At 71.0% G+C, this 52,510-nt stretch carries 47 protein-coding genes (1 of these 47 cut by a window edge); 27 read left to right on the plus strand and 20 right to left on the minus strand.

Going from position 1 to position 52,510, the window contains the following annotated elements; translation table 11 throughout:
* The 4 genes in view from alr to NS184_RS07135 are tightly spaced (at most 33 nt apart) and all read left to right on the plus strand, a layout consistent with a single transcriptional unit that may run on beyond the window.
* On the plus strand, positions 1 to 844 hold the 3' portion of the coding sequence (alr, locus tag NS184_RS07120; RefSeq protein WP_058725423.1) for an alanine racemase. The gene continues 458 nt to the left of window position 1, outside the view; only the last 844 of its 1,302 coding nucleotides appear in the window; its start codon lies off the left edge, out of view; its stop codon occupies positions 842 to 844.
* On the plus strand, positions 841 to 1,899 hold the full coding sequence (locus NS184_RS07125) for a D-alanine--D-alanine ligase family protein (protein WP_083513525.1): 1,059 nt from the start codon (positions 841 to 843) through the stop codon (positions 1,897 to 1,899). Before alr ends, NS184_RS07125 begins: the two co-directional genes overlap by 4 nt.
* Before the next feature lie 9 nt (positions 1,900 to 1,908).
* The gene (locus NS184_RS07130; RefSeq protein WP_058725470.1) at positions 1,909 to 3,030 is read left to right on the plus strand and encodes a GuaB3 family IMP dehydrogenase-related protein; all 1,122 of its coding nucleotides are present in this window, start codon (positions 1,909 to 1,911) and stop codon (positions 3,028 to 3,030) included.
* A gap of 33 nt (positions 3,031 to 3,063) precedes the next feature.
* A complete protein-coding gene (locus NS184_RS07135; RefSeq protein WP_058725424.1) occupies positions 3,064 to 4,935 on the plus strand; it encodes a glycerol-3-phosphate dehydrogenase/oxidase in 1,872 nt (623 codons plus the stop codon).
* A 63-nt stretch (positions 4,936 to 4,998) separates the two neighbouring features.
* On the opposite strand, the gene NS184_RS07140 is transcribed toward NS184_RS07135, so the two are convergent.
* On the minus strand, positions 4,999 to 5,502 hold the full coding sequence (locus tag NS184_RS07140; protein ID WP_058725425.1) for a hypothetical protein: 504 nt from the start codon (positions 5,500 to 5,502) through the stop codon (positions 4,999 to 5,001).
* Positions 5,503 to 5,623: 121 nt separating this feature from the next.
* Here NS184_RS07140 and NS184_RS07145 point away from each other — a divergent pair, with 121 nt between their 5' ends.
* From NS184_RS07145 to guaA, 5 genes are read left to right on the plus strand one after another with little or no spacing between them, the layout of a single operon-like run.
* Positions 5,624 to 6,154 carry a cation:proton antiporter regulatory subunit gene (locus tag NS184_RS07145; RefSeq protein WP_058725426.1) on the plus strand — a complete coding sequence of 177 codons (531 nt, stop codon included), beginning with the start codon at positions 5,624 to 5,626 and terminating at the stop codon, positions 6,152 to 6,154.
* A gap of 3 nt (positions 6,155 to 6,157) precedes the next feature.
* Complete coding sequence (locus NS184_RS07150) at positions 6,158 to 7,651, plus strand: cation:proton antiporter (protein WP_058725427.1); 1,494 nt, start codon at positions 6,158 to 6,160, stop codon at positions 7,649 to 7,651.
* Positions 7,652 to 7,656: 5 nt separating this feature from the next.
* Complete coding sequence (locus NS184_RS07155; RefSeq protein WP_058725428.1) at positions 7,657 to 8,436, plus strand: SURF1 family cytochrome oxidase biogenesis protein; 780 nt, start codon at positions 7,657 to 7,659, stop codon at positions 8,434 to 8,436.
* A 10-nt stretch (positions 8,437 to 8,446) separates the two neighbouring features.
* Complete coding sequence (locus NS184_RS07160; protein WP_058725429.1) at positions 8,447 to 8,893, plus strand: DUF3817 domain-containing protein; 447 nt, start codon at positions 8,447 to 8,449, stop codon at positions 8,891 to 8,893.
* Complete coding sequence (gene guaA, locus NS184_RS07165) at positions 8,890 to 10,485, plus strand: glutamine-hydrolyzing GMP synthase (protein ID WP_058725430.1); 1,596 nt, start codon at positions 8,890 to 8,892, stop codon at positions 10,483 to 10,485. The genes NS184_RS07160 and guaA overlap by 4 nt, the downstream gene beginning before the upstream one ends.
* A gap of 273 nt (positions 10,486 to 10,758) precedes the next feature.
* Here the strand turns inward: guaA and NS184_RS07170 are convergent, their stop codons facing one another.
* Positions 10,759 to 11,622 (minus strand): Bax inhibitor-1/YccA family protein, encoded by an 864-nt coding sequence (locus NS184_RS07170; RefSeq protein ID WP_058725431.1) that lies wholly within the window; start codon positions 11,620 to 11,622, stop codon positions 10,759 to 10,761.
* A gap of 214 nt (positions 11,623 to 11,836) precedes the next feature.
* Between NS184_RS07170 and NS184_RS07175 the strand changes: the two genes are divergently transcribed.
* Both NS184_RS07175 and NS184_RS07180 read left to right on the plus strand, forming a co-directional pair.
* A complete protein-coding gene (locus NS184_RS07175; RefSeq protein ID WP_058725432.1) occupies positions 11,837 to 12,847 on the plus strand; it encodes a glycerophosphodiester phosphodiesterase family protein in 1,011 nt (336 codons plus the stop codon).
* Positions 12,848 to 12,859: 12 nt separating this feature from the next.
* Positions 12,860 to 15,322 carry an ATP-dependent helicase gene (locus NS184_RS07180; protein WP_058725433.1) on the plus strand — a complete coding sequence of 821 codons (2,463 nt, stop codon included), beginning with the start codon at positions 12,860 to 12,862 and terminating at the stop codon, positions 15,320 to 15,322.
* A 37-nt stretch (positions 15,323 to 15,359) separates the two neighbouring features.
* Here NS184_RS07180 and NS184_RS07185 read toward each other — a convergent pair whose 3' ends face one another.
* The 5 genes from NS184_RS07185 to NS184_RS07205 form a co-directional block, all read right to left on the minus strand.
* Positions 15,360 to 15,995, minus strand: coding sequence for a pyridoxal 5'-phosphate synthase (locus tag NS184_RS07185; protein WP_058725434.1), 636 nt, complete (start codon positions 15,993 to 15,995; stop codon positions 15,360 to 15,362).
* Between the two features lie 18 nt (positions 15,996 to 16,013).
* Positions 16,014 to 16,667 (minus strand): NUDIX hydrolase, encoded by a 654-nt coding sequence (locus tag NS184_RS07190; protein WP_058725435.1) that lies wholly within the window; start codon positions 16,665 to 16,667, stop codon positions 16,014 to 16,016.
* A complete protein-coding gene (locus NS184_RS07195) occupies positions 16,664 to 18,220 on the minus strand; it encodes a nicotinate phosphoribosyltransferase (RefSeq protein ID WP_058725436.1) in 1,557 nt (518 codons plus the stop codon). Before NS184_RS07195 ends, NS184_RS07190 begins: the two co-directional genes overlap by 4 nt.
* A complete protein-coding gene (locus NS184_RS07200) occupies positions 18,217 to 19,047 on the minus strand; it encodes a phosphoribosyltransferase family protein (RefSeq protein WP_058725437.1) in 831 nt (276 codons plus the stop codon). The genes NS184_RS07195 and NS184_RS07200 overlap by 4 nt, the downstream gene beginning before the upstream one ends.
* A 79-nt stretch (positions 19,048 to 19,126) precedes the next feature.
* Entirely contained in the window at positions 19,127 to 23,500 is a 4,374-nt protein-coding gene (locus tag NS184_RS07205) for an FtsK/SpoIIIE domain-containing protein (RefSeq protein WP_083513526.1), read from the minus strand.
* A gap of 234 nt (positions 23,501 to 23,734) precedes the next feature.
* Here NS184_RS07205 and NS184_RS07210 point away from each other — a divergent pair, with 234 nt between their 5' ends.
* Positions 23,735 to 24,358, plus strand: a complete 624-nt coding sequence (locus NS184_RS07210) for a hypothetical protein (RefSeq protein WP_152998101.1) — start codon at positions 23,735 to 23,737, stop codon at positions 24,356 to 24,358.
* 941 nt (positions 24,359 to 25,299) lie between these two features.
* On the opposite strand, the gene NS184_RS07220 is transcribed toward NS184_RS07210, so the two are convergent.
* From NS184_RS07220 to NS184_RS07245, 6 genes are all read right to left on the minus strand, one after another.
* Positions 25,300 to 25,842 (minus strand): hypothetical protein, encoded by a 543-nt coding sequence (locus tag NS184_RS07220; protein ID WP_152998102.1) that lies wholly within the window; start codon positions 25,840 to 25,842, stop codon positions 25,300 to 25,302.
* Between the two features lie 9 nt (positions 25,843 to 25,851).
* Positions 25,852 to 26,445, minus strand: coding sequence for a hypothetical protein (locus NS184_RS17760; protein ID WP_152998103.1), 594 nt, complete (start codon positions 26,443 to 26,445; stop codon positions 25,852 to 25,854).
* The gene (locus tag NS184_RS07230) at positions 26,439 to 27,137 is read right to left on the minus strand and encodes a hypothetical protein (RefSeq protein ID WP_058725442.1); all 699 of its coding nucleotides are present in this window, start codon (positions 27,135 to 27,137) and stop codon (positions 26,439 to 26,441) included. Before NS184_RS07230 ends, NS184_RS17760 begins: the two co-directional genes overlap by 7 nt.
* Positions 27,086 to 28,294 (minus strand): putative T7SS-secreted protein, encoded by a 1,209-nt coding sequence (locus NS184_RS07235; protein ID WP_345969007.1) that lies wholly within the window; start codon positions 28,292 to 28,294, stop codon positions 27,086 to 27,088. Before NS184_RS07235 ends, NS184_RS07230 begins: the two co-directional genes overlap by 52 nt.
* Positions 28,291 to 28,608 carry a hypothetical protein gene (locus tag NS184_RS07240; RefSeq protein ID WP_152998104.1) on the minus strand — a complete coding sequence of 106 codons (318 nt, stop codon included), beginning with the start codon at positions 28,606 to 28,608 and terminating at the stop codon, positions 28,291 to 28,293. The genes NS184_RS07235 and NS184_RS07240 overlap by 4 nt, the downstream gene beginning before the upstream one ends.
* An 84-nt stretch (positions 28,609 to 28,692) precedes the next feature.
* Positions 28,693 to 28,986, minus strand: a complete 294-nt coding sequence (locus NS184_RS07245; RefSeq protein WP_058725445.1) for a WXG100 family type VII secretion target — start codon at positions 28,984 to 28,986, stop codon at positions 28,693 to 28,695.
* A 119-nt stretch (positions 28,987 to 29,105) separates the two neighbouring features.
* On the opposite strand from NS184_RS07245, the gene NS184_RS07250 reads away from it, so the two are divergent.
* Positions 29,106 to 29,615 carry an FHA domain-containing protein gene (locus NS184_RS07250; RefSeq protein WP_058725446.1) on the plus strand — a complete coding sequence of 170 codons (510 nt, stop codon included), beginning with the start codon at positions 29,106 to 29,108 and terminating at the stop codon, positions 29,613 to 29,615.
* 106 nt (positions 29,616 to 29,721) lie between these two features.
* Here the strand turns inward: NS184_RS07250 and NS184_RS07255 are convergent, their stop codons facing one another.
* The 5 genes from NS184_RS07255 to NS184_RS07275 all read right to left on the minus strand — a co-directional run bounded on the left by NS184_RS07255 (position 29,722) and on the right by NS184_RS07275 (position 33,755).
* Complete coding sequence (locus NS184_RS07255) at positions 29,722 to 30,522, minus strand: oxygenase MpaB family protein (protein ID WP_193750418.1); 801 nt, start codon at positions 30,520 to 30,522, stop codon at positions 29,722 to 29,724.
* A gap of 70 nt (positions 30,523 to 30,592) precedes the next feature.
* Positions 30,593 to 31,000: a hypothetical protein gene (locus tag NS184_RS07260; protein ID WP_152998105.1), complete on the minus strand. Its 408-nt coding sequence runs from the start codon at positions 30,998 to 31,000 to the stop codon at positions 30,593 to 30,595.
* A gap of 25 nt (positions 31,001 to 31,025) precedes the next feature.
* Complete coding sequence (locus tag NS184_RS07265) at positions 31,026 to 31,319, minus strand: hypothetical protein (RefSeq protein WP_058725449.1); 294 nt, start codon at positions 31,317 to 31,319, stop codon at positions 31,026 to 31,028.
* A gap of 65 nt (positions 31,320 to 31,384) precedes the next feature.
* Complete coding sequence (locus NS184_RS07270) at positions 31,385 to 31,837, minus strand: ester cyclase (RefSeq protein WP_058725450.1); 453 nt, start codon at positions 31,835 to 31,837, stop codon at positions 31,385 to 31,387.
* 286 nt (positions 31,838 to 32,123) lie between these two features.
* Entirely contained in the window at positions 32,124 to 33,755 is a 1,632-nt protein-coding gene (locus NS184_RS07275; protein ID WP_058725451.1) for a RecQ family ATP-dependent DNA helicase, read from the minus strand.
* A 260-nt stretch (positions 33,756 to 34,015) separates the two neighbouring features.
* On the opposite strand from NS184_RS07275, the gene sucC reads away from it, so the two are divergent.
* The 10 genes from sucC (at position 34,016) to NS184_RS07320 (ending at position 46,247) form a co-directional block, all read left to right on the plus strand.
* Entirely contained in the window at positions 34,016 to 35,185 is a 1,170-nt protein-coding gene (sucC, locus tag NS184_RS07280; protein ID WP_058725452.1) for an ADP-forming succinate--CoA ligase subunit beta, read from the plus strand.
* A gap of 15 nt (positions 35,186 to 35,200) precedes the next feature.
* A complete protein-coding gene (sucD, locus tag NS184_RS07285; RefSeq protein ID WP_058725453.1) occupies positions 35,201 to 36,094 on the plus strand; it encodes a succinate--CoA ligase subunit alpha in 894 nt (297 codons plus the stop codon).
* A 104-nt stretch (positions 36,095 to 36,198) separates the two neighbouring features.
* Positions 36,199 to 38,253, plus strand: a complete 2,055-nt coding sequence (locus NS184_RS07290; RefSeq protein ID WP_058725454.1) for a cell division protein PerM — start codon at positions 36,199 to 36,201, stop codon at positions 38,251 to 38,253.
* Between the two features lie 31 nt (positions 38,254 to 38,284).
* Positions 38,285 to 38,878: a phosphoribosylglycinamide formyltransferase gene (purN, locus tag NS184_RS07295; RefSeq protein WP_058725455.1), complete on the plus strand. Its 594-nt coding sequence runs from the start codon at positions 38,285 to 38,287 to the stop codon at positions 38,876 to 38,878.
* Entirely contained in the window at positions 38,875 to 40,503 is a 1,629-nt protein-coding gene (purH, locus tag NS184_RS07300; RefSeq protein WP_058725456.1) for a bifunctional phosphoribosylaminoimidazolecarboxamide formyltransferase/IMP cyclohydrolase, read from the plus strand. The genes purN and purH overlap by 4 nt, the downstream gene beginning before the upstream one ends.
* 145 nt (positions 40,504 to 40,648) lie before the next feature.
* Positions 40,649 to 40,834, plus strand: a complete 186-nt coding sequence (locus NS184_RS18275; protein ID WP_193750419.1) for a hypothetical protein — start codon at positions 40,649 to 40,651, stop codon at positions 40,832 to 40,834.
* A gap of 356 nt (positions 40,835 to 41,190) precedes the next feature.
* Positions 41,191 to 43,029: an ABC transporter ATP-binding protein gene (locus tag NS184_RS07305; RefSeq protein WP_058725457.1), complete on the plus strand. Its 1,839-nt coding sequence runs from the start codon at positions 41,191 to 41,193 to the stop codon at positions 43,027 to 43,029.
* A gap of 122 nt (positions 43,030 to 43,151) precedes the next feature.
* The gene (locus NS184_RS07310; protein WP_058725471.1) at positions 43,152 to 44,960 is read left to right on the plus strand and encodes an ABC transporter ATP-binding protein; all 1,809 of its coding nucleotides are present in this window, start codon (positions 43,152 to 43,154) and stop codon (positions 44,958 to 44,960) included.
* A 95-nt stretch (positions 44,961 to 45,055) separates the two neighbouring features.
* Complete coding sequence (locus NS184_RS07315; RefSeq protein ID WP_058725458.1) at positions 45,056 to 45,481, plus strand: DUF805 domain-containing protein; 426 nt, start codon at positions 45,056 to 45,058, stop codon at positions 45,479 to 45,481.
* A gap of 76 nt (positions 45,482 to 45,557) precedes the next feature.
* The gene (locus NS184_RS07320) at positions 45,558 to 46,247 is read left to right on the plus strand and encodes an acyltransferase (RefSeq protein ID WP_058725459.1); all 690 of its coding nucleotides are present in this window, start codon (positions 45,558 to 45,560) and stop codon (positions 46,245 to 46,247) included.
* Here the strand turns inward: NS184_RS07320 and NS184_RS18675 are convergent.
* A complete protein-coding gene (locus tag NS184_RS18675) occupies positions 46,205 to 46,714 on the minus strand; it encodes an MGMT family protein (protein WP_083513529.1) in 510 nt (169 codons plus the stop codon). The genes NS184_RS07320 and NS184_RS18675 overlap by 43 nt on opposite strands.
* A complete protein-coding gene (locus tag NS184_RS07330) occupies positions 46,711 to 47,169 on the minus strand; it encodes a GNAT family N-acetyltransferase (RefSeq protein ID WP_058725460.1) in 459 nt (152 codons plus the stop codon). Before NS184_RS07330 ends, NS184_RS18675 begins: the two co-directional genes overlap by 4 nt.
* 118 nt (positions 47,170 to 47,287) lie before the next feature.
* Here NS184_RS07330 and NS184_RS07335 point away from each other — a divergent pair, with 118 nt between their 5' ends.
* From NS184_RS07335 to NS184_RS07350, 4 genes are all read left to right on the plus strand, one after another.
* On the plus strand, positions 47,288 to 48,529 hold the full coding sequence (locus NS184_RS07335) for an ROK family transcriptional regulator (protein ID WP_058725461.1): 1,242 nt from the start codon (positions 47,288 to 47,290) through the stop codon (positions 48,527 to 48,529).
* Positions 48,530 to 48,565: 36 nt separating this feature from the next.
* On the plus strand, positions 48,566 to 49,408 hold the full coding sequence (locus tag NS184_RS07340; RefSeq protein WP_058725462.1) for a PhzF family phenazine biosynthesis protein: 843 nt from the start codon (positions 48,566 to 48,568) through the stop codon (positions 49,406 to 49,408).
* Between the two features lie 660 nt (positions 49,409 to 50,068).
* Positions 50,069 to 51,430 (plus strand): extracellular solute-binding protein, encoded by a 1,362-nt coding sequence (locus NS184_RS07345; protein WP_058725463.1) that lies wholly within the window; start codon positions 50,069 to 50,071, stop codon positions 51,428 to 51,430.
* A gap of 125 nt (positions 51,431 to 51,555) precedes the next feature.
* On the plus strand, positions 51,556 to 52,506 hold the full coding sequence (locus NS184_RS07350) for a carbohydrate ABC transporter permease (protein WP_083513531.1): 951 nt from the start codon (positions 51,556 to 51,558) through the stop codon (positions 52,504 to 52,506).
* The last annotated feature ends 4 nt before the right edge of the window (positions 52,507 to 52,510 follow it).

Consider the following 52,510-nt stretch of genomic DNA (forward strand, 5'->3'; position numbering starts at 1 on the left):
CGCCGTCGTCGTGCACCTCCACATCGACACCGGCATGGCGCGCGAAGGTGCCGAGCCGCACCGCTGGCAAGGACTCCTCGACGCCGCGGCCGCCGCCGAACGCGCCGGGGAGGTCGTCGTCCGAGCGGTGATGGGTCACGTCCCGAACGCCGACCGCCCCTCCGCGGCGCGTGCAGCGACCCTGCTGCGGCTCGCCGGACTCGCCGCAGACCTCACGCTCGGACACCCGGTCGACCTGCACCTCGGCGGCACCCCGGCGGCGTTCGCCGGAGCCGACCTGACCGGCATCGCCGTGCGGGTCGGCGCTGCACTCGTCGGCATCGGGCCCTCCGACGCCGACCTCGTGCCGGCGATGACGGTCACCGCCCCGGTCGTCGCGGTGCGCTCGGTCCGTGCCGGCACCCCGGTCGGGTACGACGGGACGTGGACCACGCCGCGGGACGCCGCGCTCGCCGTGCTGCCGGTCGGGTACGCCGACGGGGTCCCCCGTGCCGCGTCGGGGTCGGCGCGGGTGCGCCTCCGCGAGGGCCTCGTGCCGGTGGTCGGGCGGATCAACATGGACCAGGTCGTGCTCGACGTGACCGGGGTGCCCGGGCCGCCGGTGGTGCCGGGCGAGGTCGCCACGCTGATCGGTCCCGCCGACGCCGCCGGAAGTGCCGGGCAGCCCGGCGCCGGGGCTGCCGTGGCCGTGCCCGCCGTCACGGCCGTGCCCGCCAGCGCGGGCGCGCCCACGGCCGCGGACTGGGCCGCCTGGGCCGGTACCAACGCCCACGAGATCGTCACCGGACTCGGCGGCCGCATCGCGCGCACCGTCGACACCACGAACAGCAGGAGCACCGCATGAGCACCACCGAGCCCGTCCGAGTCGTCGTCATCGGCGGGGGCGCCAACAGCGAGCACGAGGTGGGGCTCGCGAGTGCCGCCTCGGTCGCGGCCGCCCTCGACCCGAGCCGGTACGAGGTCGTCCGCCTGACGATCGACCGTGACGGCCGGTGGCGCTCGGCCGACCTGCCGTGCTCGTACCCCGAGGCCGCCGCCGTGCTCGCCTCCGCCGACGTCGTCTTCCCCGCGGTCCACGGACCGGACGGCGAGGACGGGTCGCTCGCCGCCCTCGCCCGCCTCGCCGGGGTCCCGGTCGTCGGGTCGCCCGTCGGTGCCGGGGCGATCGCGATGGACAAGTGGGTGACGAAGCTCGTCGCCCAGGCCTCCGGCGTCGCCGTCGCACCGGGTGCGATGCTGACGCGCGACGAAGGTCGGGACGCGGACGCTTCGTCACTCGAGGCGTCGGTCGGTCCGATGCCCTGGATCGTCAAGCCCGTGGCGGGCGGATCGAGCTTCGGCGTGAGCCGGGTCGACGCCCCCGAGCAGCTCGACGCGGCGCTCGCCGAGGCCTTCGCCCACGACGACCGCGTGCTCGTCGAGCGGATGGTCTCCGGCCGGGAGGTCGACGTCGCCGTGCTCGAACGGCCGGACGGCGAGGTCGTGGTGGGGCCGCCGCTCGAGGTGCTGAACGACGCAGACGGCTTCTTCGACGCGGACACCAAGTACGACGGCTCCGCACGGTTCGTGCTCCCAGCCCGGCTCGATGCCGCGGTTGCCGCTCGGATCGAGGTCGTCGCCCGCGCCCTGTTCACCCGTCTCGGCTGCGCCGGCCTCGCGCGGGTGGACTGCTTCGTCACCCCCGAGGGTCAGGTCGTGCTCAACGAGGTGAACACGATGCCCGGCCTGACCGCGCAGTCCCAGCTGCCGAAGATGTTCGCGTCGGTCGGCATCGACTACCCCGACCTGCTGTCCGGCCTGGTCGAGACCGCACTCCGGACGACGACCCGCACGACGGCCCGCACGGGCGGTCCGGCACCGTCCACCCGGTCCGGGACCCCCGCGGAGGCCGCCCGCTAGGCTGTGTGCGTGAGTGAAGTCGAGATCGGTGCAGGCAAGCGCGGACGGCGGGCGTACGCGTTCGACGACATCGCGGTGGTCCCCTCGCGACGCACGCGTGACCCGCGCGACGTCAACGTCCAGTGGACGATCGACGCGTTCACCTTCGAGTCGCCGATCCTCTCCGCCCCGATGGACTCCGTCGCCTCCCCGGCCACGGTCATCCAGATGGGCAAGCTCGGCATCCTCGGAGTGCTCGACCTCGAGGGCCTGTGGACCCGCTACGAGGACCCGGCGCCGTACTACGAGGAGATCAAGGCCCTCGCCGACGGCAACGTCACCAAGCGCATGCAGGAGATCTACTCGGAGCCGATCAAGGCCGAGCTGATCACCGCGCGCCTGGCCGAGATCCGCGCCGCGGGCGTCCCCGTCGCCGGCTCGCTCAGCCCCCAGCGCACGCAGGAGTTCTCGCAGACCGTCGTCGACGCCGGTGTGGACCTGTTCGTCATCCGCGGCACGACCGTCTCGGCCGAGCACGTCTCGCAGGACGAGGAACCGCTCAACCTCAAGAAGTTCATCTACGAGCTCGACGTCCCCGTGATCGTCGGCGGCGCCTCGACGTACACGTCGGCACTCCACCTCATGCGCACCGGTGCGGCCGGTGTCCTCGTCGGCTTCGGTGGCGGCGCCGCGTCGACCACCCGGGCCGCGCTCGGCATCCACGCGCCGATGGCGACCGCGGTGGCGGACGTCGCCGGTGCACGCCGCGACTACATGGACGAGTCCGGCGGCCGGTACGTGCACGTCATCGCCGACGGCGGCCTCGACACCGCGGGCGACGTCGTCAAGGCCATCGCCACGGGCGCCGACGCCGTCATGCTCGGCACTGCCCTGGCCCGCGCGACCGAGGCCCCCGGTGGTGGCTTCCACTGGGGTGCCGAGGCGCACCACCCCGAGCTGCCCCGCGGGCGCCGGGTCGAGGTCGGCACGATCGCCCCGCTCGAGAACGTCCTGCACGGTCCGACGCCCACGTGGGACGGCCGCGCGAACATCGTCGGCGCCCTGCGGCGGTCGATGGCGACGACCGGATACTCCGACGTCAAGGAGTTCCAGCGAGTAGAAGTGGTCGTGGCGCCGTACCACCAGCAGTGACGCTCCGGCGCCGACCGTGAACCGGAGGCGACCATGGCGAAGGCAACGACCACCAGCACCACGACCGACGGGCTGCCCGGCGGTGTCGGGTTCGACCCGACCGTGAAGCTCGGCCCCGACGAACGCGCGGCGGCGATCGCGGCGCTCAAGGAGCACGAGGTCGACGTCCTCGTCGTCGGCGGCGGCATCGTCGGTGCCGGCAGTGCGCTCGACGCCGCCACCCGCGGTCTGAGCGTCGGCATCGTCGAGGCACGCGACTGGGGATCGGGCACGTCGAGCCGGTCGTCGAAGCTCGTGCACGGCGGCATCCGCTACCTCGAGCAGCTCAACTTCGCCCTCGTCCGCGAGGCACTCATCGAACGCGGCCTGCTCCTCCAGCGCATCGCCCCGCACCTGGTGAAGCCCGTCCGCTTCCTCTACCCGCTCAACCACCGGGTGTGGGAGCGCTTCTACATCGGCATCGGCATGGCGATGTACGACGTGTTCAGCTGGTCCGGCGGGCGTCCGCCCGGGGTCCCGCACCACCGGCACCTCAGTCGCAAGCAGGTGCTCAAGAACATGCCGGGCCTGAAGAAGGACGCCTTCGTCGGCGGCATGACCTACTACGACGCCCAGGTCGACGACGCCCGGTACGTCGCCTCACTCGTCCGGACGGCGGCGTCCTACGGGGCACACGCCGCCAGCCGTGTCCGCATCGAGGGCTTCATCAAGGTCGGGGAGCGGGTCGTCGGGGCACACGCGCACGACATCCAGACCGGCAAGAAGTTCGACATCCGGGCGAAGCAGGTCGTCAACGCGACGGGCGTCTGGACCGACGACACCCAGGCGATGGTCGGCACCCGCGGCCAGTTCAAGGTCCGCGCGTCGAAGGGCGTGCACCTCGTCATCCCCCGTGACCGCTTCCAGTCGAACACGGGGATGATCCTCCGCACCGAGAAGAGCGTCCTCTTCGTGATCCCGTGGGGTCGGCACTGGCTCGTCGGCACCACCGACACCGACTGGAACCTCGACAAGGCGCACCCGGCGGCGACCGCGGCGGACATCGACTACATCCTCGAGCACGTCAACAAGGTGCTCGCGGTCCCGCTCACCCGCGAGGACGTCGAGGGTGTCTACGCCGGCCTCCGACCGCTGCTCGCGGGGGAGTCGGACCAGACCTCGCAGCTCAGCCGCGAGCACGTCGTCGCGCACACCGCCCCGGGCCTGGTGGTGGTCGCGGGCGGCAAGTGGACGACCTACCGCGTGATGGGGAAGGACGCCATCGACGAGGCCGTCGCCGCGATGGACGGCAGGATCCCGGAGTCCACCACCGAGGACATCCCCCTGCTCGGCGCCGAGGGCTACCCGGCCGCGTGGAACCGCCGCGGTCGGACGGCCCGGCAGGTCGGCGTGCACAAGGTCCGGATCGAGCACCTGCTCAACCGCTACGGCACCCTCGCGACCGAGGTCCTCCAGCTCGTCGAGCAGGACCCGTCGCTGGCCGAACCCCTGCCCCAGGCGGACGACTACATCGGTGCCGAGGTCGTCTACGCGGCCTCGCACGAGGGGGCCCTGCACCTCGAGGACGTCCTCGCCCGCCGCACCCGCATCTCGATCGAGGCCTGGGACCGCGGTGAGTCGGCAGCCCCGGTCGCCGCGAAGCTCATGGCCGACGTCCTCGGGTGGGACCAGGAGACGACCGAGAACGAGGTCTCGAACTACCTCAAGCGCGTCGCCGCCGAGCGCGCGTCGCAGCTCCAGCCCGACGACGAGTCGGCTGACCGCGTCCGGCTCGAGGCGCCCGACATCGCGTTCGGCTTCGACGAGGACGACGTCGTCGTCGGCGGCGGCCGGTCGGACGGTGCGGACGGCGCGAAGGCGTCCGACGAGCAGGTGGTCGGGGAGAAGACGAGCGAACCCCGCTAGGCGACGCACGTCGCCGACCCGCACCGTGCCTCCAGACCGGCCTGGAGGCGCGGTGCGCGCCCGTCACACGCCCGCGCCCCCGTCGGATGCGCCCGCCCGGCGTCGCGTGCGGTCGGCGGCGGCCGTCAGGACCGCCAGGATCGCGACGACCGCGAGTGCGCTCGTGCAGCCGAGCACCGTCGGCCAGACGGTGTGCGGGCCGTCGGAGCCCGGGTAGGAGTCCGCGAGGTCCATCCCGAGGAACCACGACGACTGGAAGACCGCGCCCGCGCCGAGGACCACCAGGCCGAGGTGCATGATCACGACGACGGTGGCGGGCAGGTGCTGCCGGACGCCGAGCACCGCGACGCCGATGCCGAGCAGCGCGCCGATCCCGGCGACGACGAGCACGCCGACGGCGTCCTGTGCGGAGGAGTTCCCCATCGCGTCCACGTGCGCGTACACCGACGCGAGCGGGCGGTCCGGGGCGACCGAGAGCGGCTCGGCCACGAGCGCGTTCACCGCGAGCAGTGCTGCGTAGGCGACGACGACGGCGGCGCCCGCGGTCGGGACGGTCCTGGAGGTCATGCGGCGACCGTAGCCTCGCCGCGCGGCCACCCGCATCGGCCCGGAGGACGATGCCGACCGCCGGAATGCCCCGACCCCGCCGGTGGTTATCATCGTGGTACTCGGAAAGGGAGGCCATCTCATGGTCGACGTCCATCGCGTCAAGCTCCCCGGAGTCGGCGTGCTGCACAGCTTCTACACCGACGACGGTGGCAAGTGCGGTGTCATCACGCACCGGTCGGGACACTCCGACCTCATCTCCTTCGCGGACGTCTCGGACGGCGCGGACAAGTCGGAGAAGGTGTCGCTGCGCCTCAGTGAGGACGAAGCGCACACCCTCGCGGAGCTGCTCGGCGGCACCCGCATCACCGAGGGCCTCGACAAGCTCGACGAGATCCCCGGCCTCAGCATCGACTGGTTCTCCGTCGACTACGAGGACGCCATCGCGGGCAAGCCCCTCGGTGATCTGCACGACTCGGGGTTCATCGGACTGACCGTCGTCGCGGTGGTCCGTGGTGACAGCGCCAACCCCGCCCCCTCCCCGGACTTCGTCGTGTTCCCCGGCGACACCATCGTCGTGGCCGGAGCGCCCGAGAAGGTCGCGAAGGCGTTCTCGTTCTACCGCAGCGGAGAGCTTGCGGCCGCCTCGGCCGAGGCCCCGCGCCGGAGCTGACGCGTGCACCTGGGTGGTGAGCTGCTCACCATCGGTGTGCTCTTCGTCATCGCCTACGTCCTCGGACGCCTCGGCAAGACCATCGGCCTGCCGGCCATCCCGATCTACATGGTCGTCGGCCTCGTCGCGAGCCCGCACACGCCCTGGTTCGGCCTGAGCGTCGAGTCCGACACGATCGAGCTCATCGCGACCTTCGGGCTCGTGCTCCTCCTGTTTAACCTCGGACTCGAGTTCGACCAAGAGGAGTTCTACGGCAACGCCGGCAAGCTCCTCGTGTCGGGCGGCACCTACGTCGCGATCAACATGGGCATCGGCTTCGCCTTCGGGTTCTCGCTCGGCTGGGGCACCCGCGAAGCCCTCATCATCGCGGGCATGACCGCGACGTCGTCGAGTGCGATCGTGACGAAGCTCCTCATCGAGCTGCGGCGCCTCGCGAACGACGAGACGCCGATGATCCTCGGCGTCACCGTCATCGAGGACGTCTTCATCGCCATCTACCTGGCGATCGTGTCCGTCGTGCTCTCCGGCGACACGAACATCTGGGGCGTCGTCGGCAAGCTCGCGCTGGCGTTCGGCTTCCTCATCGTGATGTTCACGCTCGCCCGGTTCGCCGGCAAGTGGGTCTCCCGGATCTTCGCCACGCGCGACGACGAGCTCTTCACCGTGCTGTTCTTCGGCCTCGCGGTCATGTTCGGCGGCATCGGCGAGATCCTCGGCGTGACCGACGCGATCGGCGCGTTCGTGATCGGCCTGCTCTGCGGTGCCACCCGCTACCGCGACCGGATCGAGCAGCTCGCCCTGCCGATGCGTGACGTCTTCGCGGCGTTCTTCTTCGTGAACTTCGGCCTCGGGCTCGACCTGTCGACCTTCGGCGAGGTGCTCTGGCCGGTCCTCGGCGCGATCGGCATGACCGTGGTGCTCAACGCCGTCGCCGGGCAGATCGTCGCCCGCATGAACGGCTTCAACGTGCAGCAGGGCATCAACACCGCGGTCATCCTCGTGAACCGTGGCGAGTTCGCGCTGATCCTCGCGACGCTCTCGGCTGCCGCCGGCCTGGAGGCCCGGATCACCGCGTTCGCGGGCCTCTACGTCCTCGTGATGGCCGTCCTCGGTCCGCTGCTCGCGGTGAACTCGGACCGGATCGGCCGCCTCGTGGTGCGTCCGGCGCGCGTCGCGCGGCTGCGCCAGCGCCTCCGCGCGCGACTCGGGTCCCGCGGTGGTCGCGGCGTGCCCGTGGGGGCGTCCGGGCCGGCCCTCGACGAGGCCATCGACGCCGCCGCCACCGCCGGGGTCGCCGACGAGGACGCCGCGCGCGCGGCTCGTCGCGCGGAACGCGATCGGCAGTTCGCGGAGGAGTTCGCCCTCGTGGAGGCCGCTGGGAGGGAAGAGCGCGACAATGGTGCACCGGAGCCCCGCGACGAACCCGTGACCTCGTCGGTGGAGATCCCCGCCGAGCGTCCCGAACGCCCGGTGCGACAGCGCGATCCGGAGTACTGATACGAATGTGGGCCGTTGCCCGACGACCGAAGTGGATCGCACTGCTGCTGCTCGCGCTCGTGCTCGCGGCGGTGTTCGCGTTCCTGGGCAAGTGGCAGCTCGAGCGGAGCATCCAGAACGGCAAGCCCCTCCCCGCGACCACCGAGACCCAGCGGACGCTCGACGACGCCCTCGCACCCATGGAGCCCGTGACGGAGGCGCTCGCCGGGCAGAAGATCACCGTCACCGGCACGTTCGTCGCGGGTGACACCACCGTCCTGACCGGTCGCAGCGGCGGCGGGACGTACCAGACCGTCGGACACCTCGTCGACTCCGGCACGGGCGCGAGCCTCCCGGTCGTGATCGGGTGGTCCGACCAGCGTGCGGCCGCGGTCGCCGGCGGAGACCGACTGGCCGACGGGCAGACGATGACGATCGAGGGGCGGCTCTACCCGGAGGAGTCCCCCGACCAGGACACCTACGACGAGGGCGAGTACTCGGCGGTGGCGCCGTCCCGGTTCGTGAACACGTGGAAGCAGTTCGACGACCGCATGTACCTCGGGTACGTGGTCGCCGACGCATCCACCGCGAAGGCCGCTGACCTCGGCACCATCGCCGACCGCGCCCCGACGCGCGAGGTCCAGTTCGACTGGCTGAACCTCTTCTACGCGATCGAGTGGGTCGTCTTCGCCGGGTTCGCCGTCTTCCTCTGGTACCGCTTCGTGAAGGACGCCTTCGAGCGCGAGGAAGAGGAGCGTCGTGAGCGCCTCCACAGCGCCGACGGGGCGCTCGTCGACCGACGGTAGGATGGCCGATATGGCTCTGACCGTCCGACCGCGCGACGTCCCGAAGATCCCGGGCGCGGTGAAGTGGTACCGCGTCTCCGCGTACATCACCGGTGTGCTGCTCCTGGCCCTCGTGGTCGAGGTCATCATCAAGTACACGCCGCTGCAGCTCGAGATGCAGCTCGGCAACGGCCCGTTCTTCGTCCCGAACGGCACGGCCGGCGAAGCCCCCGGCACGTTCAACCTGTCGATCGCGATCCTCATCGCGCACGGCTGGCTGTACGTCCTCTACCTCTTCACGGACTTCCGTCTGTGGAGCATCATGCGCTGGAGGCCCTCGCGCTTCCTGCTCATCGCCCTCGGCGGCATCATCCCGTTCATGTCCTTCGTGGTCGAGCACCGCATGCAGCAGAAGGCCATGGACACCTACAACGAGCTGACCGCTGCCCAGCAGCGTGAGAAGGAGGCCGCTCGGTGAGCGAGACCGACCAGCGTCCCGTCCTCGTCGTCGACTTCGGAGCCCAGTACGCGCAGCTCATCGCTCGCCGCGTGCGTGAGGCCAACGTCTACAGCGAGATCGTCCCCCACTCGATCACCGCGGACGAGGTGAAGGCGAAGGACCCCTCGGCCATCGTGCTGTCCGGCGGTCCGTCGTCCGTCTACGAGGAAGGCGCCCCGTCCCTCGACGGCGACATCCTCGACCTCGGCGTCCCGGTGCTCGGCATCTGCTACGGCTTCCAGGCCATGGCGACGGCCCTCGGCGGCGAGGTCGCCCAGACCGGCCAGCGGGAGTACGGCGCGACCGACGTCACCGTGACCGGCACCGACAGCGTGCTGCTCGGTGACCAGCCGGCGTCCCAGGTCACGTGGATGTCGCACGGCGACTCCGTGGCGAAGGCGCCCGAGGGCTTCGAGGTCCTCGCGTCGAGCGCCTCGACCCCGGTCGCCGCGTTCGCGTCCGACGAGCGCAAGCTCTACGGCGTGCAGTGGCACCCGGAGGTCAAGCACTCGGTCTACGGCCAGGCCGTGCTCGAGAACTTCCTGCACCGTGCCGCCGGACTCCCGGGTGACTGGAACTCCGCGAACGTCATCGAGGAGCAGGTCGCCCGCATCAAGGAGCAGGTCGGCTCCGCGCGGGTCATCGCCGGGCTCTCCGGTGGCGTCGACTCGGCCGTGGCCGCTGCCCTCGTGCACAAGGCCGTCGGTGAACAGCTCACGTGCGTCTTCGTCGACCACGGGCTCCTCCGCGCCGACGAGCGCAAGCAGGTGGAGGAGGACTACGTCGCCTCGACCGGTGTGCGGCTCGTCACGGTCGACGCCGAGCAGCAGTTCCTCGACGCCCTGGCCGGCGTGAGCGACCCCGAGCAGAAGCGCAAGATCATCGGCCGCGAGTTCATCCGCACGTTCGAGGCGGCGGCCGAGGCCCTCGTGCTCGAGGCCCGCGCCGATGCTGCGGCGTCGGACTCCGACTCCGGCGAGGTCAAGTTCCTCGTCCAGGGCACGCTCTACCCCGACGTCGTCGAGTCCGGCGGCGGTTCCGGCACGGCGAACATCAAGTCGCACCACAACGTCGGCGGCCTTCCCGAGGACATGACGTTCGAGCTCGTCGAGCCGCTCCGCACCCTGTTCAAGGACGAGGTCCGTGCGGTCGGCCGTGAGCTCGGGCTGCCCGAGGTCATCGTCGGACGCCAGCCGTTCCCCGGCCCGGGGCTCGGCATCCGCATCGTCGGCGAGGTCACGAAGGACCGCCTCGAGCTGCTCCGTGCCGCCGACAAGATCGCCCGCGAGGAACTCACCGCGGCCGGCCTCGACGAGGAGATCTGGCAGTGCCCGGTCGTCCTGCTCGCCGACGTCCGCTCCGTGGGTGTCCAGGGTGACGGCCGCACCTACGGCCACCCGATCGTGCTGCGTCCGGTCTCGTCGGAGGACGCCATGACCGCCGACTGGACGCGCCTGCCCTACGACACCCTCGCGAAGATCTCGAACCGCATCACGAACGAGGTCCCGGACGTGAACCGCGTCGTGCTCGACGTCACGTCGAAGCCGCCGGGGACGATCGAGTGGGAGTAGCCACTCCCTGACACCCGAGGGCCCGGCACGCGGACTGCGTGCCGGGCCCTCGTGCGTCCGGGGTGCGTGTGTGGTTCCTGAGGTTCCGGAATGCTGGCACCTTCTGCTCCCTCGCGGGAGGTCCCTGGAACCTCGACGATCGTGCGCGGCGAGTCGCGGAACCTCACGGCGGGTCTCAGCATCGCCGCCCTGCGTCCGCCACTCTCAGCCGCGCACCACGAAGGGCCCCGGCGTGCTCGCCGGGGCCCTTCGTGTCGCGCGGGTCGAGTGGTGCTAGTTGCGCTGGCTGCTCGCGATGATGGCGAGGATGCGCAGGATCTCGAGGTACAGCCAGACCAGGGTGACGATGAGGCCGAACGCCGCCGTCCACGCGTAGATCCGGGGAGCGCCGCGCTGGACGCCGGTCTTGATCTGGTCGAAGTCGAGGATCAGCGAGTACGCCGCCATGAGCACGACGAAGATGCCGATGAGGACACCGATCGGGATACCGAAGAGCGTCGCACTCATCAGGCCGAACGAACCCTGCGTCACGCCGGTCCACATCAGGACGAGGTTGACGAGCTGGAACGCCAGGTACCCGACCATCGCGACGAGGAAGAAGCGCGTGAGCTTCGGTGTCGCGCGGACCTTGCCCGACGTGAAGAGCAGGAGCGTCACGGCGAAGACGCCGAGCGTGCCGAACACTGCCTGGGCGACGATCCCGCCGGTCTGCGCCGCGAAGTTGTACTCGAAGAACTTCGAGATACCGCCGACGAAGAGACCCTCGAACGCCGCGTAGGCCAGGACCAGCGCGGGAGACGGCTTCTTCTTGAAGGTGTTCACCATCGCGAGGACGAAGCCGACGATCGCACCGACGATCCACACGATCGGCGGGAGGTTCCAGCCGGCCACCGCACCGACGACGAGCACGCCGAAGGCGAGGAGCGTCTTGACGATGGTGTCCTCGTACGACATGCGATCGGTGTCGACGGTGGATGCCGACGGGCGGTCGTACATGTACTGCAGCTGGTCGGGCGTCATGCCGGCCTGCGGCGTCTGACCCCAGCCAGCCTGCTGCTGTCCGGCGCCCGCGCCCCAGGCGTTCCGCCCCGCGTCGTTGAAGGCGGGGGACTGGTCGAAACCGGGCTTGAAGGCCATGGTGTCCTCTCCTGAATGTTCGAGTCCTCTCAGCCTACGGACCGGGCGGCCCGGAAGGCTGTGGATTCGCGGCGAGCGGAACGGCTGTCCCGTGGTCGCCTGCGGCGATCGTCGCAGCCCCGGCTCGGAGTTCGCCGTGCCGGGCCTGAGCACCTGACGGAGGTGGGCTGACAGGCGGCGGCGAGCCGTGCCTCCAGGCCGGTACCGTGCACGCATGACCCTCGTCATCGCCCACCGCGGCGCGTCCGGACACCGTCCCGAACACTCGCGCAGCGCCTACGACCTCGCGATCGCGATGGGGTGTGACGCGATCGAACCGGACCTCGTCCCGACACGCGACGGTGTCCTGGTGCTGCGGCACGAGAACGAGATATCCGGCACGACCGACGTCGCAGACCACCCCGGGTTCGCCGACCGCCGGACCACGAAGACGGTCGACGGGCAGACCTTGACCGGGTGGTTCACCGAGGACTTCACGTGGGCGGAGCTGCGAACGCTTCGGACCTGGGAGCGCCTCCCCGCCCTGCGACCGCTGTCGGCGGGGCACGACGGCGAGGACCCGATCCTGCGGCTGGAGGACCTCCTCGCGATCCTCGACGACGCGCCGCGGCCGGTGGGCCTCGTCGCCGAGGTCAAGCACGCGACGTACTTCGAGCACGCCGGCTTCCCGATGGGCGCGATGCTCGACGCGGTGCTCGGTGACTCCGGGTGGCGGCAGGACGAGCGGCTCACGGTCGAGAGCTTCGAGAAGGGCGTGCTCCGTGACCTCCGCGCGCGTCGCACGGGTGGTCGGCTCGTGTACCTCCAGGAGGCGCGGGGCAGCGCCGCCGACGAGGTCGCGTCCCACGGATCGCTGGCTCCGTCGTACGCGTCCGAGCGGTCCGACGAGGCGCTCGCAGAGCTCGCGACCGAGTTCCACGGGATCAGCGTCGACCTGAAGACCCTGATGGCGGGGGTCGACACCCGCGCGCTGGACGACCGCGGACCGGTCCGCAGCTCGATCGTCGACCGGGCCCACGACGCCGGTCTCGACGTGTTCACGTGGACCCTGCGGCCGGAGAACCGCTTCCTGCCGGCGCCGCTCCGACGTGGCGGGGACGTCGCGGCGCACGGTGACTGGGAGCGGTGGTTCACGTCGGTCATCCGGACGGGCGTCGACGGGGTGTTCGCGGACCACACGGACCTCGCGGTCGCGGCCCGTTCGGCTGTCGGGGGTGCCGCCTAGACTGTCCCGGACATGACGATCGTGCTGGACCCATTCGACTCGTCCCCTGAGCAGGGTGGCGGGGCCGCTGCCTACGAGGACCCGTTCACCGCGGGTCTGAACCCCCAGCAGAAGGAAGCCGTCGAGTACCGCGGCGAGTCGCTCCTGATCGTGGCCGGCGCCGGCTCGGGCAAGACGAGCGTGCTGACGCGTCGCATCGCACTGCTGCTCGCCAACCGCGAAGCCTGGCCGTCCCAGATCCTCGCGATCACGTTCACGAACAAGGCCGCCGCCGAGATGCGCGAGCGGGTGCGGGCCCTCGTCGGCAACGAAGCCGAGGGCATGTGGATCTCGACGTTCCACTCCGCGTGCGTGCGCATCCTCCGGCGCGAAGCCGAGCGGTTCGGGTTCTCGCAGTCGTTCACGATCTACGACTCGGCGGACTCGCGCGCGCTCCTCAAGCGGATCATCAAGGAGTACGAGGCCGACCAGCTCGGGCTCACCGTCGGGGCAGCGGCGTCGAAGATCTCGAAGCTCAAGAACGAGCTCCAGGACGTCGACACCTACGTCCGGAACATCAACGCGAACGACCCGCAAGAGGTCATGTTCGCCCAGGTCTTCCGTCGCTACACCGACGAGCTCCGTCGCGCGAACGCGTTCGACTTCGACGACCTCATCGGGCAGACGGTGTTCCTGTTCCGGGCGTTCCCCGACGTCGCGGCGCTCTACCAGCGGCGGTTCCGGTTCATCCTCGTCGACGAGTACCAGGACACCAACCACGCGCAGTACGCCCTGATCCGCGAGCTCACGCGCCCGGTGCCGGTCGAGCAGGTCGACGCGCTCGAGGACGCCGGCCAGCACGTCGAACGCATGCGGGAGCGCGACGGGTCGATCGCGCCGGCGTCGTTGACGGTCGTCGGTGACTCCGACCAGTCGATCTACGCGTTCCGCGGGGCCGACATCCGCAACATCGTCGAGTTCGAGCGGGACTTCCCGAACTCGAAGGTGATCCTGCTCGAGCAGAACTACCGCTCGACGCAGAACATCCTCGACGCCGCGAACGCCGTGATCGCGAACAACTTCGACCGGCAGGCGAAGAACCTGTTCACCGACGTCGGTGCCGGCGACAAGATCGTCGGCTTCACCGGGTACACCGGCCACGACGAGGCCCAGTTCGTTGCGGACGAGGTCCAGCGGCTGCACGAGGGCGGCACGGCCTACCGCGACATGGCGGTCTTCTACCGGACGAACTCGCAGACGCGTGCGCTCGAGGAGATCTTCATCCGGGCGGCGATCCCGTACCGGGTGCTCGGCGGCACGAAGTTCTACGAGCGCGCGGAGATCAAGGACGCGATGGCGTACCTGATCACGATCGCGAACCCGGCCGACCCGATGGCGCTCCGCCGCATCCTCAACGTCCCGAAGCGCGGCATCGGCGCGGTCACCGAGACGACCCTGCAGCGCTACGCCGACGAGCACGAGACGACCATGCGCGAGGCCCTCCGCCACGCGGACGAACTCGGCTTCGGCCCGAAGGTCCGGAACGCGATCACGGCGTTCGCGGCGCTCCTCGACGAGGTCTCCGCCAAGGCACAGGACCAGCCGGTCGTCGACACCCTCACGCAGCTGCTCGACGGCTCCGGGTTGCTCGAGAACCTCCGGAAGTCGCCGGATGCGCAGGACGCCGCACGCGCGGACAACATCGACGAGCTCGTCGCCGTGACGCGAGAGTTCCAGAAGAACAACCCGGACGGCACGCTGTCCGACTTCCTCACCGAGGTGTCCCTCGTCGCGGCGGCGGACGAGCTCGACGACTCCTCCGGAACGGTGTCCCTGATGACGCTGCACACGGCGAAGGGCCTCGAGTACGACGCGGTGTTCCTGACCGGTGTCGAGGAAGACCTGCTCCCGCACCGGATGTCCGCGAACGAACCAGGTGGCCCGGCCGAGGAACGCCGGCTCTTCTACGTGGGCATCACCCGCGCGAAGAAGTCGCTCTTCCTCTCGCTCGCGATGACCCGCGCGCAGTTCGGTGACGTCAACGTGGCGATGCCCTCCCGCTTCCTCCAGGAGATCCCCGAGGGGCTCATCGAGTGGAAGCAGTCGCCGGGCATGGCGAACAGCCGCGGTGGTACCGAGCCCCGCGCGTTGAACGCTCGACGAGGTGGCTTCGGCGGCGCTGGCTCGGGCGGTGCCGGTGGCGCGGGCGGTGGCTACCGGGGCGGCGGCGGTTGGGGTGGTGGTTCCTACGACCGTGCCGCTGCCGCGGCGAAGACGCGCCCGAAGACCGAGTGGGCGAACCGGGTGTCCGGGCAGGTCCGTGACAACGGGGACCTCGAGCTGGCGGCCGGCGATCGGATCAAGCACGTCGACTTCGGTGAGGGCACGGTGTCGGCGGTCACGGGCCAGGGGGCGAAGCGCATCGCGGAGATCGCGTTCGACTCGGCGGGGCGCAAGAAGCTGCTCATCAAGATCGCCCCGATCGAGAAGCTCTAGCGTATCGACGCGCTGCGCCAGGTCGGCGCGGTCTCGGCTACGGCTGCAAGCGCGCGGCGTCCCACCCGTCGGGCGTCCGCACGTACTGCAGCCGCCGGTGCATGCGGTCCCGGCTGCCCTGCCAGAACTCAACGACCTCCGGCTCGAGACGCCAGGCCACCCAGCCCTCCGGGCGGGGCACGTCGTCGTCCGTGTCCGACAGCAGCACGTTCGCGTCATCGATGAGGTCCTGCAGCGTGCGCGGTTCGAGCACGTCCGACTGGTCGGCGATCGCGGTCGCGGCGCGGGACTTCGGCGACCGGTCGGCGAAGAGGGCGTCGGACGCCTCGTCGGAGAGCTGCACGGCCCGGCCCTCGAACCGGAGCTGTTGCATGGTCTCGCGCCAGTACACCTGGAGCGCCGCGTGCGGGTTCTCGGCGAGCTGCCGACCCTTGGGGCTCAACGTTGAGGTGCCGAACACGAGTCCGTCGTCCTCGAGACGCTTCACGTCGACCGTCCGCGCGGACACCCGGCCGTCGGCGCCCGCTGTGGCGAGGGTCATCGACATCGGCTCGGACACGTCGCGCTCGTCGGCGTCGTGGAGCCACTGCCGGGCGAGGTCGATCGGGGACGGCGGCGGCGCGTCGAACTCGGGCAGGTGCAGGGAGTCGTCACCGGACAGCGAAGCGGACATGCCCCCAGCCAACCGCGCTCAGTCCGCCCACGTCCAGGTCGCCGGGGGACGCCCGCCCCGCGTGCTCGCCGTCGCCGGGACGGTGGCCCGGACGAGCGCCGGGTTCGTGCGGAGGGAACGGTTCAGGTTGCCCGCGTCCGGGGCGCTGCCGTGCAGCGTCGCGTGCAGCTGCGCCGCCGCCGAGGTCGGGAAGACCTCGCCGAGCAGCGCGCGCGTCAACGGGACGTCGCGCCACAGTCGCGTACGCACCTGGTCGACGGCGGCGGCGACGATCGTGTCGTGGTCGAACGGGAGGCCCGGCTCGGCTCCGTCGACCGGCCGCCACAGCGCGAGCGGTCCGTCCACCGCCGGCGCCACGACCGCCAGGAACGCGATGCTGATCGCGGCGTCCCGCGGGTCACGCGACGGTCCGTCGAAGGCGCCGACCTGCGCGAGGTGCCGGACCGCAGCCGCCTCGATCCCGGTCTTGGTCCGCAGTGCGCGCCCTGCGCCGTCCACGAGGCGTTCCGCAGCGTCCAGGAGCACGCCGGGCAGTGCCTCCCGGCCGGCGAACGGCGCGTACGGCCGACGCGCGGTCGCGACCCGCAGACCGTCCGTCGACGTGAACGACATCGGGACGACGTCGATCGCGATGAGCGGCTGGTCGCGGGCCGCGGATGCGGCGTCGGTCACGCGTCCGACCGGCGGGCGGCGCGGGCGGCCCGTTCCGCGCGGAGCGTGGCCCGGACGTCGGCGAAGGACTGCACGACGGTGAACCGGCCGTCGACCCAGACGGTCTGGAGGAGGCTCGTGGCTTCGTCCTCCGCGCTCGCCTCGTCGGTCTGCCGGATCTCGCCGTCCGCGTCGCGGTGCAGGGCGATCCGTCCCTTCGCGCTCTTCTTGCCGCTCCCGGTCTTCGGGTCCTTCTGGATGTCGACCGGCTCGCCGTCGACGAGCGCCCAGGTCGCCTTCACCGCGCTCCCGAGGTTGTCACGGGTCATGTACTGGTACGTGTACGACCCGATCCCGAGGACGATGTTGTCGCTCGCGTAGCCCTTGGCGGCGAGCCGCTCGTAGATGCGCCGGGCGCGGTCGAGGGTGATGCTGTCGCCGTAGATCACGCCGATGTGCTGGTCGAGGACCTTGAAGCCCTGCTCGTTCACGGTGTGGCCGAACAGGTCGTCGAGGAGCTCGACGACGCCCTTCTCCTCGTGGCTCCGACCGGGGCGGAACAGTTCGTCCTCGGGGACGCCGTGGACGGTGCCCGTGACGATGTCGACCGGGTCGCCCGAGTCGGGGCGGATGACGAGCTTGCCGTCACGGGCCGTGATGCGGTCCTTGAGCTGCGGCAACGTCTCGGTGATCACCTTGAACAGGTCGAAGCCGTCGCTCACCGCGGAGACGATGCCGGTCGGGTAGACGTCGAGGATCTGCTCGAAGGTCTCGAGCTCGCCGTCGGCTCCGCGCACGCACATGACACTGTGCTCGGTCGCCGGGACGCTCGCGCCGACCCAGCCGTTGTCGCCGGGGTAGTAGCGGTCGATGAAGTCGAGCGACGGCATCGAGTCGGTGCCGAGGAACGAGAGCAGGTGTCCGGCGCCGCCAGCGGCCGCTGACTCGATGCTCGACTGCCCCCGGAAGGAGAAGTCGTGGGCGGCGAAGTCGATGCTCGCCGGGTCGGCGCCGGTGCGCGCTGCCCAGTCCTCCATGAGGTCGCGGTACTCGAGTGCCTTCGTCGCGACGGTGGACGGGTGCCAGATCGACGCCGACAGGGCGGTCTCGATGTAGTTCGGGAGCCAGAAGAACTCGTCGATCGTGTTCTCGATGGTCAGCGTCGCGACGCCGATCGGGGCGAGGGTGCCCTCGGGCAGGGCCTTGACGTCGAGCGGCAGGTACCCGAGTCGGTGCAGCGCTCGGACGTGGTCGGTCCCGATGTGGTTCGGGCCGAAGTAGCCCTGCAGCGCCTGCTCGAACAGGTCGGCGACCTCGTCCTCGTCGGCGGCGAAGAACGGCGCCCACGCCTCGACGAGGTGGCGCTGGATGAACGCCTGCAGACCGAACACCACGGCGTGCGTCGACTCCGGCATGTGGCTGTTCGACCGGTTCGTCCAGTTGATGAGGATCCGGGTCGTGCCGGCCGGGTAGACCTGGCGGTGCGAGTGCTTGTAGCCGTCGACGGCGAGGAGCGGCGCGATCGGGCTCGCGGTGGTGATGCGGGGCTCGATGCCCGTCGTGGTGGTGGTCATCGGATCTCCTTCGTGAGGTACGGGCTGAGCGGGACGGTCCGGAGACCGGGGACGGCGTTCTGCGCCGGGTAGCTGTCGGTCGTGACGATCTCGCCGAAGTGCTCGGCGAGCTGTGGGGCGCGGCCGGAGAAGACGCCGTGCGAGACCCAGAGGCCGAGCCGTTCCTTCGGCAGGCCGGTCGACCCGGCGAGGCCCATGAAGGTCCCGCCGCCGTCGCAGATGTCGTCGACGACGAGCAGGCGACCGGTCTCCGGGAGCGGCTCGCAGGAGAAGCCGTCGAGCTTCCCGGTGTCCGGGTTGCGGTGCTTCTCGGCGCGGAAGAGCGGCAGGCCGGCGGTGGTGGCGACCGCGGAGGCGCGGGCGACCGCACCCTTGTCGGGCGCGATGACACCGCTGTAGTCGGATCCGGCGAGCACGGCGTCGCGCACGACCCGCTCGCTCGTGACCACCGTGAGCCGCTCGACCAGTCCGACGATGACCGGCGAGTGCGGGTCGAACGCGATCACCTGGTCGATGTGGAAGCCGTTGAGGACGTCGGCGTAGACCTTCGCGCCGAACGGGAGGCCGCGGTCCTGCCGAGCGCCGGGGAGGTACGGGACGAGCGCGACGGACCGCGCACCCCGCTGCCGGACGGCGTCCGCCCACATGCCGAGCATGAGGAGGTCGTCACCGCTCGTGCCGCGCAGGGTCGCGATCTCGGTGGTCGCCCCCGCGTCGGCGTCGTCCACGACCTTGACGTGCGCCTCACCCGCGGGGAACCGCATGGTGGAGAACGTCGGTGTCGTCGGTGTGCCCTGGGCATCCCAGGTGCTGAGTTCGACTGCCATGACACGACCGTACCACGGTATTTGTCAATACGACAAGTACCTGGTTCCGTGGCGTCTCATCGCCACGAGAACGGCTCGGTCACGGCACGGGGACCTGCACCGAGACGAGTTCACCGTCTCCGAGGTGCACGATCGCCGACCCCGGCTGGACCCGGTCGACCACGGAGCTCCGTGGCAGGCGCATGCCGAGCAGGTCGCCCTCGGTGATCGCCTGCGGGCTGAGGAGCGCGCCCGAACGTGCTCGCTTCATGTCGACCTGCCAGCCCGTGAACCCGACGCCGAACTCGGCGGTCAGCCCCGCTGCGACGATCGCCTGACCGCTGTCCGCCGCGCGCTTCACGAAACCCTGCAGCCACGTCTTCGCCGGTGCGTCCTTGACGAGTTCGGCGTCGTCGATGACGAGCACGCGTCGGCCGGGCTGGTCGTCGAACCACGGCGCGAGGAGGTCGTCCGTGAGGTCGGCGCCCTCGTGTGCGGCGAGCACGCCCGGCTCGGACGCGAGCGAGCGCAGCGGCGACTGCCTCGGCGTGACGAGGACGACCTGGCCGCCGGAGCGCAGGACCGACCGGGTGATCGACAGGAGCACCGAGCTGCGGCCCGACTTCGCCGGACCGCCGATCGCGAACGAACCGGCCCGCGCGAGGTCCGGGCCGATCGCGGCGAGGTCGTCGCCACCGATGCCCACGAGCCCGAAGAGGTCGGCGTCGTCGGTCCGCATCTCCCACGCACGGTCGAACGGCACGGGGCCGCTGAGCTGGTCGACCCGGAACGGTCGACGGGAGCGCTCGACGCTTGCGTCCCGCCCGGTCGCGAAGGTCGCCAGTGCCGTGATGGCGGCGGCCTGCGCCTGACCCGTCCCGGCGGCGGCGAGCAGGGCGATCTGCGTCTCGACGGCGGTCTCCGAGGTGAAGCCCCGACCGTCCGGGATCTGCTCCGGCAGCTTCCGCGGGTTCAGTGCCGCGAGGCCGTAGTCGCCCCGGTCGGACAGACGCAGCACGAGCTTGTCCTCCACCAGGGTGGCCATCCGGCTCGACAGGAGTTGCCGGTCGCCGGTCACGACCAGGTGGATGCCGACGCTGGCGCCCTCGCGGAGCATCGTCATGACCTGGTCGGTCGGTGCGCCGTGGTCGAGTTCGCCGAGCGACCCGACGAACCCCTCCCACCGGTCGAGCATGAACACGATGTGCGGCAGACGGTCGGCCGGAGCGACCGCCGCGGCGCGCTGCTCGACGATGCTCGCGAACCCGCCGTCGGCGAGGACCTGCTGGCGGCGCGCGAGCTCCTGCGTCAGCTTGGCGAGGAGGCGTTGCGCCCGCTCGGTCTGCACGCGCTGGACGACCGCGCCGGCGTGCGGCAACGCCTGGATCGGCAGGAGCGCACCGTTGCCGCAGTCGAGGGCGTACACGTGCACGTCCGCCGCCGAGGTGTTGCGGGCGACGGCCGCAGCGATCGTCCGGAGCACCTGGGACCGTCCGCTGCGCGGTGCACCGACGACGTAGAGGTGACCGTCGGCGTCGAGGTCGAGGCTCCGGACACGCTGTGCTTGTTCGCCCGGGAAGTCCTGGAGGGCGAACGGCAGCGGGTTCACGCGCGCCGAGGTCGTCGAGGGGTCGTCGAGCTCCCACGCGGAGTCGTTCACGTCGGTGAAGAGCAGGGACTCCGGCAGCGCGTCGAGCCACGGACGGTACGGCTCCGGGCCGCCGAGGGTCTCCGCAGCCCCCGCCACCGCGGCGACGAGGTCTTGGAGGTCCGTCCGGTCGTCGTCGGAACGGTCCTCGGACTTCGGCGGAGCGGGCGGCGGGGTGCCGAGCGAGGACCAGGACACCGAGCCTGCCCACACCGCGCGTCGCCGGTTCGACGTCGTGCCGGGACGGCGGCCGCCGACCCGCCCGGACTGGAACGGCAGCAGGGCTCCAGCACCGAGACGGATGTACCCACGGCCGGGTGTGCTCTTCTGGATCTGCGCGGCGTCACCGGCGTCGATGACGTCGGTGCTCTCGCTCGAGTCCGTCACGCGCAGCGCGATCCGCAGGTTCGTGTTCGCTCGGATGTCGTTCGACACCACGCCCGTCGGGCGCTGCGTGGCGAGGATGAGGTGGATGCCGAGCGAGCGCCCGCGCTGGGCGATGTTCACGAGACCGGTGACGAAGTCCGGGAGCTCCCGCACCAGGCTGGCGAACTCGTCGATGACGATGAGCAGCCTCGGCATCGGGGGCAACGGCTCGCCCCGGCCGAGGCGCTCGACGTAGTCCTCGATGTCCTTCGCGGCGGCTTCGGCGAGCAGGTGCTCGCGGCGGCGCAGCTCGGCCCCGAGCGACTCGAGCGCGCGCTCGACGAGGTGCGTGTCGAGGTCGGTGACCATCCCGACCGTGTGCGGGAGCGGTGCGAAGTCACGGAAGGCAGCACCACCCTTGTAGTCGATGAGGACGAAGTTCATCCCCTCCGGCGTGTTCGTGGCCGCGAGCGAGGCGACGATCGTCTGCAGGAGCTCGGACTTGCCCGAGCCGGTCGTGCCGGCGACGAGCCCGTGCGGGCCGTCCCTGCGCAGGTCGAACGCGAACGGCCCGTCCAGGCTCTCGCCGATGACGACCTCGGTCGTGCGGGGCCGGACGCCCCACTTGCCGGTGATCGCTCTCGCCGTCGGGGGTTCGAGCAGCATGACGTCGAGCAGGCGCGAGGACGTCGGGAGCCCGCCGGCATCGCTCTCGTCGTCGGCGTCGACCATCGGCGCGATCGCCCGGGCGACCGACTCGAGCCAGCCGTCCGGCACCCGGTCGGGACGGACGTCGGTGATCGTCGCCTGCCGCTGGGCGGCCACCCGAATGCGCTCGGGACCCACCGTCACGACGACCGAGCACTCCTCGGGCAGCAGCCGGGCCTCTTCCTCGATGCAGATCGCCCGCACACCGACCGCCGGACCTTCCTTGAGGATCCGGATGAGCCCAGGCAGGGCGCGGAGTCGTCGGGCACCGTCCAGCACCACGACCACGTCGGGACCGGCGACGACCCGCGCGCCGGACTCCCGCAGCGTGCGCTGCCGCGAGTCGATCACCTGCCCCAGTTCCGCCACGCGAGCGCCGAGCGTCTCGGCGTCGTTGCCGATCGCGATGACGGCGTCCTGCCCGAAGCCCGGGCGGGCCTGCGGAACCCAGCGGAGCCACGCCCATTCGGCCGAAGACTGCGCGTCGGTCAACACGACGAACTGTGTGTCCCGGGGGCTCTGCAGCACGGCGAGCTGCGCGACGAGCCACGACGTGAGGTGCTTCGTGTGCTCCTCGCGCCCGGCGACACCGACGACACCGCTCTCGGCGAGGTCGACGACCACGGGGACGTCCTCGGCCAGCTTGTCCACCGCCCGACGGTGCTCGAGCGCCGCGGGGTCCTCGAGCACCACACCGGACGGTACGTCCGCGGTCCCGACGCGCAGCGTCAGGTAGTCGGGGTCGGTCCGCCGACGCTCCCACAGCCGGGCGCGACGCCGCAGGGCGATGTCGAGCACCGTCGCCGGGTCGGGCGCGCTGGTACGGGACTCGCGTTGGTACCGAGCCACTGCCTCCAGGGCGTCCGCCTCGACCGCCCTCTTCGTCTCCTCGTACTCGGCCACCCGCTGCCGGTGCGTCTTCTTGCCGTTCCGGCGGTCCCACCAGGCGTTGCCGAACATGATGATCGGCGACATGAGGCCGAAGGCCAGGTAGGCGACGTTGTGGAAGATCGAGATCATCACGGCCGCCATGCCGAGCGGCGCCAGCGCCGCGATGATCGGGATCGATCGACGCGACTGCTGCCCCGGTGCCGCCGGCAGCTTGAAGACCGTCGGGGTCTCCTCCGGCAGCAGGCGCGGCGGTCGCGTGTAGTCGAGGGTCCCGCCGCCCGGCGTCAGCGTGATCGCAGCGCGGTCGGCATCGGGAACCGCGACGGCCAGGAGCGTGTCGCCGATCGCGACGACGACACCCGGTTCGACCGGGGTCTCGACGTCGACCTCCGCGCCGTCGACGAGGACGCGCGAGCCCTTCGTCGGGATGATCGTGAAGCGGCGGTTGAGGTCGAGCCGCAGGACCGCCGCGTACTCCGGTGCCGTCCGGTCCGGCAGGTGCACCGTCGCGTCCGGCGCCGACCCGACGTGCGCGATCCCCGCGTCGAGCACCACGACGGTGCCGGCACCCGGGCCGCCGACGATGCGGACGCTGGGCAGGTCGGCCGGGAGGGGCAGGACCGGTGCGGGCGCGCCGAACGTCAGCCGGGCACCTTCGAGCAGGACACCGTCGCCGAGGCGGGCGTGCGGCGTCGTCGGTACCGCGTCGACCGCCACCTCGACGATGGACTCGGCGCTCAGCCCGAACCGGCGCGCGACGATCTCGACGACCTCGCCGAGGACGGTGTCCTCGTCGCACTCCACCACGAAGTCGGCGGTGGCGTCGGTCGGCAGGTGGGTCGCGGTGAACGTCAGGCGCACGCGGCACCTGCCACGTGGTGGGTCCTGGTCGTCGCGGAGCACCCCGTCGAGGCCCCCCGCAGCGTCGTGCTGCCGCTCATGGGTCGATTCTCGCAGGTTCCCGCGTCGTGCAGGCCGGGTTGCGTTCGGCTTGTGGACGGGCGGGCGGACTGGAGGCGCGGTGCAGGGGAGATGGTCGGCTCACCCACTCGCGCGGTGGCGGTCTGGAGGAGCCAGGTCACTATCCTTCGTGCTGTGCACGACGCCCCACCCGAGATCCTCGAGTTCAGTCCGGTGCAACTGTCCAGGTGGCGGATCATCTTCGGAGGTCTGGGGCCGACAGCGCTCTGCTCGGTGATCGGCGGGATCGTCGTGCTCTTTCCCGGCGCTCGTGAGACAGCGTTCGTCTGGGCTGCTTTCGCGGCGCTCTACACGGTCATGGTCTGGCCGTCGATCGTGCTCGTCATGTGGCACCGCAGGGTCGCGACGATCCGGATCACCGACGATTCGGTCGAGTTCCGAGGAATCGTCCGGCGCCGACTCCTCCCGCGGGACGAGGACCTTCGCTGCCTTCGCTCGGCGTTCGACAACTGGCCCGCCAACGAGATCCTCTTCATCGTCCATGGTGGCCGCAGGCGTCGTCGGATCAGGATCGACTCCTGGAACTGGACCACGCCGAGGATCCGCGAGATCAGCGGCGTGCTTCGTGCTCGGACGCGGTTACCGAGCAAGGGGAAGAAGATCGAGCAACTCGTACCGGGTGCCACCCGTTACTGGGAGCGGTCCATCGTGAAGCTCTTCGCGCTCATCTTCGCGGGGTGTTTGTTGGCGATCATCGCGGTCGTCATCGTGTTCGGGGTCATCTTCCCGATGGGGTGACACCGCACCGCGCAGCGTCTGGACATCTGTCCCGACGGGTCCTCATCGTCCGCCAAGCGATCGACGGGATGACCGCAGGTGGCGGCTCCCGACGTTGACGCCGACGACCAGTGCGAATGCCCACACGAGGTATCGGATGAGCCACGCGGTCGGTCCGTCCCAGTTGCCCGTGTCGTACTTGCCTCCTGGGAGGAGTGAGACGCCGACACCGATCGCGAGCACGATCACCGTGTCGCGGGCGAATGCGGCCCAGCGGCGTACGGGTGTGAGGGGACGTCGTCGTGTCACGGCTTCCTTGGTGGTGCGGTTGTCGTCATTGTCGTCATTGTCGTCATTGGGAGTCCGGAGTGAGCACCAGCCCGAGCGCGAACTGATCCGCGTCCGACCTTTCGGTGGCTCCCGGCCAGCGTCGTTGCCCGAGCAACGCCGCGGCGAGCGGTCTGACCCAACGCATGGAGATGTCCTACGCGAGCCCGAATGACGACGGCACGACCGCCAAGTCGTGGCCATCGTGATCGATCCGGATCATCTCGAGCACGACTGTCTGCGAGTGGATCTGCGACCTTGTCTGACCATCGACGTGATCGAGTTCGAGTCCCGTCACGCGCGCTCCGTTCTCGGTTGCCCGGGCGATTCCGCGATCGTCGAGGAAGACATGAGGCGGTCGAGGGAAGAGCGGATCCGCGGTTCCATCGCGTTATACCTTCCCCTCCCTCAGCGCATCCGCCGACCGGGCTGCCGAGACCGTCGTCTGAGATGACGGCTGCCGACGAGAATCGCGATGCACAACGTCACCGCCCACTCGACGTACCGGACTGTCCAAGCGGTTGCGCCGGCCCATGGGCCGAGATCGTACTTGCCGGGGAGCAACGACACACCGACTCCGATCACCGCAATGATCATCGCGTCTCGGAAGAACGCCTTCCATCGCCCTGCTCGGGTCATGCTGCGCGAAGCGCCTGGGCCAGGTTCTCGATGTCGGGCTGCAGGTCTTCGAGGTACTCGGGCGGGACTTCGACTCGGAGCTGCACTGCGAGGTCTCCCACGGGGAAGGACGCGACCCACCCTGCCGAGCTGCCGCGCCGTTCGAGTGGCGCTCGGAGCCCTTCGACCCCAGGTGCGATGGTCGATGGCTCCGGAGCCCCGACCGTCACATCCTGGCTGTCTCCTGGGCCGACGAACTCCTCGAGTCGTTCGTCGAGGCTTGGACCTGCCTCGGCCCATCGCACTCGGACCATGAGGACTTCATCCGGGAGTTCGGCGAGATGCACGAAGTACTGCTCGACGGGCGACGAGATCTGAGCGACAGATCCGAGCAGCGTCTGCAAGAACATCTGCTTCGGGTGTGGGCTGAAGAGGCGTCCTGGAAGGAGGTCACGAACCGTCGGCTGCGCCCACTTCATGATCTTCTTCGTCGTCAGACCGCCCAGATCATTGGGGATCGGCAGCCATGCTTCCGCCGTTCCCGGGGCTGAAATGTGCATCGGGCTCCTTCATTTCGGTACGACGGCCGCTGGACCACCGTATTGCAGCCTGAGCGCGGACACGAAACGGTCGACGGGATCGGCGAGTTCGGTGAGTCGGGTCAGATCGGTGTCCGCGTACGACACTCGGACCACGATCCCGGCGACGTCGAAGGCGTACGTCACGACCCCGGTGAGTGTCCGGTCTTCCGCTGCGACGAGGAACCGGACCGAACGGACGCCCGAACCGAGCGCCGCGGTCTCGAAATCCTCGAGCACTGGTGGTTCGACGGCGGCCGGGTCGGTTGCGCCGACGACTTCGGCAAGATCAGCGGGGGCACGGTCTCGTTCGACAGCCAGGACCCGGACGATGGCGAGATCGGCTGTCAGGGAGGGGAGGTAAAGGGCGCGAAGCTCCGAGTCCGGTGTCGACGCTGCGATGACTGCGAGGGACATGGCCAGCCACTCCGCTGCCTGTGGTCGCCCGGCGGTACGCTCTCGCGCTGTCGAGGCAGCCCACTCGTGGAGCTCGTGGGCGGTGCCGAACGATGCTTTACCAGGAGGAATGATCCATTCGCTGCCGACGTCCCCGATCATCACGCCGCTGGCGACCTGGCTCACCATGCTTCGCGTGCCTCCGCGGGAGGGACAACGGCTCCGGTGTGATCGACCCATCGGAACGTGCCGAGCATCGCGTCGAACAGATCCGACAAAGCATGGACGACGTTGCGCTCGGACTCGGCTCCCGGACGATCACCACTGGTGTCGGCCACGACGTTTAAGACCAGGGCGAGCACGAATGCATCCTGCCCCGGCACCTGCAGAAGTGCTGTCTCCCGCGCCAGCACCTCGGCGCTGTCCTCGACCGCTCGTTCCGACTCCCCGAGCGTCGTGCTCACGACGCCGACAGAGCCGCCGATCGACCGAACTCGGGCTCCGTCCCTCGTGAGTCGCGCGAGGAGCAGTTCCTCCACGCCGTGGTCGTCGGACGGCACGACCTCGACGCGCGCGACCGTGATGCTGGCGGCGATCGCAGTCCCTGGCAGGGGGCCCTGTGTCATGAACGTGTCGAGTAAGCGGCCGTTCGGATCACTCGCGAGGGCGGTGTCGAAGAGGGAGCCGATCGACGCTCTCCAGGAGTTGTCGGCAGTGTCCTCGACGACCGAACTGATGACGCCGAGCATGCTTGCCCGGTCGCCGATCGGGATGTGGACCCAGCCCGCAGGTACGGCCATCGCGTACGACGATATGTCCTGTGCGGCGATTACCACGAGGCGCCGATCGGCAAGGTGGTCCTCCGTGCCAGCGAGTTCCATGCCGGTACGTAGTCCTTGAGCCAGCCTGCGCCGTCGAGACCCATGCCGGTCCATCCGAGACCCGTGCCGGTGCGGATCCAGAACTGCAACCGCTCGACTGCCTCGACACTCTGTCCGGCTGCACCGACGCGCGAGCGGGCAATCCACTGCGCCATCTGGGCGATGTCCTCATCGCCCGCTGCCGCGAAGCGGTACCAGGGCCGGATCCCCTCAGCTGCGACGCGGTCGAAACTGCGGTTCACCCGGACGACTGCGTTGGCGACGTCGTCACCGCCGCGAACCAGACCCCCCACCCGCGACATACCGACCTCGGCTGTCGCGGCTCGTCCAGCGGACACGGCGAGCTTCCCCGCGCCGAACGTTGCGAGACCCACGAGGTCGAGTCCGACATCCGCCCAGGAGCCGGTTCCGGCGGCCGCCTTCGCGGTGTCGCCGACCGTCGCTGCCGCCATGAGGATCAGCGCAGCTGCCCCGAGCCAAGAGGTGAGCGGGAAGAGGAGCGCCGCGATCGCGAGGACCGTTCCTGCGAACTGGACGACCTTGAGGACCACTGAGATCCACTCGTCGTTGTCCTTCATCCACTGCTTGAAGTTGTCCCAGGCGCTGTCGTCCAGGCCGTCATCAACGCTGTCGTCGATCTTCGCGATCGCGCGTTGGGCCGCGGTCTGGAGTCCCTCGACCGCGGATTGCATCTGGCTCGCCGCGCGCGCAGCATCCGCCCGGGCACTCTCCGCTCGGCCGCGCTGCGTGTCCGAAAGCGTCTGGTACTCCTGCTGCTGATCCGGGTCGGCGGAGGAGTTGGCGAGTTCCTGGTATCGATCCTGCGATCGGGTGGAGGACTGGGCCTCGGTCTCGCTCTGATCGTGCAAGCGGCTGGCAGCTGACGCCTCGTCGATCGCGGCCGAAAGCGCTCCTGCGTACTCGTCCAGCGCGTCGCCCGTGCCGGAGTAACGACCTTCGGCACGGCCGAGCTTGTCGGCGAGATCCCCGGCCTTCTTGAGGAAGGCCGTGACCGCCTTGCTCTCCGAGCCGGATCCGTCGAGTCGTCGCAACGTGCTCGCAGCACCGCTGATCGCCGAGGCCACCTGGTGGTACTGGCGCGCCATGGCCTGAACCGCGCTCGGGTCGCCGGACGGACCCGCTACGAGCGCACTCACTTCTCACCCGCGATGGACTTCACGAGTTCGGCCTCCGAGTCGTCGAACGCGTTGTCGATGTTGAGCGCCAACTTGGCGAGCTTCTCGATCGACTCGCTGAGTTCACGGCGGTGGCTGTCCCACCCCGAGGAGAAGGACCGGATCCGCCTGGCGAGCTCGGCATGGCCGACTGCATCGGCTGCGTCTCCCGAATGCTGATCCGCGTTGTCGAATTCGTGCTTCACCGCACTGAGGTCGCTCCAGAGCGACTCCATCTTCGCGCCTTGGTAGCGCAGTGTTCCGCCTGCCACTGTTTTCTTCTTCCCCCGGTTCACGCTCGTGCTGCATGCTTCGCCGCCCCTGCGGCGAGAGCGGTGGCCGGCACCCGAGAGCGCCGGCCACCGTCGTGCAGCGCCTGACTAGCCGATGCTCGACGCGAGCTGCTCGTCCGTGGACTCGAGCGTGTTCGCGGCGCTCTCGAGGAAGCCGGCCATGCCGTCGATCGCCTGGATCGTCTGCGTCGCGCCGGAGTTGAACTCCGAGTACGTCGCGTCGAACGCCTTCGACGACTTGTCGGTGACGTAGCCCGAGGACACGAGGTTGTCGATCTGGCTCTTGAGCTGGCTCAGCTGGTCCTCGATGGCCTTCTGGCCGTTGCGGAGCTGCGAAGCCTGGTTGCGGAGATCGTCGTAGGTGACGTTGACGTTTGCCATGTGCATACCCTCCCGATGCGGTATTTGATGTACCGGGAGCCCCCCGGCCGACTCGACGATACTGGATTCCGTTGCATCTCGCAGCAGTTGGGGACAAGAACCAGAACGAGGGGTACACCGTGGCACGACGCCGGAAGGACGAAGGGACGCCGGAACGACCGGTCGTCACGCACGCCGAGGTCGAACGCGACCGGCAGGCCGGACACCTCTCCCGCGCGTGGGTCCTCCCGACCGCTCCGGTGTCCGACCACGAGCCCGACGCGGTGGTGCACACCGAGCCGCCGCTGCCGACGATCGGGGTGGTGCCGAGGCTGGTCCTCGAGGTCGCGCCGGGCAACGTCGTCCCGCTGGACCAGCCGATGGTCCTCGGTCGCAAGGTTGCCACCGCCCCTGGCCGGCGGGCGGTGCTGCTCGACGATCCCGGCCGCTCGGTCTCGCGCGAGCACGCGGCGATCCGTCCGACGGGTGACGGCGGCCTCGTGGTCGAGGACCTCGGGTCGGCCAACGGCACAGTGGTGGTCCGGGCCTCCGGCGCGCAGGAGCCGAGCGTCGGCGGCGCTCAGGTGGTGGCACGCCCCGGCGACGTGGTCATGGTCGGCGACTACGCGGTCCGGGTGCTCGCCGGCTGACGCCGACCCGGCGGACGCAGGCCCGGCGGAGGCAGGCCCGGCTGACGCCGGCCTGCGGACCGGCGAGGCCGGCCGACGAGCGGCGGGACCGCGCCAGCGCAGCCCCTCAGCGCCCGTGACGCTCGGCAGCCCGCCGCATCGCCCGCACCAGCAGCGGGCCCGGCAGCCGCAGGAGCCACCCGGGCACCAGCCCACGAACGGTGCGGAGGACCCGCACGGCCCGCTCGTACCGCCGCTGCTCCCGAGGCCCCCACGCGAAGCCGTAGTCCGAACGCAGGCGATCCGGCAGCATGCCCACGGTCACGATCCGGACGAGCGGCATCGCCACCCGCACCCACCACGGCGCGAACCGCGGATGCAGGAGGTCCCGCACGACACCGCGGGCGTCCTCGGTGACGATCAGCTGGTCGAGCGTCTCCGCCCAGTAGCGGTCGAACGCGGCCACGGACCCCGGCCAGCGCGACGGCGGCACCCGGAGCGCGGTCCCGATCGGCGCGTACGCCTGCAGGACCTCCTCGGCCCGTGCGGCGAACACGTCCGACCCGAACGCCGCGTGTGCCCGCCGCGCCGAATCGAACAGGGTCGCGGCGACCCAGAGCTGCCGGTCCACATCGTCGGCACCGGCGACGGGCACGTGCGCGCGGTCCACGAAGGAGGCCGCGATCGCCGCGTCCTCCGGGGTGCCCGACACCACCGCGAAGACGAACGACAGGGTGTGCGCGAGCCGCTGCTGCGGCCTCCGCGCGAAGTCGGAGTGGCGGCGGACGCCCGCCGCGACCACGGGGTCCGCGATCTGCAGCAGGATGGCGCGACCGCCGGCCGCGACCGGCGTGCTGTCCGCGAGCAGGTGGCGGAACGCACGGTCGCGACCAGACGCCGGACGGGAGGCACGGTGCGGGTCGTGCACTGCGCCTCCCGTCCGCGGAGCGCGCGTCGACCGCCCAGCGCCCGTCGAGCGCCCGGCGCCCGTCGACCGCTCAGCGGTCACGTCGTGCCCGCCGCTGCCGTGCACGAGGCGAGACGTCGATCCAGATTGCCGCGCCGAGCGCAACGACGCCGACGGCGGTCGCCGCGACGACGAAGGCCGTGCTGCCGACGTCGCCGCGTGCGGCGGAGAGCAGTGCCGCGACCGTCCAGATCGCGGGGAGCGGCCACAGCACGCCCGAGCCCGCGACGATCGCGGCGAGGACGCCGGCGGCGAGCAGCACGATCCAGCCGGCGTTGCCGGCCGTGCAGGCGGGCCCGGACGTCTGCGGCCCGCAGGCGGTCACGCCGGAGCGGACGCCGAGTGTGGCCGCAGCCGCGATCAACAGCAGGCCGGCCACCGACACCAGCCGTGCTGCGCCGGGTTGGCGGCGCAGGCGCTGCTGGAGTCGGGAGATCACGCCCCGATGCTAGTCAGCGCCGGTGTCAGAGCGGCTTGGTGCCGAGGTCGTTCCCGAGGTCGGGGTGGTCCTCGTCGCCGTCGTGCTCCCACAGGTCCGGGGCCTCTTCGCGCTCGGCGCCGCCGGTCGGGCCGGACGCGGTCCCGTCGCCGGGCTGCGGCTCGACGGTCTCGCCGCCGACCGCGTCGTTCGTCACGGTCTCGAGTGCTTCCTCGCGGTCATCGACCTCGTGCGGGCCGGTGTGCTCGGTGTCCACGTCGTCGTCACGGAAGCCCTCCGTGTCGGGGCCGTCGTTCGGGGTGGTGCCGGGGTCGCTCATGGGGTTCCTCTCGTTCGTGGGTGTCCTGTCTACGCGCCGCGGCTCGGCGGACACGAAGCGGACGCCTACGCGGACACGAAGCGGACGTCGCCGTGGTCGTCGCCCGACGCGCCGTCGAGCCCGAGCTGCTGCGCAAGACCCTGCTCGTCGGTCGCACCCCAGCGCTCGACGATCTTGCCGTCGCGGAACTTCGCGACCTGGATGCCGCGGACCTCGAACGACTTCCCGGTCGGCTCGTGTCCCTGGAACGGCCCGGTGTGGGTGCCGCGGATCGTGAACACCGCGGTGACGAAGTCGTCCGTGACGACCAGCGGGTCCGGGGTGAGCTCGAGGTCCGGGAAGGCCGTCGTGAAGTCCTGCCAGAAGTCGACGATGCCGGCGAGCCCGGGGGCCTGGCCCGGCGCCGGGTCGTGGTCGACGACGTCCTCGGCCCAGACCTCGCCGAAGCGGTCGAAGGCGCGGTCCTGGATGATGCCGCCGAGGCGCTCCTGCGCGGCCTGGTTGGCGTCGGTGCTCATGTGGTGTTCCTCTCGTCGTAGTCTTCCTGCGTACGCGTCGGGGGTCGGAGGAACAGGACGGTCCGGGGGACGGGTGTCCGCTGCGCGCACCGGACCGGCCTGGAGGCACGGGGAGCGACCCGGGTTCGGGTCGCGTTCACCCGATGGCCACCTCCGCGACACGACGTCGGTGCATGCTCTGGCGTGCTCGGGGGAGTGGAGCGCGGTCGCCGACGGGTGGTCGAGCGACCGCGCCTTCCCCCGTGGGACCGCCGACGTACCGTCTGCCCGGCGTGCAGCGCCGAGGTCAGACGCGCTCGAGCAGGTGCCGCCCCTCGACGTCGGCCAGCGAGAGCGTCCGGTAGCCGGCGGCGTCGAAGAACACCGTCACGCGGTCGTCCTCGGTGCTCATCACGGTGCCGCGCCCCCACTCGGCGTGCTCGACGATCGACTCGGGCGGCCAGGTGTCGTCGTGTGCCCCGTCCACACCGTGCGCGGCGTCCTCGTACGCGGTGCCCGACGTGCAGGTGTCGCAGTTGCCGCACGGCTCGGCGAGCTCGTCGCCGAAGTAGCCGAGGAGGAACTGCCGTCGGCAGCCGAGGGTCTCCGCGAACCGGCGCATCATCGCGATGCGGGACTGCTCGACCTCCTGGCGCTGGTCGGCCCGCTCCGAGGCCGTCTTCGCCGCCGCTGCCGCGGTCGTGGGCCCGCCGTCGACCCGTGAGAGGCCGTCGGGTCCGTCGTCGAGCGCGCCCGCCTCGACGAGGGTGTTCGCGGCGCGGGCAGCCGTGCGCGACGACAGCCCCGAGGCGTCCGCGAGGGCCGAGCGGGGGACCGCCCCGGTCGCGGGCACGGCGTCGAACACGGCGCGGAGCGAGGCGGGCTTCGGCGTACCCGAGGCGAAGAACCGGCGGAGCCCGAGGTCCTCGGACCGGTAGTGCAGCGTCGCCGTGGCCGGCTGGCCGTCGCGCCCGGCGCGACCGATCTCCTGGTAGTGGGCGTCGACGGACTCGGCGACGTCGGCGTGCAGGACGAAGCGGACGTCGGGCTTGTCGATGCCCATGCCGAACGCGCTCGTCGCCACGACCACGTCGAGCTCCCCGTCGTGGAACGCCTGCAGCACGGCCTCCCGGTCCCGTACCCGCATGCCGGCGTGGTACGGCCGGGCGTCCTTGCCGCGGGCACGGAGGGCGTCGGCGTACTCGTCGGTCTCGCGCCGGGTGGCGACGTAGACGATGCCGGTCCCGGTCGCCGCCGCGGCCTGCTCGACGACGGCGGCGCGCTTGTCGTCGGCGTCGGCGTACCGCTCGACCTCGATCCGGATGCCCGGGCGGTCGAACCCCGCCGCGAGGACGACCGGGTCCCGCATGCCGAGGCGCGCGGTGATGTCGTCGCGGACCGGTGCCGAACCGGTGGCGGTGAGGGCGAGCACCGGAGGACGCCCGAGGCGCTCGGCAGCCTCGCCGAGTGCGAGGTACGCGGGCCGGAAGTCGTGCCCCCACGACGACACGCAGTGCGCCTCGTCGACGGTCAGGAGCGCGACGCCGGCGTCGGCGAGGCGTTCGACGACCTCGTCCTTGGCGAGCTGCTCCGGGGCGAGGAACACGTAGCGGACGTCCCCGGCGGCGATGGCGTCCCACGCGTCGGCGACGTCGGAGGGAGAGGCGGTCGCGTTGATCGCCACGCCGGGCGGCGCGTCCGGGTGTGCCCGCAGCCCGACGACCTGGTCCTGCTGGAGCGACACCAGCGGCGAGACCACGATCACCAGGCCGTCCAGGGCGAGGCCGGCAACCTGGTAGATCGCGGACTTCCCCGAGCCGGTCGGCATCAGGGCGAGGGCGTCGCGACCTCGGAGCACCGCGTCGATCACGGTGGCCTGCGCGTCGCGCAGGTCCCAGCCGAAGACGTCGGCGGCGCGGGTTCGGAGTTCGTCGTGCACCCGATCACCATGGTCCGCTGCCCCTGGGCGCCTGTCCGGCGGTGCGCCCTGTGGATGGCGCCCTGCGGAGGCGACCCGTGCCTCCAGGCCGATCGCGCACCGCGCGTCCCGCGCGACGGCTCCGGCGCGCACCGCGCGTCCACCTGCCGGCGCTAGGCTGACCGGCGGCCGTTGTCTCGACATCGAGCGACCCTCGATGTGGAGTGTGGCAACCAGGTGACCGATGCCGATCGCACGGAACGTGCGGGAAGAAGAACAGCGTGGATCTTTTCGAGTACCAGGCCAGGGACCTCTTCGAGTCCTACGGCGTCCCCGTCCTGCAGGGGATCATCGCCGACACCCCCGAGGAGGCGAAGGCAGCGGCCGAGAAGATCGGCGGCGTGGTCGTCGTCAAGGCGCAGGTGAAGGTCGGCGGTCGCGGCAAGGCCGGCGGCGTCAAGGTCGCGAAGACCCCGGACGAGGCCCACGAGCACGCGAAGGCGATCCTCGGCCTCGACATCAAGGGCCACACCGTCCAGCGCGTGATGATCGCCCAGGGCGCCGACATCGCCGAGGAGTTCTACTTCTCGGTGCTGCTCGACCGGGCGAACCGCTCGTACCTGAGCCTCGTCAGCGTCGAGGGCGGCATGGAGATCGAGCAGCTCGCGGTCGAGAAGCCCGAGGCCCTCGCCCGTGTCGAGGTGAACCCGCTGACCGGCATCGACAAGGAGGCCGCGCTCGCGATCGCGCGGCAGGCGAACTTCCCCGCCGAGCTCCAGGACCAGGTCGCGGACGTCTTCGTGAAGCTCTACGACGTCTTCGCCGGCGAGGACGCCACCCTGGTCGAGGTCAACCCGCTCGTCCGCACCGGCGACGGGCAGATCCTCGCCCTCGACGGCAAGGTCTCGCTCGACGAGAACGCCGACTTCCGCCACGAGCAGCACAAGGAGCTCGAGGACACCGCCAGCGAGGACCCGCTCGAGGCCAAGGCGAAGCAGCACGGCCTCAACTACGTCAAGCTCGACGGCGAGGTCGGGGTCATCGGCAACGGCGCCGGACTCGTCATGTCGACGCTCGACGTCGTCGCCTACGCCGGTGAGCGCCACGGCGGCGTGAAGCCCGCGAACTTCCTCGACATCGGCGGCGGCGCCTCGGCCGAGGTCATGGCCAACGGACTCGACGTCATCCTCGGCGACGAGCAGGTCAAGAGCGTCTTCGTGAACGTCTTCGGCGGCATCACCGCGTGCGACGCCGTCGCGAACGGCATCGTCGCCGCGCTCGGGATCCTCGGCGACTCGGCCACCAAGCCGCTCGTCGTGCGCCTCGACGGCAACAACGTGGAAGAGGGTCGTCGGATCCTGGCGGAGGCGGCGCACCCGCTCGTCACCGTCGCCGCGACCATGGACGATGCGGCCGAGAAGGCCGCCGAGCTCGCCGCGGCCGCGGCGTAAGGAGCCTGCAGAACAATGTCGATCTTCCTCAACAAGGACTCCAAGGTCATCGTCCAGGGCATCACCGGCGGTGAGGGCACCAAGCACACCGCGCTCATGCTCAAGGCCGGTACCCAGGTCGTCGGCGGCGTGAACGCCCGCAAGGCCGGCACGACCGTCACGCACGGCGACGTCGAACTCCCCGTCTTCGGCTCCGTCCGCGAAGCCGTCGACACCACCGGCGCCGACGTCTCGATCGTCTTCGTCCCGCCGGCGTTCGCGAAGGACGCCGTGATGGAGGCCATCGACGCCGAGGTCCCGCTCGTCGTCGTCATCACCGAGGGCATCCCCGTGCAGGACTCCGCGGAGTTCTGGGCGCACGCCAAGGCACTCGGCGGGAAGACCCGCATCATCGGCCCGAACTGCCCCGGCATCATCACTCCGGGTGAGTCCCTCGTCGGCATCACGCCGGCGACGATCACCGGCAAGGGCCCGATCGGCCTCGTCTCGAAGTCCGGCACGCTGACCTACCAGATGATGTACGAGCTGCGTGACCTCGGCTTCTCGACCGCCATCGGCATCGGCGGCGACCCGGTCATCGGCACGACGCACATCGACGCGCTCGCCGCGTTCGAGGCCGACCCCGAGACCGAGGCGATCGTGATGATCGGCGAGATCGGTGGTGACGCCGAGGAGCGTGCGGCCGACTACATCAAGGCGCACGTCACGAAGCCCGTCGTCGGCTACGTGGCCGGCTTCACCGCACCGGAGGGCAAGACCATGGGGCACGCGGGTGCGATCGTGTCCGGCTCCGCGGGGACGGCCGAGGCGAAGAAGCAGGCGCTCGAGGCGGCCGGCGTCAAGGTCGGCAAGACGCCGTCCGAGACGGCCGCGCTCCTGCGCGAGATGGTCGCCGCCGCCAAGGCGTAGCGGCGTCGTCGGACTTCGCGTCCGGACAGACGGACGGGAGGCACGGTGCGGGTTCGCGCCGCGCCTCCCGTCGTTCGTGCCCCGCGGCACGTACCCTGGCCCGGATGAACCGCCTGGGAACCGCCGTGCTCGCCGCGATCGAGGGGATCGTGACGGTCGGTGTCGGCGTCGGGATCGCACTCGTGCCGCTCACCCTGCTCTGGGGGTTCGAGTACGGGCTGCAGGTCGACTGGGACGTGTTCTGGAAGGCGAGCGGCAGCGTCTGGCTCGTCGGACACGGGGTCGACGTCACCTTCCTGCTCGGCGCAGCGGCCGCGAAGGCGTCCGGCGTGAGCGGAGCTTCTGCGCCGATGCACGTCACGCTCGCCGCGCTCGGGTTCGCGATCGTCACCGCCTGGCTCGGGGCCCGTGCCGGTCGCCGCTTCGCCGAGACCGCCCACCGGACCACGGGCGTGCTCGTCGGCACCGCGGTCGTCGCCCTGCTCGGTCTCGCGATCGCGCTGTCGTCGACCTCCGCCGCGACGGACCCGAGTGTCTGGCAGGCGGTCGTGTTCCCGGCGCTCTGGTTCGGGATCCCGGCCTTCGTCGCCTCCGAGGTGTGCCGCGTGCGCCGGATGCTCCCGGCGGACGCAGTGTCGCAGCGGGCGATCGACCTCGTGGAGCGGGTCCCCGCCACCTGGCGAGCGATCGCCGGCTTCGGCCTCCGAGCCGGCACCGCCGCGACGGCCGCGGTCGTCGCCGTCGCCGGACTCGTGGTGACGGTCCTGCTCTTCACGTCCTTCGCCGAGGTCATCACCCTGTACGAACGGTCGCACGCCGGGGTCGTGGGCGGCATCGCCCTGACGGTCGGGCAGCTCGCGTTCCTGCCGGACCTCGTCGGGTGGGCCACCGCCTGGCTCGTCGGACCCGGGTTCGCGATCGGTACGGGGTCGAGCGTCTCCCCGATCCAGACGGCCCTCGGCCCCATCCCGGGCATCCCCGTGTTCGGCGCGCTGCCGGCGTCCGGGCACACCTTCGGGCTGGTCTGGGTGCTCGTGCCCGTCGTCGCCGGGTTCGCGGTCGCCGGACTCCTGCGCCCCCGGCTCGTCCGGGCCCTCGGCAGCGCCGACTCCGCGCTGTACCGGGCGCTCGGCGGTGTCGCGACCGGGCTCGTGGCCGGCGTGCTCACCGGTGCCGTCGCGTGGGTGTCGTCGGGGTCGCTCGGGCCGGGACGGCTCGCCGACGTCGGGCCGCACGCGCTCGTCGTCGGGGCGTTCGCGGCGCTCGAGGTCGGGGTACCGGCCGTCGTCGCGCTCGCCGTCGGCAGCGACCTGGTCCGACTCCCGGAGCGCCGCGAGCGCTGGACCGAGGTCGACCAGGACGACGCCGACGCAGTGGGCGCTGAGGGGTCGCTGCTCGACGCGCTCGACCGGGCGGGGGCGGGGCGGACCACGGGTGTCCACCGCTTCGTCGTCGAGGAGGTCCACGACCCGCACGCCACGCGCACCACCGGCGCGGCAGTGCCGGACAGACCGGACACCGGGACCACCACCGGCACGGCAGTGCCCGCGACCTCGGACACCGGGACCGCCACCGGCGCGGTCACCGAGCCGATCACCCGGCGCGCCGCCGAGGAACCGGACAGCTCCCCGATGCCGGACGCCCACGCACCCGACGAGGACGTCGAGCTCCCCGAGTGGGCGCGCACCGACGTCGTCGCGTCCGACCGCGTCGATCGCACCTCCGACGACGAGCGCGGACACCCGACCCGTGCCGCCCTGGGCAGTGTGCGGGACCGCCTGCGCAGCGCAGCTGACGGGGTGCGCGGCGGTGTCCGGGACCGCGCGGCAGCGGTCCGCGACCGGATCGGCGGCGAGCGCGTCGACGAGGCGCCCACGCCCCTGCCGACCGCCCCGGGCACCGAGCAGCAGCCCGCGTTCCCGTGGAGCACGGAGGAGTTCGTCGCCGGACACCACGACGACACGGAAGCGGTCGACGACGCCAGCCCGGCCGACGCCACTCCGCACGACGCCACCCGGGCCGACCGCACCGAACCCGGACGCGCTCCGCACAGCACCCGGCGCGCCGACGGCACCTCCTCCCGCCCGGACTGGGACCACACCGACCAGATCCCCGAGGACGAGCTGCCGTGGTGGCGCAAGCCGAAGTCGACGGAGTAGCACGCCCGAGCGCCCCGGTAGGCTGGACCCCGTGCTCGAACTGGTCGTCCTGATCTCCGGTACCGGGTCAAACCTGCGGGCGCTGCTCGAGGCGACCACGGACGCCGAGTACCCCGCCCGCGTCGTCGCGATCGGGGCCGACCGTGACGCCGAGGGCCTCGGGCTCGGCGAGGAGTTCTCGATCCCGACCTTCACGGTCCCGTACTCCCGGTACGCGAGCCGTGCGGAGTGGGGCGCTGCGCTCGCCGAACAGATCCGTCCGTGGACACCCGATCTGCTCGTGCTCTCGGGCCTGATGCGCCTGCTGCCGCCGGCCGTCGTCGCGGAGTTCTCCCCGATGATCATCAACACCCACCCCGCGTACCTGCCTGAGTTCCCCGGCGCCCACGGCGTGCGGGACGCACTCGCCGCCGGTGTCACCGAGACCGGCGCGAGCGTCATCGCGGTCGACGACGGCGTCGACTCCGGGCCGATCCTCGCGCAGGAGCGCGTCCCGGTGCTGCCGGGCGACTCGGAGTCGACGCTGCACGACCGCATCAAGCCGGTCGAGCGTCGCCTGCTCATCCAGACCGTCCTCGACATCGCCAACGGCACGACCGACCTGAAGGGCCCCTCGAACGCATGAGCGTGCACGCCGCCGACCCCAGCCTGTACCGCGACCGAGACGTGGTGCCCGTGCGCCGCGCGCTCATCTCGGTCTCCGACAAGTCCGGCCTGCTCGAGCTGGCCGGCGCGCTCGCCGAGTCCGGCGTCGAGATCGTCTCGACGGGATCGACCGCGCAGACGATCCGTGACGCTGGGTTCGCCGTCACCGACGTCGCGAGCGTGACGGGCTTCCCGGAGTCGCTCGACGGCCGCGTGAAGACCCTGCACCCCTCCGTGCACGCTGGGCTCCTCGCCGACCTCCGCCTGGAGTCGCACGAGCAGCAGCTCGCCGAGCTCGGCATCGAGGCCTTCCAGCTCGTGGTCGTGAACCTCTACCCGTTCGTCGAGACGGTCGCGTCCGGTGCGGACACCGCCACCGTGGTCGAGAACGTCGACATCGGCGGCCCGGCGATGGTCCGCGCGTCGGCGAAGAACCACCCGAACGTCGCGATCGTCGTCTCGCCGTCGTCCTACGCCGAGGTCGTCGAGGCCGTCCGTGCCGGTGGCACGACGCTCGAGCTCCGGAAGCGCCTGGCGGCGCAGGCGTTCGCGCACACCGCGGCCTACGACACGGCGGTGGCCTCCTACTTCGCGACGGACGTCATCGCGTCCGCGAAGACCGACGGCGACGACCGGGAGGCCCGTGCGGACTTCCCGGAGCACCTCACGGTCGACGCGGGGCTGGCCAGCACCCTCCGCTACGGCGAGAACGCGCACCAGCGCGCGGCGCTCTACCGCTCCGAGCACGGCACCGGCATCGCCCAGGCGACGCAGCTGCACGGCAAGGAGATGTCGTACAACAACTACGTCGACGCCGACGCGGCCGTCCGCGCCGCCTACGACTTCACCGAGCCGGCCGTCGCGATCATCAAGCACGCGAACCCCTGCGGCATCGCGGTCGCCCCGACGGACGCGTCCGACCCGATCGCGTCCGCCCACGCCGCGGCACACGCCTGCGACCCGCTGTCCGCGTTCGGCGGCGTCATCGCGGCCAACCGCCCGGTGACGCTCGGGATGGCCGAGACCGTCGCCGACATCTTCACCGAGGTCGTCGTCGCCCCGGCGTTCGACCCCGAGGCACTCGAGGTCCTCTCCCGCAAGAAGAACATCCGCCTCGTGCAGCTGCCCGCCGACTTCGCACTCGCCCCGCAGGAGGTCAAGCAGGTCTCCGGCGGCTTCCTCGTGCAGGACGCCGACCGCTTCGACGGCTTCGACCAGTCGACGTGGACCCTCGTGTCGGGCGAGCCCGCGGACGAGCAGACCCTCGCCGACCTCGCGTTCGCGTGGAAGGCGTGCCGTGCGGTGAAGTCGAACGCGATCCTGCTGGCGAACGCCGGCGCGAGCGTCGGTGTCGGCATGGGCCAGGTCAACCGGGTCGACTCGTGCCACCTCGCGGTCAGCCGTGCCGGTGAGCGCGCCGCCGGGTCGGTCGCGGCGTCCGACGCGTTCTTCCCCTTCGCCGACGGCCTGCAGGTGCTGCTCGACGCCGGGGTCCGCGCGGTCGCCCAGCCCGGCGGCAGCGTCCGCGACGACGAGGTCATCGCCGCCGCGAAGGCAGCCGGCGTCACGATGTACCTCACGGGCGAGCGGCACTTCTTCCACTGAGTCCATCAACCCGGAGCGTTCGGCAAACACGGAAAACGCTTGCGCGCCACGTTCGACTGTGAATAGTCTGTAAGGCTCCGCGACAGGCACGCCGACGACCCAGCAGGACACTGCAGAGCGGTCGGCGGCACCGCGGGACACAACGGTGACGAAGACGACGACTGGAGTGACGATGCACACGACGACCGGAACCACGGCCATGGCAGCCCGTGCGGACATCGTGCGCGTCGTGGGGACCGCTCCCGACGCACGACCGCGGGTCGCACCCGCGGCCGTCGCGCCGTACCCGTTCCCGGGTACGCCCGCCGTCACGGCACCGCTGTCCGCGTAGGGCTGCTTCCCACAGCCAGCGACGAGCCACCGGTCACGACCGGCGACGACGAGCACGCGACGAGCCGCCGGACGACCACCGGCGACGACGAGCACGGGCCCGCGCGAGCCCACGCCTGAACCCGGGGACGACCACGTCCCCGGTGCACTCCGACCGAACCGCCGCCGCACGACCAGCGGCGACGAGCGGACACGACGCGACACCGGACCCGCCCGACCAGGCGGGGTCGGCCCGTGACGCGACCGCCCGCTCGGCCGACGACCACCACGCAACGCAACACCGTGCCTCCAGGCCGGCTGCTGCGACAGCAGCGACCGACCCGGGGGACCGGCACGACGCACGAGGACGCAGACCCCATGTCCAAGACGCCAGACCAGGCGCGCCCGTCCACTCACCGCCCCTCGACACAGCGCCCGTCCACCCTGCGCGCAATCGCGCGCATCTACCCCTACGTGAAGCCGCACCAGCGGCGCCTCATCGGTGGCATGCTCGCCGCCATGGGCGCCTCGCTGGTCGCGCTCGCGATCCCGTACGTCCTGCAGTGGCTCGTCGACGGGCCGCTGTCCTCCAAGGACGCCGCACAGATCTGGCCCGCCGGCCTCGGGGTCCTCGCGCTCGGCGTGCTCGAGGCCTTCTTCATCGCCTCACGCCGTCGGCTCGTCATGCGTCCCTCCACCCGGATCGAGACGAGCATGCGGAACGCGCTCTACGCGAAGCTGCAGGACCTGCCGGTCGCATTCCACGACCGATGGGAGTCCGGCCAGCTGCTCTCCCGGTCGGTGTCCGACCTGTCGCTCATCCGACGGTGGCTCGCGTTCGGTGTCGTCCTGCTCGTCGTCAACATCGTGACGATCGTGGTCGGCTTCGTCGTGTTGTTCACCTTCGGGTGGCTGCTCGGCCTGGTGTTCCTCGTCGCGTCGATCCCGCTCTGGATCAACGGCCTGCTGTTCGAGCGCAAGTACTCGGTGGTGGCCCGTCGCAGCCAGGACCAGGTCGGTGACCTCGCCACGAGCGTCGAGCAGTCGGTGCACGGGATCCGCGTCCTCAAGGCGTTCGGCCGCGGGCGGTACAAGCTCGACGAGTTCAGCGAGCAGGCGGAGGCCCTCCGCGGCACGGAGATCGAGAAGGCGAAGGCCGTCGCGAGCATCTGGCTCTGGCTGCTGCTGGTGCCGGACGTGGCGTTCGCGCTGTGCCTCCTCGCCGGGATCTTCCTGGCGTCGCAGGGGCAGCTCACGGTCGGGCAGCTCTTCGCGTTCTTCGCGACCGCGACGGTGCTCCGGTTCCCGATCGAGTCGATCGGCTTCCTGCTCTCGATGACGTTCGACACCCGCACGGCGGTCGACCGCTTCTTCGAGGTCATGGACTCCGAGAACACGATCACCGACCCCGCGAACCCGAAGACGATCGCGGAGCCACACGGCGCGCTGTCCTTCAACGCGGTGCACTTCCGCTACCAGGACTCCGCGCCGCAGTACCCCGACCTCATCAACGGCGTCGAGCTGCAGCTCCGGCCGGGCGAGACCATGGCGCTCGTCGGGCTCACCGGCTGCGGCAAGACCACGCTGCTCTCGCTCGTGCCGCGGCTCTACGACGTCACCGGGGGCTCGGTGACGATCGACGGCGTCGACATCCGCGACCTCACGCGCGAGGAGCTCCGGCGACACGTCGGCGTCGCCTTCGAGGACGCCACGCTGTTCTCGACGTCGGTGCGCGACAACGTGCTGCTCGGACGGCCGGACCTCTCCGGCGACGAGGCCGAGGCCGTCATGCGCGAGGCGCTCGACATCGCACAGGCGTCCTTCGTGGACGACCTGCCCGACGGCGTCGACACACGGGTCGGGGAAGAGGGGCTGTCGCTCTCCGGCGGGCAGCGGCAGCGTCTGGCGCTCGCCCGTGCGATCGCCGCCCGTCCGTCGGTCCTCGTGCTCGACGACCCGCTGTCGGCGCTCGACGTCGACACCGAGGCCCGGGTCGAGGCGGGCCTGCGCCGCGTCCTCGCCGAGACCACGTCGCTCATCGTGGCGCACCGTCCGTCGACGGTGACGCTCGCGGACCGCGTCGCCCTCATGGAGAACGGCGTCGTCACCGCCGTCGGCACCCACTCGGAGCTGATGGCCACCAACGACCACTACCGCTACGTCATCTCCTCGCTCGACGAGGACGACGCCACCGCACGAGAGGAGGCGATGGCATGAGCCAGCAGGAACAGCAACTGCCCGTCGAGACGGCAGCACAGCCGTCCGGCGCGGCGTCCGCGCCACAGGAGGCCGTGGACGAGCAGGCCGCCGCGCAGTCGGCGGCTCCGATCACCGCGTCGATCACCACGCTCGGCGTCCGCGGCGAGGAGCGCGACGACTTCACCAAGGCGGAGAGCAAGCGCCTGCGGCGTCGCTCCCTCGCCCTGCTCGGGTCGCTCGCGGCTCCGCTCAAGGCGCGGCTCGTGCTCCTCGCCGTCGTCGTCGTGGTCTCCACGGCGGGCACGGTCGCGGGCCCGGCGCTCATCGCGTGGGGCATCGACAACGCCCTGCCGGCGGTGCTCGACCGGAACGACTGGGTACCGGCGTTCGGTGTCGTCGCGACGTACATCGTCGTGGCGATCGCCGGTGCGGTCCTGACGGCCTGGTACACGGTGCTGGCAGCCCGGATCAGTCAGGCGATCCTGTTCGACCTCCGCAAGCGGGTGTTCCTGCACACGCAGCGGTTGTCGCTCGAGTTCCACGAGACGTACACGTCGGGTCGGATCATCTCCCGGCAGACGAGCGACCTCGACTCCATCCGCGAGCTGCTCGACTCCGGGCTGAACCAGCTCATCCAGGGCGTGCTCTACATGGTGTTCACGGCGATCGCCCTCGTCGCGCTCGACCCGACGTCCGGGCTGGTGCTCGCGGTGTCGCTCGTGCCGCTGTGGTTCCTGATCCGCTGGTTCCAGTCGAACTCGCAGACGCTCTTCCGGGCCACCCGTGTCGCGTCGGCCCGGGTGATCGTGCACTTCGTCGAGACGATGACGGGCATCCGGGCGGTGCAGGCGTTCCGCAAGGAGTCCCGCAACCGAGACGAGTACGGCGGCTACGTCGAGGACTACCGGGTGGCGAACACGAAGGTGTTCAACCTGTTCGGGACCTTCGACCCGGTGCTCGTGCTCATCGGCAACGCCACGCTCGCCGCGGTCGTCATCGTGGGCGGCTTCCGGATCGTCGGCGGGTCGCTCGAGGTCGGTGCGCTGCTCGCGGTCGCGCTCTACGCCAAGCGGTTCTTCGACCCGGCGCAGGAACTCGCGATGTTCTACAACGGGTACCAGTCGGCCTCGGCCGCGATGGAGAAGATCTCCGGCGTGCTCGAGGAGCGTCCGAGCGTGCCGGACCCGGTGAAGCCCACCCGCCTCGCCGACGCCAGCGGGAAGATGGACTTCGACGACGTCGTGTTCGCGTACAACGCGGACAAGGTCGTGCTCCCGGCGTTCGACCTGCACATCCCGGCGGGGCAGACCATCGCGCTCGTCGGGTCGACCGGTGCGGGGAAGTCGACGCTCGCCAAGCTCATGGCGCGCTTCTACGACCCGTCGCAGGGGTCCGTGCAGCTCGACGGCGTGGACCTGCGGGAGCTCGACACGAAGGACATGCGCCGCGCGATCGTCATGGTCACGCAGGAGGCCTACCTGTTCTCCGGTTCGGTCGCGGACAACATCGCGCTCGGGAAGCCCGGGGCCTCCCGGGAGGAGATCGAGCGTGCGGCCAAGGCGGTCGGCGCGCACGAGTTCATCATGGCGCTGCCGGACGGGTACGACACCGACGTGAACAAGCGCGGCGGTCGTGTGAGTGCGGGGCAGCGCCAGCTGCTCTCGTTCGCGCGGGCGTTCCTCGCCGACCCGAAGGTGCTCATCCTCGACGAGGCGACGGCGTCGCTCGACATCCCGTCCGAGCGGCTCGTGCAGGAGGGCCTCGAGACCCTCCTCGCCGACCGCACGGCCGTGATCATCGCGCACCGCCTGTCGACCGTCGCGATCGCGCACCGCGTGCTCGTCATGGAGCACGGTCGCATCGTGGAGGACGGCACGCCGGACGACCTCATCGCCGGAACCGGTCGGTTCGCCCAGCTCCACGCGGCCTGGCGCGACTCGCTCGTGTAGGTCCACGCGGGCGTTGGACCACGAATCCGACGTCGAACCGTGCATCCGCGCGGGTTCGACGTCGGATTCGTGGTTCGACGTGACAGGCTCGGGCCATGAGCAACGACAGCGTGCAGCCCGGCGGCGTCGCCCTGCGCGACCCCTTCTACGGCGCACCCTTCGCCGAGGCCGTCCGACGGTTCTGGCGGAAGTACACCGTCTTCACGGGGCGGGCGTCGCGGGCCGAGTTCTGGTGGTGGTGGATCACCTCGCTCGCCGTCGGTCTGGCGCTGCAGCTCGTGCCGCAGGCGTTCACGCCGGACTCGCCCCTGTTCGAGAACCCCGTCGGCTCGTACCTCTTCGTGCTCTGGGGCCTGGCCACCCTGATCGGCTCGCTCGCCCTCGGCGCCCGACGGCTGCACGACGCGAACCTGTCCGGCTTCTGGCTGTTCGTGAACGTCGTCCCGGGCATCGGCTCGATCGTGTTCCTCGTCATGTGCCTGCTCCCGACGAACCCGGAGGGCGCACGCTTCGACCTCTGACAGGGGCGGCAGCGGGAACCCGCAAGAGTCGCCGGAGCAGGGGACGGACGCGGCCCGATCGACCTACTGTTCGCGTGTGACCCACACCCCGAGCGGCCCGGCGGCCCGCCTGCGTGAAGACCTCACGTACGGCACCGAGCACGTCCTCTTCAGCACGCTCCTCGGATCGGCCCTCGTCCCGCGGGTGGTCCGTCGCGGACTCCTGAACCTCGCCGGAGCGCACGTCGGGTCCGGTCCCGGCGTCGGCTTCGCCCTCACCGGCTCGGCCCGGAACCTCACCATCGGCACCGGCGTCTTCTGCAACAAGCACGTCTCGATCGAGGCGGTCGCCCCCGTCACCATCGGAGACGACACCGCGATCGGCATGCAGGTGCTGATCGTCACGAGCCACCACGGCATCGACGCCGCCGGGGACTGGGACCGCACGGCTTCGGGCCGCGCCGTGGTGATCGGCGAGCGGGTCTGGATCGGCGCCCGGACCATGGTGCTCCCCGGCGCCGTCATCGAGGACGACGTCGTGGTCGCCGCCGGCGCGGTCGTGGCGGGGCACCTCCGTTCCGGCGGCCTCTACGCGGGCGTCCCCGCCCGACGCATCCGCGACCTCCGACCGTCGGAGGTGGCCGAAGCCGGGGGCGTGGCAGACGTCACGGCGACCGCGGCGGTCGCGAGTGGAGCGGGCGAGCCCGTGCCGGGCCCGGGCGGGAGCATGCGGGCGACTGCGGTTCAGAACGGGTCGACCGGGAACCCGGGATCCGTCGGGTCGTAGGCGCGGTCCGGCCTGTCGCCAGCGCGGTCCGGACCGTCTCCGGTGCGGTCCGCGCGGACGGCGGCACGTGTCGGCCCGGCGCCGGCGCGGTCCGACCTGGAGGCGCGGTGCGCGCCCGCCCCGCCGGTCACGTCGTCCGACGGGTCACCCGGCTCGGGTGACCAGCGCGCCCGACGCATGTCGAGCCTCCAGGCCGAGGCGCGGTCCACGAGGGGCGTGCCCTCCGCGCGGTAGTGCTCGAGCGCGCGGGCCTCGTGGTGGACCGGCGGCAGCCCGCCGGACCGCACCACGCGCCACCAGGGCAGGTCGGAGCCCTCGTGCGCCATCACCTTCCCGACCGCGCGCGACGCCCGCGACCCGAGGGCCGCCGCGACGTCGCCGTACGTCATCACGCGACCGGGCGGGATGCTCCGCACCACCTCGGCGACGGCGGCGCCGAAGTCGATCGGCTCCGGCTCAGCGGTCACCCGAGGGTCAGGACCGCGAAGTGGTCGCCGTACTGGGTCTCGCGCACGAACTCGAACCCGAGCGCACGGAAGAAGGCCTCGGGGCTGCCGCTCCCGCCGGGCTCGTACACGACGGTCAGTCGCTCGAAGCCCCGGCTGCGTGCCTCGTCCGCGAGACCGTGCACCGCGAAGCGTCCGACGCCCCGCCCCTGCGCGGTCGCTGCGACGTTGACCCGCCAGATCGCGCTGCGCAGCTCTTCCGCGGGGTTGTCCGCGTCGAACGTGCCGATGATCATGCCGACGACCTCGTCACCGTCGAGCACGACGCGGGTCCACGCGGAGCTGGGCTTCACGTCCGACTCCGCCTGACCGTAGGTGGTCGGCTGCACGAACTGTTCCTGCCCCGGCTTCAGGGTCAGGGAGTTGGCCGCGGCGGCGGTCGCTGCGGAGAGCTGTTCGAGACGGAGATCGGCCATGCGGTCAGCGTATCCGTGCCGCCAGTCCGGGGGCCAGCGCGCCGCGTGGACCGATACCGCACCGTTGCGACCGTGCGCGGGGCCCGGTCGGCGGGGGTCGGCGCGGTATGGTCGCGACATGGCAGAGCACCGACGAGGAGCGAACCTCCCGTCGATCGGGGGGTTCAACCGGACCGTCGTGCTCGACGCGGTCCGACGCTCGCCCGAGGGCCTCAGCCGGGTGGAGCTCGCCGGACGCACGGGGCTCAGTGCGCAGACCGTGTCGAACGTGACCCGGTTCCTCATCGAGGCCGGCATGATCGTCGAGTCCGGCACGGTCGTCTCCGGTCGGGGCAAGCCGCGCACGATCCTCCGGCTCGAGGCCGGTAGTCGCTACGCGGTCGGCGTGCACGTCGACCCCGCGATCGTCACCTACGTCCTGCTCGACCTCGCCGGCACGGTCGTCGCACAGAGCACCACGTCGACACCGACCGCCGACGACCCCGCCGAGGTGGTCCGCACCATGGCGGACGCCGTGGACGCGCTCGTCGTGGGGGCCGAGGTCGACGTCGACACGGTGCTCGGGGTCGGCATCGCGAGCCCGGGGCCGATCGACGCGGAGGCCGGCGTCGTCCTCGACCCGCCGTTCCTTCCCAGGTGGCGCGACGTCCCGCTCCGCGACGCGCTCGCCCAGGCCACCGGCTACCCGGTGCTGCTCGAGAAGGACGTCACGGCGGCCGCGGTCGGCGAGATGTTCCTGGCGGGGGAGTCCGCCGCCCGGAACTTCGCCTTCGTGTACTTCGGCACCGGGTTCGGCGTCGGGCTCGTCCTCGACCACGAACCCGTTCGGGGCGTCGGTGCGAACGCGGGTGACGCCGGGCACATCATGGTCGACCAGGGCCCGCTCGCCGGGACCCCCGACGGCTCCGGCACCCGCGGAGAGGTCGGCGCCGCGGTTGCTCCCGACCGCCTCGTCCAGATCGCGTCAGCCCGCGGGCTGGCACTCGGCGAGCTGTCCGACGCCGCGTCGGTCGACCGGGCGTGGGACGCGCTCGCTGCGGCGATCGCGGCAGGCGACCAGGGCGCGCACGCGCTCGCGGCGGACGCCGGTCGGGTCATGGGCAACGCGGCCGTGCTCATCGTCAACCTCCTCGACCTCGACCGCGTGGTGTTCGGCGGTCCGTTCTGGTCGCGGATCGCTGCGGCCGCGCTGCCGGCTGCGCGTGCCGCGATCGTGGAGTCACCGTTGCTCGTGCCGAAGCACCCGATCGCGGTCGAGGAGAGCGACCGCGGGGCCGACGTCGCGGCGGTCGGGGCGGCGTGCCTCGTGCTCGACGCCGCGTTGTCGCCGCGGGCGAGCACCCTGCTCATCCGCCGCTGAGCCAGGCGTCGACGCACCGGGCGGTAGCGTCGGGGGATGACCTCCGAGATCCTCCGGTACACCGCATTCGCCGCTGAACCGGGCGGGGGCAACCCCGCGGGCATCGTGCTGGACGCGGTCGACATGTCCGACGCCGAGATGTTGGCGACCGCCCGCGAGGTCGGGTACGCCGAGACCGCCTTCGTCGTCGGCGGGACCCTCGACCGCCCGGTCGTCCGGTACTTCTCGCCCGCGGCCGAGGTGCCGTTCTGCGGACACGCGACGGTCGCCACCGGGGTCGCACTCGCCGAGCGGCACGGCACCGGGGACCGCGTGTTCGTCACCCCGGCGGGGGAGATCGCGGTGCACACGTCGACGGGGGCGGACGGTGCGGTGCTCCTCGCGATGACGAGCGTCGAGCCGTGGACGCGCGAGGTCGACCCCGGCCACCTCGCCCGGCTGTTCGACGTGACCGGGATCGGAGCCGACGACATCGCCGACGGGTTCCCGGTGCTCGAGTCCTTCGCGGGCAACCGCCACCCCGTGCTCGTCCTCGCCGACGCCGAGCTCTTCCACCAGTTCCGGTTCGACCCGCGCGTGCTCGGCGAGCTGAAGGACGACGCGGGGTGGGCCGGGACGGTGACGGTCCTGCACCGCACGGGGCCGCTCGAGTACGAGGCCCGGAACCTGTTCCCCGCCGGCCGCATCACCGAGGACCCGGCGACGGGGTCGGCAGCGGCGTCGACCGGGGCGTACCTCCGGGCGGTCGGAGCCGTGCGGCCAGGAGACCGCGTGGTGATCCGGCAGGGGCGGCACGTCGGACGTCCGAGTGTGCTGCTCGTCGACGTACCGGAGGCCGGAGGCATCACGGTGACGGGCGGCGCGACGCGGATCGGCTGAACCCGGGGTGCCCGGGCGCGCCCGTTCCTTCCCATCGCGCCTGCTGTGGTGAGCGGTTCCGGGCGTACATGGTGGTCGTGGTCGACCCGGTACGCCCGGAACCACCCGGTACGCCCGGTAGGGCCTGGTGTGCCCGATCCCAGGCGCTCGGAAGGATCAGCTGTGCCCGTTCCTTCCCATCGCGCCTGCAGTGGGAAGCGGTTCCGGGCGTAGATGGTGGTCGTGGTCGACCCGGTACGCCCGGAACCACCCGGTACGCCCGGTAGGGCCTGGTGTGCCCGATCCCAGGCGCTCGGAAGGATCAGCTGTGCCCGTTCCTTCCCATCGCGCCCGCTGTGGGAAGCGGTTCCGGGCGTACCTGGTGGTCGTGGTCGACCCGGTACGCCCGGAAACACCCGGCACGCCCGGAACCACCCGGAACCACCCGGTACGCCCGGAACCCACCCGGTAGGCCCGGAAACACCCGGTACGCCCGGAAGCACCACCCGTGCCCGAGCCCCAGTCGCCCCGAGCGACCAGACCCGCCCGGACCCCGCTGGCGGGCACGAGATCGTTCCGGAACGGAACCGGAATCCCTCTTGACACGGATAAGTCAATACGCTGGACTAATCCTGCGCGCGGGTGACGACACCCGCGGACATCCCGTGCAAAGGAGCACCGATGAAACGCCGCACCCGAATCATCGCCGGTCTCGCAGCCGTGGCAGTCGCCGCGGTCGGACTGGCGGGTTGTTCCAGCTCTGGGTCCGCCTCGAGCGACACCATCAAGATCGCCTACCAGAAGTTCGGCGCCTTCCAGCAGCTCGACGCCCAGATGAAGGAAGTCAAGACGGCGTACGAGAAGGAGTACCCGGGCAAGAAGGTCACCCTCGTGCCGATCCAGGCGCAGGGCAACGACTACTACACGAAGCTCGCGCTCATGAACAAGGCGCCGGCGACCGCGCCCGACGTCATGTACGAGGACACCTTCCTCATCAAGGCGGACGCCCAGGCCGGCTACCTGCTCCCGTTGGACAAGTACACGGCGAAGTGGAAGGACTGGGACCAGTTCTACGACAACGCCAAGCAGGCCGGTGAGGGCGTCGACGGCAAGACCTACGGCGTCTCGATGGGCACCGACACCCGAGCCCTCTGGTACAACAAGGACATCTTCAAGAAGGTCGGCCTCCCCGTCCCGTGGGAGCCCAAGACCTGGGACGACGTCCTCGAGGCGGCGAAGACGATCAAGGAGAAGGACTCCGGCGTCATCCCGTTCAACATCTACTCGGGCAAGGCGCAGGGCGAGGCCTCGACGATGCAGGGCTTCGAGATGCTCCTGTACGGCGCCGACGGTGACGGCAACACGCTCTACAAGGACAAGAAGTGGGTCACGGGCTCGAAGCAGTTCCAGGACTCGCTGCAGTTCGTGAAGGACGTCTACCAGGGCGGCCTCGGCCCGACCCCCCAGCAGGCGCTCGACACCAACGTCGGCACGACCATCGCCCAGACGTGGCTGCCGCAGGGCAAGCTCGCGATCGACCTCGACGGCTCGTGGCAGTCCGGCACCTGGCTGAAGACCGGCACCGCCCCGTGGTCCGAGTGGAACGACGTGATGGGCACGGCGGCGTTCCCGACGCAGAACGGCCAGGAGCCCGGCTACAACTCGATGTCGGGTGGCTGGACGCTCGCGGTCGGCAAGAACTCGAAGAACCCGCAGGCCGCGTTCGACTTCATCACGAAGTTCCTCGACAAGGACGGCTCGCTCAAGTACGACACCGAGAACAGCCAGATCGCCGTCCGCAAGGACGTCGCCGAGGACAGCGCCTACACCGACGCGAACCCCACGTTCAAGTTCTTCTCCGGGCTGGTGGAGCACACCAACTTCCGCCCGGCGACGAGTGACTACTCGCAGATCTCGAACGCGATCCAGGTCGCGATGGAGTCGGTCATGACCGGGCAGCAGAGTCCGAAGCAGGCCGCTGCCGCCTACGACCAGGCCGTCGAGCAGGTCGTCGGCAAGGACAACACCGTCTCCGCCGGCTGACGCGCGGCACGTCCTGACGGACGTCACCACCTGTCGGACGGGAGGCACGGCTCGCGTCGTGCACCGTGCCTCCCGTCCGACCCTCCCCACCTTCGGAAACCCCCTCCGCACCCGGAAGGCACCCCGTGTCCAGCACCCCCCTCGCGCCGACCCTGTCGGCGCCTGGTGCGCCGCAGCGCACCGACCCGCCGGCGCCGCGCAAGCGGAAGCCGCTGCGGAACGTCGGACGGGCCGTCCCGCTCCTGCCCGCCGTCGTCCTCCTCGTCATCTTCCTGCTCGGCCCCGTCATCTCCTCGTTCTACGGGTCGTTCACCAACTCGGCGCTGACCGGCGTCGGCGCCTCGGACCAGCAGTTCGTCGGACTGAAGAACTACGTCGAGCTGTTCCAGGACCCGGACTTCCCGAAGTCCGTCATCCTCACCGTCGTCTTCCTCCTCGCCTCCGCCGTCGTCGGGCAGAACGTGCTCGGCCTCGGGCTCGCGCTCCTCATGCGCAGCGCGAACAAGGTCGTCCGGTCGATCGTCGGCACCTTCGTCGTCGCCGCGTGGGTGTTGCCCGAGATCGTCGCATCGTTCGCCGCGTACGCGTTCTTCAACGACCAGGGCACGCTCAACGAGTTCCTGCAGGTCTTCGGCATCACCGGGCCGAACTGGCTGTACACGCTGCCGATGCTCTCCGTGATCCTCGCGAACATCTGGCGCGGCACCGCGTTCTCGATGCTCGTGTACTCCGCAGCCGTGCAGGAGGTCCCCGAGGAGATCACCGAGTCGGCCGAGGTCGACGGTGCCGCTGGCTGGCAGCGCCTCGTCTACATCACGATCCCGGTGATCCGTCGCTCGATCTCGACGAACCTCATGCTCACCACGCTGCAGACGCTGTCGGTGTTCACGCTCATCTTCGTGATGACCGGCGGCGGCCCGGGCACGAACTCGTCGACACTGCCGATCCTGGCGTACCAGGAGGCGTTCAAGTTCTCGCAGCTCGGCTTCGGGACGGCGATCGCGACGATCCTGCTCATCGTCGGCGCGGTCTTCTCGATCATCTACATCAAGGCGCTGAAGCCGGAGGTGGACTGACCAT

The organism is Curtobacterium luteum, assembly GCF_001475545.1.
Taxonomy (GTDB): Bacteria; Actinomycetota; Actinomycetes; order Actinomycetales; family Microbacteriaceae; genus Curtobacterium; species Curtobacterium luteum_A.

What these genes read in the sequence shown, in the direction of transcription:
- NS184_RS07125 (WP_083513525.1), top strand. Translation starts at nt 841, where the DNA reads ATGAGCACCACCGAGCCCGTCCGAGTCGTCGTCATCGGCGGGGGCGCC.
- NS184_RS07135 (WP_058725424.1), top strand. Translation starts at nt 3,064, where the DNA reads ATGGCGAAGGCAACGACCACCAGCACCACGACCGACGGGCTGCCCGGC.
- NS184_RS07140 (WP_058725425.1), bottom strand. Translation starts at nt 5,502, where the DNA reads ATGACCTCCAGGACCGTCCCGACCGCGGGCGCCGCCGTCGTCGTCGCC.
- NS184_RS07145 (WP_058725426.1), top strand. Translation starts at nt 5,624, where the DNA reads ATGGTCGACGTCCATCGCGTCAAGCTCCCCGGAGTCGGCGTGCTGCAC.
- NS184_RS07155 (WP_058725428.1), top strand. Translation starts at nt 7,657, where the DNA reads ATGTGGGCCGTTGCCCGACGACCGAAGTGGATCGCACTGCTGCTGCTC.
- NS184_RS07160 (WP_058725429.1), top strand. Translation starts at nt 8,447, where the DNA reads ATGGCTCTGACCGTCCGACCGCGCGACGTCCCGAAGATCCCGGGCGCG.
- NS184_RS07170 (WP_058725431.1), bottom strand. Translation starts at nt 11,622, where the DNA reads ATGGCCTTCAAGCCCGGTTTCGACCAGTCCCCCGCCTTCAACGACGCG.
- NS184_RS07175 (WP_058725432.1), top strand. Translation starts at nt 11,837, where the DNA reads ATGACCCTCGTCATCGCCCACCGCGGCGCGTCCGGACACCGTCCCGAA.
- NS184_RS07180 (WP_058725433.1), top strand. Translation starts at nt 12,860, where the DNA reads ATGACGATCGTGCTGGACCCATTCGACTCGTCCCCTGAGCAGGGTGGC.
- NS184_RS07185 (WP_058725434.1), bottom strand. Translation starts at nt 15,995, where the DNA reads ATGTCCGCTTCGCTGTCCGGTGACGACTCCCTGCACCTGCCCGAGTTC.
- NS184_RS07195 (WP_058725436.1), bottom strand. Translation starts at nt 18,220, where the DNA reads ATGACCACCACCACGACGGGCATCGAGCCCCGCATCACCACCGCGAGC.
- NS184_RS07200 (WP_058725437.1), bottom strand. Translation starts at nt 19,047, where the DNA reads ATGGCAGTCGAACTCAGCACCTGGGATGCCCAGGGCACACCGACGACA.
- NS184_RS07220 (WP_152998102.1), bottom strand. Translation starts at nt 25,842, where the DNA reads ATGCACATTTCAGCCCCGGGAACGGCGGAAGCATGGCTGCCGATCCCC.
- NS184_RS17760 (WP_152998103.1), bottom strand. Translation starts at nt 26,445, where the DNA reads ATGGTGAGCCAGGTCGCCAGCGGCGTGATGATCGGGGACGTCGGCAGC.
- NS184_RS07230 (WP_058725442.1), bottom strand. Translation starts at nt 27,137, where the DNA reads ATGGAACTCGCTGGCACGGAGGACCACCTTGCCGATCGGCGCCTCGTG.
- NS184_RS07245 (WP_058725445.1), bottom strand. Translation starts at nt 28,986, where the DNA reads ATGGCAAACGTCAACGTCACCTACGACGATCTCCGCAACCAGGCTTCG.
- NS184_RS07265 (WP_058725449.1), bottom strand. Translation starts at nt 31,319, where the DNA reads ATGAGCGACCCCGGCACCACCCCGAACGACGGCCCCGACACGGAGGGC.
- NS184_RS07270 (WP_058725450.1), bottom strand. Translation starts at nt 31,837, where the DNA reads ATGAGCACCGACGCCAACCAGGCCGCGCAGGAGCGCCTCGGCGGCATC.
- sucD (WP_058725453.1), top strand. Translation starts at nt 35,201, where the DNA reads ATGTCGATCTTCCTCAACAAGGACTCCAAGGTCATCGTCCAGGGCATC.
- NS184_RS07290 (WP_058725454.1), top strand. Translation starts at nt 36,199, where the DNA reads ATGAACCGCCTGGGAACCGCCGTGCTCGCCGCGATCGAGGGGATCGTG.
- purH (WP_058725456.1), top strand. Translation starts at nt 38,875, where the DNA reads ATGAGCGTGCACGCCGCCGACCCCAGCCTGTACCGCGACCGAGACGTG.
- NS184_RS07305 (WP_058725457.1), top strand. Translation starts at nt 41,191, where the DNA reads ATGTCCAAGACGCCAGACCAGGCGCGCCCGTCCACTCACCGCCCCTCG.
- NS184_RS07315 (WP_058725458.1), top strand. Translation starts at nt 45,056, where the DNA reads ATGAGCAACGACAGCGTGCAGCCCGGCGGCGTCGCCCTGCGCGACCCC.
- NS184_RS07330 (WP_058725460.1), bottom strand. Translation starts at nt 47,169, where the DNA reads ATGGCCGATCTCCGTCTCGAACAGCTCTCCGCAGCGACCGCCGCCGCG.
- NS184_RS07335 (WP_058725461.1), top strand. Translation starts at nt 47,288, where the DNA reads ATGGCAGAGCACCGACGAGGAGCGAACCTCCCGTCGATCGGGGGGTTC.
- NS184_RS07340 (WP_058725462.1), top strand. Translation starts at nt 48,566, where the DNA reads ATGACCTCCGAGATCCTCCGGTACACCGCATTCGCCGCTGAACCGGGC.
- NS184_RS07345 (WP_058725463.1), top strand. Translation starts at nt 50,069, where the DNA reads ATGAAACGCCGCACCCGAATCATCGCCGGTCTCGCAGCCGTGGCAGTC.